Here is a 54,488-nt window from a genome sequence, read left to right as displayed (position 1 = left end):
CGGCGCTGCCCGTTGAGCAGCGAAAACGGAAACGCCGGATCGGCCTGTTCGGCCGCCGGGTCGAGCGCGGTCAGCCAGTCCAGCAGTTCGGGCACGGCCAACCGGACCTTCGAGCGGCGCATCAGGCTCCACACTTCGTCCTGCTCGTGCGCCGAGAACGGCGTCGGGCCGGCCAGCACCCGCTCGAACAGCTCCTCGCCGAGGTCCACGCCCACCGCGGAACTCCCCAGCGCGCGCTGCACCGGCACGGTCATCGTCTTCGCCGCGCGGTGGCACCCCGCCCACAGCGGCGCGATCGACGCGGCGCCGTCGGGCAGCGACGCCCCCAGCGTCCGGTAGAGCAGCACCGGCAGGATCGCCGCCCGCTCGGGCATCGCCTGGACCAGCGCGCCGATCCCCGCCTGCAGCTCCGACCGCGGTCCCTCGGCCAGCGAAGCGAGCACGTCCGACGGCGGCAGCACGCCGAGCGCGTCGAACAGCCGCGTGTAGATCTCCGCTTCGACGAGCGTGCCCGGCAGCGGGTCGAGCAACGGGCGCCGCAGCTGGAAGTAGTTCGTCGGCCATTCGAACGTGAAGAGCGTGAACTCCCACTTCTCGTGCTGCGAAGCCGCCGGCAGCACGTAGTCCGCCAGCGCGGCCGTTTCGGTGTAGGCGACGTCGACCACCACGGACAGCTCGGCGGCGCGGATCGCGCGTTCGACGTCGCGCGTGCCCGCGAAGGTGTTGGCGGGGTTCGACGACTCGACCCAGAGCGCGCGGACGCGGTTCGGGTGGTCGGCGAGGATCTCCTCGGCCAGCGTGTTCGCCGGCAGCAGGCCGCCGATGTACTCGAACCCGGTGATCTCCGACCGCTGCCCGCTCGCCGAGCCCCACAGCGGCAGCAGCCAGGAGTGCAGGTTGTTCGTCCCGCGCCGCCCGAAGTGCCCGGTGAGCAGGTAAAGCAGCTTCTCGAGGTAGCTGTTGAGCGTCGAGTGCCGCCCCTGCTGGATGCCCAGCTCGACGCGCACGGTCATCGCTTCCGCCGCCAGGATCAGCTCGACCGCCCGCTCGACGTCCACCCGGGACACTTCCGCGTGCGCGATCCACTCGTCCACCGGCACTTTCGCGAGCACGGCGGCGACCTCGTCGAACCCTTCGGTGCGCCGGGCGAGGAATTCCTCGTCCGCGCCACCGCGTTCGAGCAGCAACGCCAGGATCGCGCCCAGCAGGTAGGCGTCGGTACCCGGCCGCAGCGGCAGGTGCAGGTCGGCCAGTTCGGCGGTCTCGGTGCGCCGCGGGTCGATCACGATCATCCGGCGCGCCGGGTCGTTCTTGAGCGTGTTCAACGCGTGCCGCGCGTTGCTGAAACCGTGTGCCTGCCAGGGGTTGCAGCCGAGCACGACCAGCAGGTCGCAGTGCTCGACGTCCTCGGCGGTGTGCACGAGCGCCGACCCGAACAGCTGCCCGTTGACCCAGAAGTCGCCGGTCTTCTCCTGCGAAAGCGCGTTGAAGTGGCGCGTCGAGTTCATCCACTTCAGCAGCGACGCGCCGTACGCGCCGCCGGAGTGGTTGCCCTGGCCGCCCCCTCCGACGTAGGCGAACGAACCGGGCCGCCCGGCCTCGGTGTCGGCGTCGCGGATCGCGTGCAGCTTGGCGGCGATCTCGGCGAGCGCGGTGTCCCAGCCGATCGGCTCGTGCGTGCCGTCCGGACGGCGGCGCAGCGGCGTCGTCAGGCGGTCTTCGTGGTCGCCGTACCAGGTCAGGCGCTGCGCCTTCTGGCACAGGTACCCGCCGGAGCGCGGGTGCGCCTTGTCCCCGCGGACGCGGGTGATCTTCCGCCCCTCGACCTGCACTTCCAGGCCGCAGTTGAGGTAGCAGAGGCTGCACGCGGTGCGCTGCCAGCTCATATCAGCTCCAATGCGCGGCCGAGCGTCGTGAGACGCGCTTCCAGCGTTTCGCCGGCCGGGTACAGCCGGACGGTGTCGATCCCGGCGTCGCGCCAGACGCGCAGGCGTTCGCGGACCATCTCTTCGGTGCCGATCAACGTCGTGCCCAGCACCATCTCGTCCGTGACGAGCGCGGCGGCGCCGTCCCGGTCCCCGGCCTGCCAGCGCTCGCGGACCTCGGCGGCGACGTCCGCCCAGCCCTGGCGGCTGTAGGCGTTGTTGTAGAAGTTCGTGGTGGCCGAGCCCATCCCGCCGAGGCTGAACGCGAGTTCCTTCTTGCGGCTGCCGACCAGGGTGCGCAGCTCGTCTTCGTTGTCCGCGAAGGCGACTTCGGCGCCCTGGCAGACGTCGATGTCCGCACGCTTGCGGCCCGCCTTCGCGAGCCCGGCGTCGAGGGGCTCGAAGTACGCGGAAGCGCCCTCCGGGACGAAGCTGGTGCCGAGCCAGCCGTCCGCGACCTCGCCGGTGAGTTCCAGGAGCTTCGGCGACAGCGTCGCGAGGTAGATCGGGATGTCCGGGTTCGGCGCGGTGGACAGCCGCATCGGGCGCGCCTCGCCGGGCAGCGGGATCTCGAACGCCTTGCCGGAGAAGGAGATCTTCTCCCCCGCGAACGCCTGGCGGATGATCTCGACGGTCTCGCGCATGCGCGTCAACGGCTTCGCGAACGGGACGCCGTGCAAGCCCTCGATGACCTGCGGCCCGGACGGGCCGAGCCCCAGCGCGAACCGGCCGCCGGACAGGTCGGCCAGCGTCAACGCGGCCTGCGCGATCGCGACCGGCGTGCGCGTGCCGAGCTGGATGATGCCGGAGCCGAGCCGGATCCGGTCGGTGCGCGCGGCGAGGTAGCCGAGCGCGGACGGCGCGTCGGCGCCCCAGGCTTCGGCGACCCAGCAGACGTCGAGGCCGAGCTTTTCCGCCTCCAGCACGAAGTCCAGGGTCGTACGCGTGTCCTTCGAGAACTCGACGGTCGTGGCGGTCTTCACCGGTGCTCCACGCGGTCCTTGATCGCGGCCAGGTTGGCGGTCATCGCCGTTTCGAACTCGCGCATCCGGACGAAGACGATCTTCTGTTCCTTCTCCGGCATCCGGTCGATGGCGAACGACAGCCCGGACCGGCCGGGGCCCATCCGCACCCACTGGCTCAGCCGGGTGCCGCCGCCGTCGGGTTCGAGGGTGAACTTCCAGACCGCGCTCGGCTCGGCCGGGTCGGCGACGGCCCACGAGAACACGCGCGGGGCTTCGCACTCCACGACGTACGAGGTGGTCTCCCACTCGCCGAAAGCGTCGTGCTTGCTGCGGCCGACGAACTTGCGCCCGGCTTCGCACCACTCGACGGACTGCAGTTCCGCGCTCAGCTCGGGCATCAGCGTGATGTCCGAAACGACCGGCCAGACGTCCTCGGGCACGGCGTCGATCCAGGTCGAGACCTCGGCCGTCGGCAGGTCGGCGTACCTCGCGCCGGTCCACTCCATCGTGCTCGCACCCCTTTCGAAGGCGTCTGACCACGATAGTTGCGTAGATAGACCTACCCTGTCAACGTCACTCCTGCCGGGCGAAGCGCGCCTCGACGTCCGGGCGCCGCGCCAGCCGGGGCGGGAACCCGGGGCCGCGGCGCATCCGCGTTTCCGCCGGCGTCATCGGCTCGCCGCACTCCGCGCAGACGATTTCGGCGTGCGTGTCGTGCCCGCAGGCGAGGTGGTGGACGGTGATCGGCGGGCCGTCCTCGCCGGCGAGCCACTTGTCGCCCCAGCGGGTCATCGCGAGCAGCACCGGGTAGAAGTCGCGGCCCTTTTCGGTGAGCACGTAGTCGTAGCGCACCGGCTCGGTCTGGTAGGCGACCTTCTCCAGCAAGCCCTCCTCGACCAGCCGCTTGAGCCGGTCGGCGAGGGTGTTGCGCGCGATGCCGAGCGCCTGCTGGAACTCGTCGAAGCGGCGCACGCCGTAGAAGGCGTCCCGCAGCACCAGCGGCGTCCACCAGTCCCCCAGCAGATCCATGGTGCGCGCGATCGAGCACGGCCACTGCGCGAACGATGTCCGTTTCATGCGGCCGAGGGTACGCCGTCTCGCAGAGAGACTCAGCAGGTCAGCCGCATGACCACCCGCCGGGCGGTCGGCCGGCTGACTTCCTCGAACCCGGCGTCGGCGAACGTCTTGCGGGTGCCGACGAACAGTTCGCCCGGCCACGCGAGCTTCTCCCCGGCCTCGACGACGATCGGGTACCCCTCGACCGCTTTCGCGCCCCGCTCCCGCGCGAAGTCCACGGCGGCCTTGGCGAGCGCGGCGCTCACCCCGCGCCGCCGGAACCCCTTGCGGGTGACGAAGCAGGTGACGGCCCAGACGCCGTCGTCCGCGGGGTCCTCGGCCCGCCCGTCCCAGACGACGCGGCTCTTGAGCAGCCGCCGGTAGGCGGTGCGCGGCTCGACCGCGCACCACCCGGCGGGCTCCCCGTCGAGGAAGGCGACGATCCCGGTGGCGCGCTCGGCGGTCTGCTCCCGCAGCCGCTCCGCGCGTTCGTCGGGAGTCCCGGACCGCCACTCGGCGGGCGTGTCCTTGAAGTACTGGCACCGGCACCGGGCGGGGTCCCCGCGGTCGCCGAAGATCGCCTGCAGGTCGGTCCAGGCCACCTGGTCGACGGGTCGGACAGTCAGCATTCCCCGACGTTAGACCAGGTGCCCGGTGGTGACGTCGACGTGGTCGGGCACCTCGTCGTGGTCGTCCCCGACCGACAGCGTCCCGGCTGGCTCGACCAGCAGCACGCTCGCCCCCGCCTTCGACGACGGCTTGTGGAAGGTGCCCTTCGGCACGACGAAGACCTGCCCCTTGCCCAGCGTCACGACCCGTTCGCCCGGATCACGCAGCCCGATCTCGATCTCGCCGTCGAGGACGAGGAAGAACTCGTCGGTGTCGGTGTGGACGTGCCAGACGTGCTCACCGGCGAAGCGAGCGAGCCGGATGTCGTAGTCGTTGACACGGCTGACGATCCGCGGGCTCCAGGCGGCGTCGAAGCTCGCGAGGACTTCGTTGAGGTCGATCGGGTTCATGCGTCCTAGGTTTCACCTGGCGTTTCCCGGCCGCGAGTGCTAGGAATCGCACATGCCGCAAGAATTCTCGCACCGCGTCGTGGCGCTCGTGACGGCGCAGTCGAACCCGTTCGAGCTGGGCGTGGCGACGGAGCTGTTCGGCCTGCGCCGCCCGGAGCTGAACCGGCCGTGGTACGACTTCACGCTCTGCTCGGCGACCCCGGACGTGCGGATGAACCTGGGCATGTTCACGCTGTCCGGCGTCGCCGGCCTGGAAGCGGCGGAGACGGCGGACACCCTCATCGCCCCGGCCCGCCCGGACACCGGCGTCCCGACCGACCCGGCGATCATCGCGGCCATCCGCCGCGCGGCAGCACGGGGCGCGCGCCTGGTGAGCTTCTGCACGGGCGCGTTCGCCCTGGCCGAAGCGGGCGTCTTGGACGGCCGCCGCGCGACGACGCACTGGCAGTGGGCGGCGGAGTTCGCGGCGCGCTTCCCGGCGGTCCAGTGGGAGCCGGACGTCCTGTTCGTCGACGAGGGCGATGTGCTGACGGCGGCCGGCAGCGCGGCTTCCCTCGACCTGGGCCTGCACATCATCCACCGCGACCACGGCGCCGAAGTCGTCAACGCGGTCAGCCGGCGGTTGGTGTTCACGGGCCACCGCGACGGCGGCCAGCAGCAGTTCATCGCCCGGCCGGTGCCCACGGTGCCGGACACCTCGCTTGCCCCTGTGCTCGCTTGGGCGCTGGCTCACCTGGACCAGCCCCTGACCGTCACCGACCTCGCGGCTCGCGCCGCGACCAGCCCGGCGACCTTGCATCGCAAGTTCCGGGCGGAGCTGGGAACGACACCGTTGGCGTGGCTGACGACGGAACGCGTGACGCTGGCCTGCCGCCTGATCGAGCGCGGCGAGCTGCGGCTGGACCGGGTGGCCGAGGCAAGCGGCTTCGGAACGGCGGCGAATCTACGGCTGCAGTTGCGGCGGCACACGGGGTTGAGCCCGAGCGCCTACCGCCGCCGCTTCGGCCCGGCGGCCTGAGGCCGTTCGATCAGGTCGCGCAGCACGGCAGATCCGGCCATCCGCGATGTCATGAAAGGGTCGTTCATCTCGCCAGACGACATGAACGACCCTTTCACGACATCCCCGCCGCGCCCGACAGACCACACGGCCAGGCGACCCTGCCGTCGTCGCGGGACGATGAGCGAGCCTCGGGAGCCGGGCAACGTGGGCGTGCGGCACCCACGTACACGTTCCGCACCTGGACCGCCTGGCCGCCGACCCGCCCTCCGCGGCGTATTCTGCGGAACCGGCGGATCGGGTGAAAAGCGGAAACCTCACCCGCTCGGCCGAACCACACCCGGTGATGACGGACAGGGGAGGACGACATGACGGCCGAGCCGGAGTTGCCGCCGTACCGGGCTTTGCTGGTGGTGGACACCAAGGGGTTCGGGAGCAATTCCGATGCCGGGCAAGGGGTGCTCGCCGCGCTGGTTCCGGATGTTCTCGCGCAGGCTTTCGAACGGGCCGGGCTCGGCGAAGTCTGGCAGAACGCGCTGTTCCCGCACGGGACCGGGGACGGGTACGGCGTCGGGTTCGAGCCGCGGTTCCTGCCCGCCGTCGTCTCGAAGTTGTTCGACGCGCTCGAAAACGTGCTCGCCGAGCGGGACGCGCGGTTGCGGGCCACCAGCCGGTACCTGCGGATGCGGATGCGGGCCAGCCTGAACGTCGGGCCGATCCGGGAAGCGGACGGCGAAAGTTCCGCCGTCGCCATCGGGGCCGCCGTGATCACCACCCACCGGCTGCTCGATTCCGCGCCGGTGCGGGACGTGCTCACCCAATCCGATCCCGATCAGACCTTCCTGTCCGTCGTGCTGTCGCAGCGGATCTTCGAGGACGTGCTCTCCAGCGGTTTCGCGACGCTGCCGAAATCGCGGGTCGTGCCGGCCGACGTCGAGGTGAAGGAATACCGCGGGACGGTCTACCTCTACGTGCCGAACCCCAGCGGGGAATTGCTGCGGACCGGCATCGGAACGGAATACGAAAAGAAGCTGGCCGCCACCGAGGAAGCCCGGTCCGAAGGGACGACGAACGTCATTTCCGGGATGCACGGCGGCACCGCGATCCAGATCGGCCGCGTGCACGGGGACGTGCACCACTCCGGGAGCTAACGCAGCGGGGCGAGCGCCGCCGCCAGCGCGTTCTGCTGCAGCCGCGCCGGGTAGCCCCGCGGGTCGGCCGCCGCCAGGACGTTCAGGCCTTCCACCAACGCCACCAGGCTCTTCGTGGTCAGCTCGAGCCGCTCGTCCGTCCACTCAGGACGGCACGCCGCCACCAGCCGGCCCACCCTGGCGAGGAACGAGCGGTTCGCCGCGCGGTGGCGCTCGGCCAGGTCGTCGTCGGCCAGTGCCGCCGCCAGGAAGCCCACCCACACGCGGGATTCGTCGTGGTGGCCGTGCGGGAGGTCGACCGCTTGGCCGAGAACCGCTTGCAGCGCACCGAAGGCGTCCGCGCTCGCCGCCTCGGCCGCGTCCGCGCGGACGGCCGTGCGGTCGTAGAGCAGGTCTCGCGCGTGCAGCAGCAGCGCCTTCTTGGTCGGGAACGCGTGCATGACCAGGCCCGTCGTGCAGCCGGCGCGCTCGGCGACCGCGCGCAGGGTCAGCCCCGGGAGGCCGTGCTCGGCGAGCACCTGCCACGTCGCGTTGGACAGCAGGTCCCGTTGCGCCCGGACATCGCGCTGCTTGGGCAAGTTCGCCTCCTTCCCGGGAAGCGTAACAGATGCTACGGTAACAACTGTTACGGATAAGGGGGTACCACCTCATGCTCGACTGCACGTTCGCCATCACCCCGGTGACCTGGGACGACCCCGACGCCGTCCGCCTGCGCGCGGCCCAGCGCACCGAACTCGACGCCCGCTACGGCACCGACGACCACGAGCCCGGCGCGGTCCCGACCGCCGAGACGGTCGCCGTGTTCCTCGTCGCGCGGGACGCGGCCGGAGCGGCGCTCGGCTGCGGTGGGCTGCGGCTGCTCGGGCCGGGGTCCGGCGAGGTCAAGCGCATGTACGTCGAGCCGGCGGCCCGCGGCACCGGCGTCGCGACCGCCCTGCTGCGCGCGCTCGAAGACCGCGCGCGGGAATTCGGCATCGCCCGGCTGCTGCTGGAAACCGGCACCGGGCAGCCGGACGCGATCCGCTTCTACCAGCGCGAGGGCTACGAACCGATCGAGGCCTACGGGCCGTACGCCGGCGAGCCGCTCTCGCGGTGTTTCGCGCGCGACCTGTGATCGGTTTTCCGATGGACGGCCCAGGCTGAGCTATTGGCGGCCGCGGTGCGCGCCGCCCTACCGTCGAAAGTGCGAACATCCCCACCGAGACGGAGTTCCCTTGCGCATCAAGCACATCGGCGTCGCGCTGACCGCGGCCGCCGCCCTCGTCCTCCCGGCCGCGCCCGCCCAGGCGGCCACGAGGATCGTTCCCCTCGACCTCGCCGCCGGGCAGCAGCCGGAAAACATCGCGCTCGAACCCGACGGTTCGGCCGACCTCACCTTCGCCTACACCGGCGAAATCGGCCGGGTCACGCCCGGCGGGCGGGTCCGCGTCATCGCCCGCGTCCCCGTGCCCGCCGACGGCGACGTCCCGGTCGTCCACAAGAAACTGTTCCTCGGCGGCATCGCGCGGGACCCGGCCGGCAACCTCTACGTCGCCGTTTCCACCGGCACGGCGGCGACCGGCCTCTACCGGGTGCGGCCCGGCGGCACCCCGGTCAAGGTGGCTTCCCTGCCGCCGTCCGGGTTCCAGAACGGCGTCGCGCGCGATCCCGCCAGCGGCGACCTCTTCGTCGCCGACTCGTTCGGCTCGGTCGTCCGGCGCGTCTCGCCGCGCACCGGGCAGGTGACCGACTGGGCCACCGGCGACCTGCTCGCCCCGGTGAGCGGCTTCGGCGCCAACGGCGTGCAGGTCCACGACGGCGCCGTCTGGGTGTCCAACCTGGACCGCGGCACGCTCGTCCGGTTCCCGCTGGACGGTGCGCCGGGCCGGGTGGCTTTCACCGGGCTCGGGCCGGTCGACGACTTCGCCTTCCGCGGTACCACCGTCGTCGCGGCGATCAACCAGGAGAACCGCGTCGTCACGGCCGGCCGCGACGGCGTCCGCACCATCCTGTCCACTTCGGACGGGTTGGCCAACCCGACGGCGGTCGCCGTCCGCGGCGGTGCACTGTACGTCACGGACAGCGCGTACTTCGGCGGCTCCCCGAATCTCCTGCTCGTTCACTGAAAATTCAAGCAGTCAGTCATCGGCACGTGCATCCGCACGCGAGTCGTGCACGGGATGTCAAGATCCGGGCCGTCGGTTGCCGCGGCCGGAGTTCCCCCGGTAAATTGACGGCGCGCTGCACGGTGGAAGCGGGGAGGTGACCACTGCGGGAAGCGCTTTCCGGCCGGTACGGGTCGCCGCCGGAGTGCAGGAGGGAAGTAGTGCCTTGGTGTTGCGGGGAACGGTCATGGCCGAACGCGTGACCGAGCCGTACCTGGTCGACCTCGAAGCCATCGCGGGCGAGTTGCAGCGCGGCAAGTGGTGCGTCTACCTGCACGAATGGCTCGGCGACGACTACGACCTGCCCAGCTGGCGGGACCAGGTGGCCGCCGCGGCCGAGCGGTCCGGCATCGAGGTCTGCTTCATCGAGATCCCGCGCAAGGACATGACGCTCGTGGCCAACGTGCGCGCCCTGCCCAGCTTCGAGCAGGTCACCGAGTCCGTGGCGGCGCTGGAGCACTACCGGGGGCTGGCCGCCGGCCGCGGGTGGCGGGGCGCGGCCACCCGGCGGCAGGGCCTCCGGGGTTAGCGCGGTGGCGACGATCTCCGACGTGGCGGCGCTGGCCGGGGTCTCGACCGCGACCGTTTCGCGGGCACTCAACGGCAAGTCCACTGTGGACCCGATGCTCGCCGAACGCGTCGCGCACGCGGTCCAACAGCTCGGGTACACGCCGAACGGGCTGGCCCGCAGCCTGCGCCGCCGCGAGACCGCGGTGCTGGCGCTCATCATCGCCGACGTCGAAAACCCGTTCTTCACGGCGATCGCGCGCGGCGTCGAGGACACCGCGCAGGCCGCCGGGTTTTCGGTGATGCTCTGCAATTCCGACGAAAACCCGGCCAAGGAGCGCCGGTACGTCGAAGTCGCCGCGCAGGAGCGGCTCGCGGGCGTGATCCTTTCGCCGACGCCCGGCAGCGACGTCGAGCCGCTGCTCGCGCACCGGACGCCGATCGTGGCGGTCGACCGGCGGCTCACCTCGGCCGACTGCGACGCGGTCCTCGTCAACTCCCGCGAGTCGGCCGCCGAAGCCGTGCGGCACCTGATTGCGCAGGGCTACCGGCGGATCGGGTGCGTCGCCGACCCGCCGGGCGTCACGACCGCGGACGCGCGCCTCGACGGCTACCGCGACGGGCTCCGCGCGGCCCGCCGGGAGTACGCCGCGGACCTGGTGCACCGCTGCGGGTTCCGCGAGGCGGGCGGCCGGGAAGCCGCGGCCCGGCTGCTGGCGGCACCCGATCCGCCGGACGCGCTCCTGGTGTCCGGCAGCCCGATGGCGGCCGGCGTGCTGCAGGTGCTGGCCGAACTGGGCCTGCGGCCGGGCCGCGACGTCGGGATCGTCTCCTTCGACGAAGTGCCCTGGGCCACGCTGATCACGCCGGCGCTGACGGTGCTCGACCAGCCGGCCTACGCGATGGGCCAACGTGCGGCACGGCTGCTCCTCGCCCGCATCGCCGACGGCGGGCCCCGGCCCGCCACCACGACGACGCTGACGGCGCGGCTCGTCGTCCGGGGCAGCTCGAACCGGCGGGTTGACTTCGACCTTCCTTGAGCTTTTACCGTCGTCGGCATGACCACCGCACCACCCATCCCCCGCACCGTCTGGCTCGCCTCCGGCGTGATGGCGCTGGGCGGGTTCCTCGGCAACATGGACGGCTCGATCGTCGCCGTCGGGCTGGAATCGATGAGACTGCGCCTGGGGGTCGGCCTCATCGAAATCCAGTGGGTGGCCACGGCTTTCCTGCTCGGGCTCGCCGCCGCCCTCCCGCTCACGCCGTGGCTCGTGCGGAAGCTCGGGGCCGGCCGCCTGTGGCTGTGGGCGCTCGCCGCGTTCCTCCTGACGTCGGTGGCCTGCGCCCTCGCACCGGACGCGGTCACGCTGATCGCCTTCCGGGCGGTGCAGGGCATGGCCACCGGCATCATGGTCACCGCGGGGCAGACCGTGATCGGGCTGGCCGTGGGCCCGGACCGGCTGGGCCGCACCATGGGCACGCTCGGGCTGGTCGTCGGCCTCGCGCCGGTCGTCGGGCCGAGCGTCGGCGGGTTCCTGCTCGCGCACTTCTCGTGGCCGGTGCTGTTCTGGCTGAACGTGCCGATCGGGCTGGTCGCGTTCGGACTGGCCCTGCGGTACGTGCCGCGCGGCGAGCGGGCGCAACCACCGCCGATGGACTGGCCGGGGCTCACGCTGGTGTCCCTCGGCCTGCCGCTGCTGGTCTACGCGCTGACCGAGCTGAACGGCGTGCTCGCGGCCGTCGGCGCCGGCGCGCTCGCGGTCTTCACGTGGTGGTCGCTGCGCGTGCGGCACCCGGTGCTGCGGCTGCGGCTCGCCGCGCGGCCGGTGCTGGGCTCGGCGCTGGCGGCCGTGCTGCTCGCCGGGGCCGGCATGTTCGGCGCGGTCCTGCTGCTGCCGCTGTGGTTCCAGGTCCGGCTCGGCGCCGGGCCCGCCGAAGCCGGCGTCCTGCTCGCGCCGATGGGACTGGCCACCACGGTGTTCGTACTCGTGGCCGGCCGGCTGACCGACCGCTACGGCGGCGGCACCGTCTCGCTCACCGGGGCGCTGGTGGTGCTGGCGAGCACGGTGCCGCTGCCGTGGTTCGGCCCGGACACGCCGATGTGGCTGATCCAGGCGCTGCTCCTCGTCCGCGGCGCCGGGCTGGGCCTGTCGATCATGCCCGCGTCGACGGCGGCCTACGCGTCGGTCGCCGCCGACGAGCTGGGGCACGCCACCGCGCTGGTCAACATCGTCATGCGCGTGGGGGGCGCGGTCGGCGGCGCGGCGTGTGTGATCGTGCTGTCCCGCGGCCTGTCCGCGGCTCCGTCGACCGGATTCGGCTGGGCGTTCGGGGTGCTGGCGGCACTCTGCGTGCTCAGCGTGCTGGCCACCGCGTGGCTCCGGCGCGCTGAGCGTATGTCCACAATGGACGTCACGGCCTGATCCACCTGGGAAGCTGGCGCGATCACCGGATCGGTGATTTCCTGGAGCCGAGCAAACACTGTCGGTGAGGGGAAGGGCTGGCAATGTCGGGGGTAGTGAGGCGGCTGCTGACGGCCGCGGCGACCACAGCGGTACTGGGAAGCCTGTTCGCGGCGCCCGCCTCGGCGGCGGGCGCCGTCGACTGGAAACCGTGCGCGGACGCGCCGGACGTCGACTGCGGCACGGTCACCGTGCCGATCGACTGGGCACACCCGGACCGCGGCACCACGTCCATCGCGCTCGCGCGGCGCAAGGCAACGGATCCGCAAGCCAGGATCGGCTCGATCCTGATGGACCCGGGCGGGCCCGGCGGCGCGGGCGCGGGTGAGGTCAAGGCCGGCTGGACGCTTTCGGCCGAGATCACCAAGCGGTTCGACACCGTCGGGTTCGACCCGCGCGGCGTCGGCGACAGCACGCAGATCAAGTGCGGGCTCGACGAGCTGATCGCCGACCACCCGAAGGTGCCGGAGAACCAGGCCGAGTTCGAGGAGCTCGCGCGGTACAACCGGAATCTCGGCGAAAGCTGCGGCCGGCTCACCGGCCCGCTGGCGCGGTTCGGCGACACCAAGAGCGTCGCACGCGACATGGACGCCATCCGCGCCGCGCTCGGCGAGGCGAAGCTGACGTACTACGGCGTTTCATACGGCACGCTGATGGGCCAGCAGTACGCGGAACTGTTCCCGGACAAGGTCCGCGCGCTCGTCCTCGACAGCAACATGGACCACTCGCAGTACACCGCGTGGGAGTTCCTGAACAGCGAAACCCAGTCCGTGCAAGCGGAATTCGGCGAATTCGCCGCCTGGTGCGACCGGACGGCGAGCTGCGCGCTGCACGGCCAGGACGTCTCGAAGGTGACGCGGGACCTGCAGGACAAGGCCGCTCGCGGCGAGCTGAAGGACCCGCAGAGCGGTGAGGCGATCACGCCGCTGGACCTCGCGTCGATCTTCCAGGGCAGTTTCTACGGCCCCAGCTGGGATCGGCTCGCGACGGTGCTGAAGTCCTTCAAGGACGGCACGCCGCCGCCCGCGTCGGCGCGGCTGCGCGAGGACACCCCGGTCAACAACGTCTTCCAGAGCGTGTTCTGCGACGACTGGCGCCTGCCGGTGCACAACTTCGCCGAGCTGGAGGCCTACCGCCGGACCGCCGCGGCGCTCGCGCCCGACGTCAAGGTCAACTCGCTGGGCTGGACCGCCGTCACCGGCTGCATCGGCTGGCCGGAGCGGGCGAGCAACCCGCAGCACCCGCTGCAGGTCCACGGCGCGCCGCCGCTGCTGATGGTCAGCAGCAAGCACGACCCGGCGACGCCGTACGCGTGGTCGCGGACGGCGGCCCGGCAGAGCGGCAGCACGCTGCTCACCTACGACGGCTGGGGCCACGGCGCGTACTTCAAGAACAGCCAGTGCGTCACCAAGGCCACCGACGACTACCTGATCAGCGGCAAGCTGCCGGCCAAGGGCACGCACTGCGCCGCGGTCGAGCCGGGGTCGGCCGAGGCGCGGATCGCCGGCCCGAAGCCGCCGTCGACGATCGCCTTCTGACGCCTTCCACCGCGTGGCCGGAACCGGCAGGATCGGTTCCGGCCCCGCACTGGTGCGCGGAAGGAGCCGGAGATGAGGTCAGCCCCGCCGGAACCCGCGGCGCAGCACCTGCCACCAGCCCCCGCTCTTCACCGCGGCGCGATCCGCGGCCGGCCCGGTGCGGCGGCGCATCCGGTACGCCATTTCCAGCACCTCGAGATCCTCGGGACGGCGCCTGCCGTGGACGTCCGATCGGAGCATCAGCTCGCCCACCGAGACGGGTCTGCCACTGCCACGGTGCGCTGTGCGCGCCATCAGGAACCTCCGCGTGAATGCCGCCGACCGAGCGCCCCAATTCTATGAATTTGTTTCGGGTCCGTCACCTTACTGGCCAGTTGTGTCCGGTGGACTAACCTGATTCGATGATCACCATTGGGGGCCTCACCGAAAGCGACCGCGCGACCTGGGAAAACCTGTTCGCCGGCTACAACACGTTCTACGGCAGGACACTCCCGCCCGAACGAATGGACCGCGCGTGGCGCGAGTTCGCGGCCGGCGAGCGCATGCACGCCCTCGGCGCGCGGCTCGATGGCGAACTCGTCGGCATCGTCCACTTCTTCACCCACGTCAGCACCACCTCGGACGACGTCTGCTACCTGCAAGACCTGTTCACCGACGAGAAAGCCCGCGGGCGCGGTGCCGGCCGGGCGTTGATCGAAGCCGTCGTCCAGTGGGCCAGGGCGCGGGGATGCGTTCGCGTCTACTGGCACACGCAGACGTCGAACGCCACGGCCCGGCGGCTTTACGACCAGGTCGCCGTCGACAAGGGATTCATGCAGTACCAGATCCCGTTGGACGCCTAGCTTCCGCGGCGGTGCCGCCCGCCGCCACCGCACTCGTGGTGCCCGCCGCCGTGGTGACGGCCGGTCCACGCCGGTTGCCGCTCCGGCGCGCGGCCGCGGGACCACGTTGGCACGTCCGGGATTTCGTGGCGCACCGGCGCCGCGTGCCGGGGTTTCGGTTTCGCCTTCGAGACGACTTTGACCGCCCGCGCGAGAGTTCCCCGACGCCCCGGCGAAATTCCGGAATTCGGATTCGGCGCCGCCACCACCGGAGCAATATCGGCGGGATTGACCGGAGGCGCCACGGATTCCCCCTCCGGCCGGGCGGCCGGCACCACGACGTCGGCCGGCAGCGGGATCAGCGCGACCGGCGGCGGTTCCAGGCCAGCCGGGGGCCAGGACGGGCCCGCGCCCCGCTGCACCGGCATCGTCACCGCCGCGCCGACGCCGCCGGTCAGCGCCAGCGCCCCGGCGACCACCGACACGACCCGCAGCCGGGCGAGCGAACGCAAGGCCTGCGGTTTCTCCCGGTGCCGCGCGGGCGCTCCCCGGTCGTGCGGCGCGGTGGTCCGGACCAGCAGCTCGGCGACGGTGACGTGCTCCCGGCGCGGCGCCCTACGTGCCATCAAACCCTCCACCTCGGGCCGACCGGACCGCGGCGGCGCGTCCGGTCGGTGCGATCATAGGAATGGCGAACCGCCGTGTAAAGGCTTGCTCACCCTGAGTTCAGGCGAGCCGGCCGCCACCGTCCACATGCAGCACCGTGCCGGTGACGAACGGGTTCCGCAGCAGCTGGAGAGTGGCCGCCGAGACGTCTTCCACCGCGCCCACCCGGCGGGCCGGGTTCGCGGCCGCCGTCCGGCGGAACAGCTCGTCCTTCGCTTCCCCGAGGCGATCCCACGCGCCCGAGTCCACAATGCCCGGTGAGACGGCGTTGACCCGGACCGGCGCCAGCTCGACTGCGAGCGCCTCCGCGAGGAACGCCACCGCGCCGTTCGTCGTGGCCATGACCGTCCGCTCCAGGGCGGGCCGCCAGGCCGCGACCCCGGAGAACAGCACCATCGCGCCGCCGTCGCGGAACCGCGGGGCGAAGTGCTTGGCCAGCAGCAGCGGCCCGATCACCTTCGCGTCGAACGCCCGCGCGACGGCGTCCCGCTCCAGCGTCGCGACCGGGCCGTTCGCCGGGGCCGACCCGAGCGTGACGAGGTAATCGACTTCGCCGGCTTCCTCGGCAAGCGCTTTCAACGACGATTCCTCGGTCAGGTCCGCGAATGCGGCCCGCACCCCGGGTTCGGTGAGCCGCGCCGGGTTCCGCCCGGCCAGCGTGACTTCGGCGCCCGCCGCGCGCGCGTCCGCCGCGATCCGGCGGCCGATTCCCGAACCGCCGCCCACGACGACCAAGCGCTTTCCCTCGAACGACATTTCCGTGCTCCTTTCGTCTCGCACACGTCGTTCAGCGCTCGCGGAGGCTCGGGCAATCCCGTCCTGATCCCGATGTTTCCGATGGTTGCGATAAAATCGGCGAATGCCTACGTTGCGCGCGCTCGAGTGCCTGGTCGCCGTCGTGGACGCGGGGTCGATCACCGAGGCGGCCGCGCGGCTGCACCTTTCGCAACCCGCGTTGTCCCACCAGATCGGCGCGCTGGAACGCGAGCTGGGCGCGCCGGTGCTCGAACGGCTGCCGCGCGGGGTGCGCCCGACCGCCGCGGGGCGCGCGATCCTGACCGACGCGCGAGCCGCCATCGCCGCCGCGGAACGGGTGGTCCGGACCGGGCGCGCGGTGGCCGGCGGCGGCGTGGGCACCTTGCGCGTCGCGTGCGCGGAGACCATGACCGCCGGGCTCCTCGCCCCCGTGCTGCGGGCCTGGCACCGCCACCGCCCGGAAGTGCTGATCACGCTGACCGAGACCACGAGCGCGGACGCGCTGGTCAGCGCCCTGGAATCGGGCGAAGCGGACGTCGCCGCCGGGCCGCGGCCGAGCCGCTGGACCGGGCCGGTCGAGGTGGTCGGGCGCGAAGAGGTCGTCGTCGCGCTGGCCCCGGACCACCCGCTCGCCACCCGGGCGGCGGTGGCGATGTCCGACCTCGCCGGGCTGCCGGTGGTGCACTACCACCCCTCCAACGGCCTCGGCGGCTGGCTCGACGACCAAGCCGCTCAACGCGGGGCGGTGCTGACCGCGGTGATGCGGACGAAACAGGCGTCGACGGCGGCTCAGCTCGCCGCGGCGGGCCTCGGCCTGGCACTGGTGCCGACGACCGCGCTCACCCGGACCTTCGCCGGAGCGCTGCGGCGGCTGAAGCCGGCCCTGCACCGCGAAGTCGTGGTGTTCACGGCGACGCCGTCGGATTCGCTCGTCCGGCGGTTTTCCTCGGACGTGGCGCAGCGCGGGATCACCGTCCCCGGCGCCCTGCTCGACAAACTGTCCTCAGCGACCCGTTAAGTCCTGGTGAATGTGACAGATTCCCTACGAAGGTTTTGTGCCATCAGGACGAACTTCTCCGCGCAGGCCGGATTTCGCTGTGCCATTCGCCAAAGTTTGCTTCCATCGGATAGCTTGCTCCTACCGGTCAGTACCGGTGGGTGAGGCCGATCGGGTGAGGCGATCAGCGAAGATCGAGGGAAGCGGGGACGACCATGCCGAAGCACCGGCCACGTCGCAAGAGCTCGCGAGCGGTCCGCCGCGCCGCGGCCGCGCTCGCGGGCGGCGCACTCGTCGTGCTGCCGACGCTGACCACCGGCCAGCCCGCGCCGGTCGTGGTCGCCGACACCGGCAACGCCCTCCTCCCGGACCAGGCCGCGCCGCTGCAGCCGCCGAACATCGTCATGCCGCCCATCGCCGTCGACGGCAGCCTGCCCCAGCCCCCGCTGCCCACGCCGCTGGTCGTGCCGGGCGGGCGGGCCGGCTCGGCGGGCATCTCCGGCCCGCTCGGCATCCCGGGCAGCATGCTGAAGGCGTACCAGAACGCCGCCGACATCCTGGCCAAGGAGCAGCCGAACTGCCACCTGGACTGGGCGCTGATCGCGAGCATCGGCCGGATCGAGTCGAACCACGCCCGCGGCGGGTACGTCAACGCGAACGGTGACACCCTCGAACCCATCCTCGGCCCGGTGCTCAACGGCGCCGGCGCGTTCGCGGCGATCCCGGACACCGACGGCGGCAAGTACGACGGCGACGCGGTGTGGGACCGCGCGGTCGGCCCGACGCAGTTCATCCCGTCGACGTGGCGCGGTTACGCCTCCGACGGCAACGGCGACGGCGTGTCGAACCCGAACAACGCCTACGACGAGGCGCTGGCCACCGCGCGCTACCTGTGCTCGGGCGGGCTGGACCTCTCCACCGACGCCGGGCAGCGCATCGCCGTGCGCCGCTACAACAACTCGCAGTCCTATGTGGACACGGTGATGGCGTGGGCCGCGGCCTACCGGGGCGGGGTCGCCCAGCTCCCCGACAGCCAGGTGCCGATCGGCGCGCCCGACGCCCCGGACGCCGCCGCGGCCGGTGCCCCGGTCGGCGTCCCGGCGCCGCCCGCGCCCCCGGTGACCGCCCAGCCGCCGGGCTCGCTGCCGGGCACGTCGACGCCGCCGGGCAGCACGACCAGCCCGACCAGCCCGACGACGTCGCCGACCAGCCCGACCACCAAGCCGACCACCCCGACCACGGACCCGACGACGCCGCCGCCGACGTCCACCACCACGCCGCCGCCGTCGACGACGAGCACCACCCCGGCGCCGTCGACGTCGAGCACCACCCCGGCCGACTCGGCGGCCACCCCGACCGAAACCACCTCGACGACCCCGGCGGGGTGAGCGCGGTGGAGCCGTTCCTGGTGCACATCCGCTGCGACACCGACGGTTACACCCACGCGGTCACCGAGGACGAGTTCGCGGCGGGCCGGCACGACGGCCGGTTCCGCGCGGTCTGCGGGCACCTGGTGCTGGCGGCGCCGATGATCGAGGCACCCGGCCGCTTCGACCCGGTGTGCCGCGATTTGCTGCGCGGCGACTCGACGGCCGAGGTGCCCCGGCAGGAGCGACGCCGGCTGCGGTGGCGCAGCCGCCGCTAACCGACCAAAGCCTCGATCCCGTCCAGCATCCGGTTCAGCCCGAACTCGTACCCCTTCTCCCCCTGAACCTCGGCGCTCTGGTCGAACCCGCCGCCGAGCCAGATCCGGTTCATCGCCGGGTGGGCGTCGACCACGAAGTAGTCCTCCCAGAACGACGACCGCTGGTGCCACCAGGCCTCGGTCGACTGGCCGGTGCTGCGCTCGAGACGGGTGTTCTCCGCGCCGAGCGCGGCGTTCGCGTCGACGTACGTGCCGATCGCGTTGGCCGCGGCGACCGCCTGCCGCGGCGGCAGCCCCAGCGCGTCCACAATGGACAGCAGGTACTCCTGGCCTGCCAGCTGCCCCGGCCCCAGCGGCGGCCGGACCCGCGACACCTCGCACAGCCACGGGTGGGCGCGGTAGGCCGCCCTGGTCCGTTCGGCGTAGAGCGCCACCTGCTCGCGCCAGTCCCCGGAGCGCGGTTCGCCCGGCCCCGGCAGCCGGCGCTCGACGAGCACGTCGTCGACCATCAGGTCCACCAGCTCGGCCTTGCCGGGTACGTACGTGTACAGCGTCATGGTGCCGGCGCCGAGTTCCTTCGCGACCCGGTGCATCGACGCCGCGGCCAGCCCGTCGGCGTCCGCGACCGCGATCGCGGCGGCGACGATCCGCTCGACCGTCAGCGTCGGCCGGCGTCCTCTGGTCGGCTCGGCGCTACTTCCCCGGGCGCGCCAGAGCAGCGCGAGTGTGCGGTCGACGTCATCGGCGCCACTGCGTTCGACGGTCATGCGGTCCCCTCGCTCCTCCCCCGGAGATTACCCTGGAGAGCAGCGAGGGGGTGTGAGCCGATGGACCGACGCAAGCCGCCCAAGGTCTCTTTCCGCTGGTGGGTCGACCGGCAGATCGACGAGGCCCGCGACCGCGGCGACTTCGACGACCTGCCCGGCACCGGCAAGCCGCTGCCGAAACCGACCGGCAACGACGCCGCGACCGACTGGGTCCTGCGCGAAGTCCGCAAGGGCGGCCACGACACGAAGGCGCTGCTGCCGCCGGCGCTCGCGCTCAAGCGCGAGGTCCAGGACCTGCCGGAGACGCTCGCCGCCGAGCGCACCGAAGCGCGGGTGCGGGAGGTCGTGGCCGACCTCAACGAGCGGATCCGGCAGGCCTACCTCAACCACCACACCGGCCCGCCGCTGACGGTCGCGCTGGTGGACGCCGAAGAAGCGGTCCGGGACTGGCGCCGGTCACGAGCGGCGTCGTAGCAACGCGCGTTCGGCCGCGGTCCACGCCGTCGTCGTGAGCAGGTAGAGGCCCGCGGCCTGGGGCAGGACCAGAATCGCGAGCACCGTCCCGTAGGGCAGCAGCCGCAAGAGCTTGCCACCCGGCGCGTCCGGCTGCGGCGCTTGCAGGCGGACCGAGAACCACGCCACGACCGCGAGCCCGGCCGCGATCACGAACACCAGCGGGCTGCCGGACAGGCCGTGCGCGCCCAGCGGCGTCCCGAGCAGCGTCGCGCCGAGCAGCGAGTTGGGCTCGCCGCCGATCACCGGCGTCGTGAAGAGCCGGTACATGATCGTGAAGAACGGCAGCTGCAGCAGCATCGGCAGGCAGCCGGTGAACAGCGACGTCCCGGACTCCTGCTGCAGCTTCGCCATCTCCGCGGCCAGCCGGTCGCGGTCCTTGCCGTGTTTCTCCTGCAAGGTCCGCAGCTGCGGCAGCAGGGTGGCCCTGGCGCGCTCGCCGCGGGCCGCCGACCGGGCGAGCGGGTGCAGCAGGAGCCGCACGCCGAGGGTGAACACGACGATGGCCAGCGCCGTCGAAAGCGGGCCGGTGAGGGCGTGGATCAGGTGGTACGCGCCGGAAACGGGCACGTCGAGGAAACCGAACACGGGCAGCACTCCGCACGAGTGGAAGGAATGGGGGCAGGCGGAATGGCTGCGCTGGGGGTCACGCAGCCGTGCTGCGGAACCCGGGTGCTCGTGGCCTGCTGCGGCCGGGACGGCCGGGATCGCGGAGCCGGATCGACTCGGCGCGACGGGCCCGGCGTCGCAACGCGGTGACGCGGCTGCGCACCGGCGCCGACCACAGCGCCAGCTCGCTGCGGTGCGTGCTGCTCACCAGCAGCACGACCAGGAGGCTGGCGGCGGCGAGGGAGGCGAAGGCGACCAGCGCGCTCGGGCCGGTCACGACGGGGAACGCCAGCTGCAGCAGTGTGTGCACAACGCCCCCTTCCTTCCCCACCAGAGTAGCGAAAAGCTGCTGTGCCGCTCGTTACCAATCCGACCACAGTCACGGCCGGATGACTTTCGCGGCAACGGCACGTCCCGCTCGAAGGCCGGCCTACTTTTGGGCCGGATTGGTAACAGCCCGATGGGCTGTAACCTGGTTCGATGAGAGGGCAACTCGTCGTCGTGCCGATCCTGGCCATGCTCCTGCTGTACGGCGTCCCGTGGTGGACGCTCGTCCTGGCGCCGGAGTGGGGCCTGGCGGGCACGATCGCCGGCACCGTCGTGCTGGCGGCGGGACTGGTCACGATGCCGGTCGCCATGTTCCGCGGTCACGCCAAGCGCCAGAGCGACGCCTCCGCGCGCCTCGGCGACTCGCTGCTCGCCGTGATCTGGGTGCTGTTCAGCTGGTCGATCCTGAGCCTGGTCCTGCGGCTCGCGCTGCTCGGCGTCGAAGACCCGCTGCGGTCGCGGATCGTCGCGGGCGCGACCGTGCTGGTGGCCGCCGGCCTGCTCGTGCACGGCAACCGCGTCGCCATGCGCGTGCCGCCGGTGAAGCGGACCGACGTCGTCATCCCGCGCCTCGGACCGGGGCTCGACGGCCTGACCATCGCCGTGCTGACCGACACCCACTTCGGCCCGATCGACCGGACGAAGTGGTCCGAGCAGGTCGTCGCGGCGGTGAACGCGCTGGAGGCGGACGTCGTCTGCCACGCCGGCGACCTCGCCGACGGCGCGGTGGCCAAGCGCCGCAAGCAGGTCGACCCGCTCGGCGGCGTCCAGGCCGCGCTCGGGCGCTTCTACATCACCGGCAACCACGAGTACTTCGGCGAAGCCCAGGCGTGGCTCGACCACATGGCAGGGCTCGGCTGGGACACGCTGCACAACCGCTCGACGCTGATCGAGCGCGACGGCGACCGGATCCTGTTCGCCGGCATCGACGACCCGACCGGCACCGCGTCGGGCCTGCCCGGCCACGGCCCCGACCTGGCCGCCGCGCTGGCCGGCCGCCCCGACGACGTCCCGGTGGTGCTGCTGGCGCACCAGCCGAAGCAGGTGCGCGAGGCCCGCGAGGCCGACGTCGACCTGCAGATCTCGGGCCACACGCACGGCGGCCAGATCTGGCCGTTCCACCTCCTGGTGCGCCTCGACCAGCCGACGCTCTCCGGCCTGACCCGGCACGGCCCGACCCAGCTGTACAACAGCCGCGGCACCGGGTTCTGGGGCCCGCCGTTCCGCGTCTTCGCCCCCAGCGAGATCACGCTCCTCACCCTGCGCTCGGCCTGAGCCACCTTCGGTCGCCCTCGACCGAGGCAGAGCCTACCGACAATTTTTTCTGTCTTGACAGTTTGAACGATCGGATGGCACGCTGTCCCGCATGACCACCACCACGCTTCCCACCCCCGTCACCACGCCCACCCGCACGCTGCTGACCTGCGGAATCCTCGCCGGACCCGTGTTCGTCGGCACCGGCGTGCTCCAAGGCCTGACCCGCGCGGGCTTCGACTTCACGCGTCACCCGGCGAGCATCCTGGCGAACGGCTCGATCGGCTTCGTCCAGGTCGCGAACTTCCTCGTCACCGGCCTGCTGACCCTCGCCGCCGCGGCCGGCCTCCGCCGTGTCCTGCCCGGCAGATGGGGACCGAGGCTGCTGGCGGTCTACGGCGTCAGCCTGATCTGCGCGGGCATCTTCCGCGCCGACCCGCAGGACGGCTTCCCGCTGGGCACGCCCGCCGGCCCGCCGGCGTCGGTGAGCTGGCACGGAGTGCTGCACTTCGCCTGCGGCGGCGTCGGCTTCGCCGCACTGGTCGCGGCCTGCTTCGCGATCGGCTCGCACCTGCCGCCGGCCCGTGCGTGGTACTCGCGGCTCACCGGCGTGTTGTTCCTCGTAGGCTTCGGCGGCGTAGCGTCCGGCTCGGCGAGCCCGGTCGTCACGCTCGGCTTCTGGGCGGCCGTGGTGCTCGCCTGGACCTGGCTCGCCACGACGTCCGCCCACCTGATGCCGCGAGGAGAGTCCCGATGACCACGACGATTTCCGCCGACGGCACGAAGATCGCGTACACCCGCACGGGCACCGGCCCCGCGCTCGTCCTGGTCGACGGCGCGATGTGCTACCGCGGCTCGTCCCCGAACGACGCGCTGGCGAAGGAGCTGTCCGCGCACTTCACGGTGTACACCTACGACCGCCGCGGCCGGGGCGAAAGCACCGACACCGGCCCGTACGCGGTCGAGCGCGAGGTCGAGGACCTCGCGGCCCTGCTGAAGGAAGCGGGCGGCGAAGCGTTCTTGTTCGGCATCTCCTCGGGCGCGGCGCTGGCCCTCGAAGCGGCCCGCACCCTCCCGGCGCCGAAGCTGGCGCTGTACGAACCCCCGTTCGTGGTGGACGCCACCCGCCCCCGCGTCCCCGCCGACTACCCGGCCCGCCTCGACGCGGCGCTCGCCGAGGGCAAGCGCGGCAAGGCGGTCAAGCTGTTCATGACCGAAGGCGTCGGCCTCGGCGGCGCGACGGTGGCGATGATGCGGATCATGCCGTTCTGGTCGAAGCTCAAGAAGGTCGCCCACACGATCCCGTACGACACGGCGGTGGTGGGCGACCGCCAGGCGGGCGAGCCCTTGACGCCGTCGTGGCCGGAGGTGACGATCCCGACCCTGGTGGTCGACGGCGGCCGGAGCCCGGAGTGGATGCGCAACGGGGTGTCGTCGCTGGCGAAGGTGCTGCCGTCGGCGGAGTACGCGACCCTGCCGGGCCAGACCCACATCGTGAAGGCGGCGGCGCTGGCCCCGGTGCTGACGAAGTTCTACCTGGGCTGAGCGGCGATCAGCCGTCGGTGGGGCCGCCTCTTCAGAGGCGTTCGATGCGGTCGGCCTGCGGGCCCCGGTCGCTCTGACGCACCGCGTACCGGACCCGGTCACCCTTCCGCAGCGGCTCCGACCCCATGATCACGGACGCGTGGGCGAAGAGATCGTCGCCGCCTGCGTCCGGGGTGATGAAGCCGAAGCCGCGGTCGGCGTCGTAGCGCGCGACGACGCCCTCGCCGCCTCGTACGGGCACGTCCCGCGCCGCCGGCGCCGTCTGGGGCTCGGCGCCCCGGACCAGGTGCACGTCGCGGGCCTGCGGGCCCTTGTCCCCACTGGCCACCTCGTAGGCGACGCGGTCGCCCTCCGCGAGCCACGTCAGCCCCTCGGCCAGGGCCCGGACGTGCACGAAGACGTCCCCGGCGCCGGAGTCGGGGTTGATGAAGCCGAAGCCCTTGTCCTCGTCGTACCAGGCCACCGTGCCGTCGGCACCATCCGCGATACCGGCCGCAGCGGGTGAGCCGGCCCCTGCTCCCAGCGGGATCACGTGCCCGGCCTGCGGGCCGCGCTCGCCTTCGACGATCAGGAAGGCCACCCGCTGCCCCTCGGTGACCACGCCGCCGGTCACGATGGCGGAGCTGTGCACGAAGATGTCGGCGCCGCCGCCGTCCGGCGACGCGAAGCCGTACCCCTTGCCCGGCTCGTACCAGTTGATGGTGCCGAGCAGGCCCACGGCGCTGCCGGTGGCCGCATCGGCGGTGACGCGAACGCGCAGCGCCTGGGGCCCGCGGTCGTTCTCGCCGACCTCGAACACGACGGCCTGACCCTCGCGGAGCAGTTTCGCGCCGCCGTCCCCGACGATCTCGGAGGCGTGCACGAACACGTCCGGCGAGCCGTCCTCGGGCGCGAGGAAGCCGAAACCCCGTTCGGCGTCGAACCAACGGACGGTCCCTTGCGGCATCAACAGCTCCAGGTCGAGAGGGCGGGCACTGGCCCCCAGTCTCTCTGACAGACCTCGCGGTCCGTCGGCCGGGCCCAGGGGCGGGCCGGCTAGGCGACGGAATCCGGCTCGAGGTCGACGTCGTCGTCAACGCCGCCAACTCCTCGCTGCTCGGCGGGGGCGGGGTCGACGGGGCCATCCACCGCAAGGGTGGCCCCGAAATCCTCGCCGAGTGCCGGAAGCTGCGGGCCGGGCACTACGGGAAGGGACTCAAGACCGGGCAGGCCGTCACCACCACCGCCGGGAACCTGCCCGCCAAGTGGGTCGTGCACACCGTCGGCCCGGTCTGGTCCTCGACCGAGGACCGCTCGGAACTGCTCGCCGACTGCCACCGCAACGCCCTGAAAGCCGCGAACGACCTGGGTGCCAAGACCGTCGCCTTCCCCGCCATCTCCACCGGCATCTACCGCTGGCCCCTCGAGTCGGCCGCCGAGATCGCGCTCACCACGGTCCGCGCCGCCGACCCCGGCGGCATCCAGGAGGTCGTCTTCGCCCTCCGCGGCGAACAAGCGCTCCGCGCCTTCGAGGCTCGTCACACCCCACTTGCCTGAGCGATCACCGACCGGGCAGGGTGCAACCGTGCCCACCCGCGCCCTGGTTTTCGACTTCGACGGCACGCTCGCCGACACCGAGTCCGCCGTCCTCCAGTCCTGGCAGGAGGTCTTCCGCGCACACGGGACCGAGCTGCCGCTGGACGCCTGGTACGCCGTCATCGGCACCCAGCACACCACGCCCGCCATGTTCGCCCTGCTCGCCGAGCACGCGCCCGGCATCGACCCCGAGGCGCTGCGGCCGAAGTCCAAAGCCCGGGTCTTCGAGCTGCTCGAGACCCTCGGCCCGCGCGAAGGCGTCGAGACCTACCTCGAGGCCGCCAAGGACCACGGCCTCAAGCTCGCCGTCGCCTCCAGCTCGTCCGGGGCCTGGGTCAACCCGCACCTCGAACGGCTCGGCATCGCCCGCTACTTCGACGCCGTCCTCACCGGGGACCGGCACAAGGCCAAGCCCGACCCCGACCTCTACCTCGCGGCGCTCGAGGCTCTCAAGACAAACGCGAAAGAGACGATCGCCTTCGAGGACACCCCGCACGGGGTCACCGCCGCCAAGGCCGCCGGGCTGACCTGCGTCGCCGTGCCGAACGCCATCACCGAGAGCCTCGACTTCGGGCAGGCCGACGTCGTGCTGCCGTCCTTCGCCGCGAAACCCCTCGAGGCGCTACTCGGCGACTGACGCCAGCAGGCGGTCGAGGAACGGCAGCTGGCCCTTCACCAGCTTCTCGCGGGCTACCGCCAGCGAAAACCACGCCACCCGGTCCACCTCGGGGAACTCCTGCTGACGACCCGAGCGCGGCGGCCACTCCATGGTGAACGTCCCCGGCACGACCGCCGCCGGGTCGACGTCGCCCGCCACCGCCCACGCCGTGACGACCTTGCCGCCGGACTGCTTCACCTCGCCGAGCGGGACGTACTCCCCGGACGGCGCCGGCAGGCCCAGCTCCTCCGTGAACTCGCGCCGCGCCGCGGCCTCCGGCTCCTCGTCCGGATCCAGCTCACCCTTCGGCAGCGACCACGCCGCCGCGTCCTTCTTCGCCCAGAACGGCCCGCCCATGTGCGCGAGGAGCACTTCGAGGGTCTCGCCCCGGCCGCGGTGGACCAGGAGCCCGGCACTGCGTTTGCCCGCCATCGGCCCAGTCTGCCGAAACCCGCCGAAAAAAAATCCGCCGGGGTTGTCGATCCGGGGAGAAGCCACTCGACGCGTAGGCAGAAGGCAAGGAAGAACCCAGGGAAGGAACCCCGCGATGACCACCACCACCGCCCGCGAAACCCAGCCCGCCACCACCGCGAAGACCCAGGTCACCGGCATCGTCACCGGCGTGAGCCGGATCGTGATCTCGTTCCTGTTCGGCTTCCACGGCCTGCAGGGGTTCGGCTTCTTCGGCGGGATCGACGGCCAGGGCGGCGGCGTCCCGTTCGGCTCGTTCCCCGGCTGGTGGGGCAGCGTCCTCGAACTCGCCGGCGCCCTGCTGCTGCTCGTCGGGCTCGCCAGCAGGCCGGCCGCCATCCTGCTCTCGGGCGTGATGGCCTACGCCTACTTCACCGTGCACGCCCCGATGGGCCTGCTGCCGCTGCAGAACATGGGCGAGCCCGCCGCGGTCTACTCGTGGATCTTCCTGCTGTTCGCCGCGATCGGCCCGGGCCGGTTCGCGCTCGACAACCTGCGCAAGCGCTGACCGAAGGAGCGCGGTCCGGTCAGTAGCCACCCTGGGCGGCTGCGAGATCGGACCGCGCCATCACGTGTTCCATCAGGCTGGTCAGCACCTGCTTCGTCGACTCGCGCTCACGGGCGTCGCACAGCAGCAGCGGGACGTCCATGCCGACGTCGAGCGCCTGCCGGACCTCCTCGGTGCCGTAGCGGTACGCGCCGTCGAAGCAGTTCACGCCGACGACGAACGGCAGATTGCGGCGCTCGAAGAAGTCCACCGCCGCGAAGCAGCTGTCGAGCCGCCGGGTGTCGGCCAGCACGACGGCGCCGAGCGCGCCTTCGGCCAGCTCGTCCCACATGAACCAGAACCGGTCCTGCCCCGGGGTGCCGAACAGGTACAGGATCAGGTCCGGGTTGATCGTGATGCGGCCGAAGTCGAGCGCGACCGTCGTCGTGGTCTTCTGCTCGACGCCCGAGAGGTCGTCGACCCCCTCGGACGCGGTCGTGATGACCTCTTCGGTCCGCAGCGGCGGCACTTCGCTCACCGAGCCGACCATCGTGGTCTTGCCGACCCCGAACCCGCCGGCGATGAGTACCTTGACCGCGGTCGCGGTCAGGTTCCGCCGGGGATCAGAGTTTCCGGATGCCATCAAGGACCGCCTGCAATACGTGTCGGTTGGGGGTTTCCTGGACCGGTGCCGCGGTACGGAACAGCACCAGGTTCTGCTCGATGAGGTCGCTCAGCATCACCTTCACCACGGGCAGCGGGAGGTCGACCCGGGCGGCCACCTCGGCCACCGAGACCGGCCGCTGGCACAAGGCGATGATGCGCGCGTACTCCGGTTCGAGCATGCCCGCTTCGTGCGCGGTGCGCAGGGCGACGACGAGCGTGATGAGGTCGAGCCCGAGCGTGTCCGACCGGGTGCGGCCGCCCGTGACCGCGTAGGACCGGACCAGGGGCCCGGCCTCGTCGTCGAACCAGGCCTCGTGCCGCGCGCTCACGACGACGTGGGCTGGACGCCGGCCCGCGGGGCCGAGGTGAGTACCTGCCCGACCCGCTTCACCATCAAGTTCATCTCGTACGCGACGAGGCCCATGTCCGCGTCCTCGCGGGCGAGCAGGGCCAGGCACGCGCCCCGCCCGGCCGCCGTCACGAACAGGAACGCGTGGTCCATCTCGACCATCGTCTGGCGGACGTTGCCCCCGCCGAAGTGCCGCCCGGTCCCGCGCGCCAGGCTCTGGAACGCCGAAGCCACGGCGGACAGGTGTTCGGCGTCCTCCTCGGAGAGGTTCCCCGATCGCCCGATGAGCAGGCCGTCCGAGGACAGGACCACCGCCCGGTCCGCCCCGGCGACCCGTTTGACGAGGTCGTCCAGCAGCCAGTCGAGCTCGTGGGCGCCTGAGTTGACCATTACTCGCGCTCTCCGTACCTGTCGTCGTTCTCGGGAAACTCTTCGTCACGGGCCCGGCGGGTGCCCTGCTGGAAGGCGGACAGCCTGCTGCGGGCGGCCTCCGGGGAGTCCAGCCGCACCTCTTCGCGTTCCTGTGCGGGCTTATCTTCCCGCAACTGCGGAACGAGGTTCTGCTGGCGTCGCCGTTGGGGCAGCGGCGGGCGGCCGGGCGCCTCCGGGCGGCGCGGCTGCTGCGGCCGTCCTTCCGGCACGGCGGCCCGCGGTTCCTGCGGCGGCCACGCCGGCTGCTGCGCGGCCGGGCGGGCCGGGCGCGCGGTGCGGTTCGGCGGGGACGGCGGGCGGACCGGGGCCACCGGCTGCGCCTGGGTCGGCTGGCTCACCGGCTCCGAGACGGACCCGACCGGGACCGGCGTCGGCGCGGACGGCGGCTGGGCCGGGGCGGACGGCGGCACGGCGACGGGCTGGATCGGAGGTGTCGCCGGGGCCGCGGCGGGCGGCTCGGTGCGGTGCCGGGCCGGGCGGCGCTGCGGCCGCATGAGCGGCGCGACCTCGTCGTTGCCCTGCTCCGGTTCGACCGGGTTCGGGACCAGCTCCGGCTTCGGCGGGGTGATCGGCTGCTCCGGCTCGGTCTCGGCGAGCGGGGCCAGCAGGTCGGTGCGCACGAGCACGATGGCCCGGGTGCCGCCGTACGCGGACTCGCGCAGGTGCACCTGGATGCCGTGCCGCGCGGCCAGCCGCGCGACCACGAACAGGCCGAGGCGCGGCTCGTCCGACAGCGCCATGATCCCGAAGTCCGGCGGGTCGGCCAGCATCCCGTTGATCTCTTCGGTCTGGTCCGGCTCGAGCCCGAGGCCCTGGTCCTCGACCTCGATCACGACGCCCTTGCCGACCACGTTGCCGCGGATCTCGACCCGCGACTGCGGCGGCGAGAACGACGTCGCGTTGTCGATCAGCTCGGCGAGCAGGTGCACGAGGTCGCCGACGACCGGGCCGCGGATGGCGATCTGCGGCAGCGCCGCCGTCTTCACGCGGGCGAAGTCCTCGGTCTCGGCGGACGCGCCGCGGACCAGCTCGGCCAGCCCGACCGGGTTGCGCCACTGCCGGCCCGGCTGCCCGCCGCCGAGGATGATCAGGTTCTCGGCGTTGCGGCGGGCGCGGGTGGAGAGGTGGTCGAGCTGGAACAGGGTGTCCAGCTGCTCCGGGTCCTCCTGCTTGCGCTCGGCCTGGTCGAGCACCTTGAGCTGGCGGTGCACGATGACCTGGCTGCGGTGGGCGATGTTGAGGAACACCGTCTTGGTGCCCTCCTTGACCTTCGCCTCGTCGATGGCGGCCGCGATGGCGGTCTGCTGCGCCTTGTTGAACGCGTCGGCGACCTGGCCGATCTCGTCGGTGCCGTGGTCGAGGAAGTGCCCGCCCTCTTCGAGGTCGACCGGCTCGCCGGCCTGGACCCGGGCGACCAGCTCGGGCAACCGGACTTCGGCGGCGTCGAGGGTGTCCTCGCGCAGCCGGTGCAGCCTGCCGATGAGCCGGTTGGACAGCCGGACGGCGACGAACACCACGAAGACCGCGAACAGGACCGCGATCACACCGGCGATCAGCGACTCGGTGAACGTCGAGTCGGCGTCCTCGATGGCGGCCTGGCTCGCGTTCGAGCTCTGCGCGACGAAGATGCCCATCAGCGCGTCGCCGACCTGGCGGGCGGCGGTGCGCCACTGGTCCTGCGCCACCGGCAGCTTCGTCAGGTCACCGCGCAGGAAAGCGGTTTCCACCTGGGTCACCGTCTGCCACGGCTGGCTGGCCAGCAGCTGGTCGTACTTGGCCTTGACGTCGGGGATCATCTTCGGCGCCGACGCGTCGAGCTGGGCGTGGTAGGCACCGACCTGGCCGACGTAGGCGCGGAAGTCGTCGTTCGTCAGCCCGCCCGCGGCGAGCCCGGCGGCGGCGAGCGCGTCACTGCGCTGCATCGCGTCGGCCGCGGTGAACAGCGGGATGGCGGTCAGCCGGTCGAACGCGTTCTGCGCGCCGCGGGCGTTCTGCGCCAGCCCGGCCACCCCGTCGGTGAACTGGTCGAGCATCTTGTTGTAGAAGGCGAAGGCCTGGCTGATCTGGATCTGGCCGCTGTCGACCGCCTGGCGCGTCTGCGGCAGCTGCTGGAAGACCCCGAAGAACGTGGCGATGTTCTTCTGGACGCTCGGCGGGGTGTCGCTGTAGTCCGCGAAGTTGTCCCGGAGGTTCTCGATCTCCTTCGCGGCGGTCGAGTCGACCTTCGGGCGGACGGCCGCGAGCACGGCCCGCTGGTTGCCCTGCCCGGCGAGGAGGCTCAGCGTCGCTTGGCGCTCCTGCTGGAGCGCGGCGAAGAACGGGATCGCCGGGGCTTCCGAATTCCGGATGCGCGTGGTGTAGTCGCGTGCGGTGACCGCGTCGTAGATCAGGTAGCCCGCGAGGGCCACGCCGACCAGCAGCAAGGCCACACTGGGGATGAGCGCGATCGTGAGCACGCGCTTCCGAATCGAGGATCCCCGGTTGCGTCGAAGAGAAATCTGCTTCACCTGGGTCCGTTTTCCTTCCGGCAGTACATGGTTTCGGGTCGCCCGAGGCGGTCAACACCCGGATTCCGACCAGCCGGATCAACATCACCGTGGTCTGCTTCGCCCGCGACGACGGTATGCAGCCGCTCAGGGCGCGTCAAGTCCGTGGCGAGAACGTGATCTTGAGACGGTGACCCGTCCACACTTGCTGCCTGCGCTTGGAAAGTCCACCACCGAAAGTCGTGACGTTCGTCCCAGGTCGACTTCCGTTCCACCGCAGGGATGCACGCTGGTACCGGTTGCGATCCCCGCGCCGGGCCCGGCCGGGTCCGCTACGTACGAATCCGCCGGACGGTTCGGTGAGAAAGGTCACGGCCGCGCGCGGCCGGCGGCGCACCACCACTTCATCCGGGCGGGATGGCTTCCCCAAAGCGGAAATGCACGGCGCCGGCGGAGCACGCCGCGGATTCCCCGGACCGCGCGCCGGAATTTCCGCAATTCCGCATCCGCGCTCGCACGAACACGCCCCGTGGCGCCGGTACCGGTTCCGCGTGCCGTCAGCCCGGGAACTCGTCCGCGAGGGTGTTCCAGAAGAGCAGTTCGTAACTCTGGAACAGCCGCGCGTAACGGCGGGCCTCGGCCTTGTCGAGCCGGTGCGCGTCGAGGCCCGCCTGGACGGCCGCGAGCGCTTGTTCTTCGATTTCAGGAACGTCCGCAGCGAAAAAGTCGAAGAACGCGCACTCGGTGTCGGTGAAGCCGTAGTGCCCGCGCATCGCGGTGGCGACGTCCCGGCAGTACCGGCCGAAGGCGGCGAAGTTCGCGAAGATCCCGGCCACCGCCGCCGCCGATTCGCCGTTGAGCGCGAGCCACGCGACGTACGCCGGGTACGCCTGGCAGCCCGCGCGCGGCAGCTCCTTCCCGTGGTCCGGACCTGTCGCCGCGAGCAACGGGTCCAGCATCGCGTTCGCCTGCTGCTCCCCCGGCGCGAGACCGCCGAAGAACGCGCGCGCGTTCGGCTCGTCCGCGCGGGCGGCGAGCGCGTGGAAGCTCCGCCAGTCGGATAGCGTGATCAGCTTTTCTTCGGCGGCGAGCGCGGCGAACACCGCGCGCGGCGCGCGTCCCGAGGCGATCAGCGGGACGAGCCGGTTGTCGCCGTCGCGCGGCGCGAGTTCGGCTTGGATCCTGTCGAGCAGTTCACGAGCGGACCGCGTCATCGCTTCCCCCTGGAGTCCGTGGTCCCTCCATTGAAGCGCGGTTCGCGCGCGGCCGCCCGTGTACACAGTGGACGGTCGTGGGCGCCTGACCGGGATGTCCGTTCCGACGGCGACGGTTGACGTGGCCGCGATTCTCTATCCACCTCGGCCGGGAGCCCCTACAGTGTGGCCATCCGGAGCACCGAGGAGGCCAGCGTTGACCACCCCGTCCGTCGCCGAGCAGACCGAAGGCCAGACGATCCCGCGGTTGCTGCACCGCAACGCGGCCGAATACCCGGACCTGCCGGCGATCACCTCGCTCGACATCGAAGGCCGGCCGACGCTGAGCTGGCTGGAGTTCCGCACCGCGATCGCGGAGGTCTCCCGCGGGCTGGCGGGCCTCGGCCTCGACGCGGGCGACCGCATGCTGATCATGGCGCCCGGCTGCCCCGACCACATCATCGCCGACCTCGCCGCGACGCACCTGTCCGCGATCCCGTGCACCGCCTACGCCACGCTCAGCCCGGAGCAGATCCGGTTCGTCGCGCGGCACAGCGCGGCGCCGGTCGTGGTGCTCGGCGGCGAGACCGAGCTGGCGCGCTGGCGCCCGGTGCTCGACGACCTTCCGGCGCTGCGCCGCGTAGTGGTGATGGACGAAACCGCGATTCCGGAAGGCGACGGCCGGTTCGTCTCGCTCGCCGACGTGCGGACGTGGGGCCGGGAAGCGCTTGCCGCCGACCCGGAGGCGTTCGAGCGGTCGTGGCAGGGCATCAAGCCGGACGACCCGCTGTCGATGATCTACACCTCGGGCACCACCGGCGACCCGAAGGGCGTCGTGCTGTCGCACCGCAACGCGATCCACCAGGCGTACGCGGTCACCGAGCTGCACCACCCGCCGATGCACGCGACCAACATCGCGTACCTGCCGCTGGCGCACATCGCCGAGCGCGAGCTGTCGGTCTACCTGCCGATCGTGTGGGCCGGCCACGTGCACACGCTCGCCGACCCGACCGCTGTCGCCGGCGCGCTCGGCGAGGTGCACCCGCAGAGCTTCTTCGGCGTCCCGCGCGTGTGGGAGAAGATGGTCGCCGGCCTCAAGAACATGCTCGGCAGCGTCCCCGAAGACCGGCGGACGGCGTTGCTGCAGGCGAACGAGCTGCTGCAGCAGGGCTACAAGCTGCGCAGCGCCGGCCAGGAGGTGCCCGCCGAGCTCGCCGAAAAGATCCGGCAGGCCGACGAAACCGTGCTGGCGCCGGTGCGCGGCCTGCTCGGGCTCGACAAGCTGCTGGTCGCCTCCAGCGGCGCGGCCGCCCTCCCGGTGGAGATCATCTACTTCCTGGCCGGCCTCGGCGTCGAGATCTGCGAGGTCTGGGGCCTGTCGGAAACCACCGGCGCGGCGACGTCGAACTCGGCCACGGCCTTCCGGGCGGGTTCGGTCGGCAAGCCGCTCGACGGCATCGAGGTGAAGGTCGCCGACGACGGCGAGCTGCTGGTCCGCGGCCCGATCGTCTTCCTCGGCTACCTGCAGGAGGACGGGACGATCCAGGACGCGACCGACGCCGACGGCTGGTACGCGACCGGCGACATCGGCACGATCGACGAAGACGGCTTCGTGACGATCACCGACCGCAAGAAGGAACTGATCATCACCTCGAGCGGCAAGAACATCGCGCCGACCCGCATCGAGGGCCTCCTCAAGGAGCACCCGCTGATCGGCCAGGCGGTCGCGATCGGCGACGACCGCCCGTACGTGACGGCCCTGATCGTCCTCGACGACGAAATCGCCCCCGGCTGGGCCGCGGCGAACGGCGTCGAGGCGACGCCGGAGGAGCTGGCCACCCACCCGGCGGTCCGCGCGGAACTGGAGCGCGCGGTCGAGTCGGCGAACAGCAGGCTGGCCCGGATCGAGCAGATCAAGCGCTACCACGTGCTCCCGAAGGCGTGGACGCCCGAGTCCGGCGAGCTGACCCCGACGCTCAAGCTCAAGCGCCGGGTCATCAACGACCGCTACGCGACGAACATCGAGGCCCTGTACGCGGCAACCCGCGACCCAGAACCTGCCGCCGGCGCCTGACCGACCCGCCACTTTCCCTGAGAAAGATGCGTCCGAGGGGCCCTCGGACGCATCTTTCCTAGGGAAAGCTCGGCTTTGGAACGCAAAGTGGTCAGGCGGTGCGGGGCGAAGTGTCGGTCCACTTGCGCAGCCGCGGCGGGACGCGCTTCTCCAGGCCGTAGTTCTCCAGGTGCGCTGAGAAGACCTCGTCGAACGCCTTCTGCACGGTCTCGGTGTCCCACACCGGCCGCTCCAGGATCGGCTGCTTGAGGAACGGCTGGCCCATGACGTGCAGCTGCGGGCCGTTGCACCGGATCATCTGGCCGGTGATGCCGTGCGAACCGTCGCCGAGCAGGAAGAGCACGACCGGCGCGATCCGGGCCGGCGTGCGGTCCGGCGGGCAGGCGCGCAGGGAGCGCTCGGACTTCCACACCATCCGCGTGTGCGCGAGCGGGCAGACGGCGTTGACGCGGATGCCCTGCTCTTCGAGGTCGAGCGCCCACGAGTAGGTCAGCGACGCGACCGCGCCCTTGCTCGCCGCGTACACGCCGAGCTTGCGCTGGCCGAGCGAAGCGCCCGACGAGATGTTGACGATCGAGCCGCCGGTGCCCGCGCCGACCATCGCCTTGATCGCGGCCAGCCCGGTGTTCACCACGCCCATGACGTTGACGGCGACGAGGTCGCGCGCCTGTTCGGCGTCGTCTTCCCAGGGCAGCGCCTCGTAGTTCAGCCCGGCGTTGTTGACCAGCCCGTCGATCCCGCCGAACTCCTTGACGCACAGGTCGACGATCTCCTGCGCCTGCCCCGCGTCGGCCACGCTGTGCCCGCTGGCGACGGCCCGGCCGCCGTGCGCGCGGATGTTCTCCGCGGTCCGCTCGGCCAGTTCGACGTCGATGTCGTTGACGACCACCGCGCCGCCCGCACGGGCGACGTGCACCGCGAACGCCTCGCCGAGGCCCCGGCCGGCGCCGGTCACCACGACCGCCTTGCCCTGCATCAACCCGTCCATCGTCCACTCCCCGCTCTGCGGCGCCGGCGGCGCGCGTCCCGTCCACCCCGGCCGGCTCTGGCTCCAGTGTTGGCCCATCCGGCCCAGCCGGGCAGCGTCCCGACGACGAGCGGCGGCCGCCCTGCGCCGAGCGAATCCGGTTCGATCAGTCCGGAGGTACCCGCGGGCCGGTCACGGTCACCGTCCGCCGCCTCTCCGGGGTGTGACCGACCGGCCCCTCGACGGGGTGAGTGACGTGCGTTCCGAGGACATCGGGGCGTAGCCGGCGCCATACTGTTAGTGCTTCCGGGAGGTCAGCGGTGACACCGCCGGACGGGGTCGTCACTGGCGAGGCACAATGCGGACGATCCATATTCACTCGATCGGGGGACGGTGGTTACGAGGTGACGACGCGCGCGACACCGCGGCTGCGGGCCGTTCTGGCCAACCGCGAGTTCCGCGCGCTGTGGTTCGCCGAAACCCAGTCGATGCTCGGCGACCAGCTCACCATCGTCGCGCTCGCCATCCTGATCTTCGACCGGACCGGCTCGCCGCTGCTGTCGGCCGTCGTCTACTCGCTGACGTTCCTGCCCGCGCTCGCCGGCGGGCTCGGCCTGTCCCAGCTCGCCGACCGGTTCCCGCGCCGCGCGGTGCTGGTGACCGGCTCGCTCGCCCAGGCCGCGCTGATCGGGCTGATGGCCGTGCCCGGCATGCCGATGGGCTGGCTGTTCGTCCTGTTCGTCTTCGCCCGGCTGGCGAACGCGCCGTGCAACGCGGCGCAGAACGCGCTCGGCCGGGAGATCTTCACCGACGACGACGTCTACCTGCAGAGCCAGGACCTGCGCGGGATCACGAACAACACGGCCATGCTGGCCGGGCTCGCCGCGGGCGGGCTGCTGGTCACCGGCATCGGGACGTCGTGGGCGCTGGCGATCGACGCGCTGACGTTCCTGGTCGCCGCCGTCGCCGTGCGGCTGATGGTGCTGCGGCGCCCGGCCGCGGGGAACGGGAACGCGCCCTGGTTCGGCGCCGTGAGGCAGGTTTTCGGCGACGAACGGCTGCGGGTGCTGCTCTACCTGTCCTGGCTCGTCGGGCTGGCGGTGATCCCGGAGGGCCTCGCCGCGCCGCTCGCGGCGCAGCTGGGCGCGGGTGACCAGGCGGTCGGCTGGCTGCTGGCCGCCGATCCGCTGGGTTTCGTGCTCGGGACGTTCCTGCTGTCGCGGTTCGTCTCGACGGAGCACCGCCGCAAGCTGCTGGGTGTGCTGGCCGCGTTGCCGCTGGCCGCGCTGGCGGCGTTCGCGCTGCACCCGAACCTGGTGCTCGCGCTGGTCCTGCTCGCGCTGGCCGGTGCGACCGGCGCGTACGTCATCACGGTGTCGGCCACGTTCATCACGTGGGTGCCCAACGACATCCGGGGCAGCGCCGGCGGGCTGTACCGGACCGGGCTGCGCGTCGCCCAGGGGGTGGGCGTCGGCATCGGCGGGCTGGTCGCCCAGGCCCTCGGTTCCGCGAACGCGACGATCGCGCTCGCCGGCGCGGTGGGACTGCTGCTGGCCGTCCCGGTCGGGTTCGCCTGGCGCCGGGTGGGCGGCGGCGAGCCGGGACGACGGCTGCTATGAGCCGGGGGTTCAGAGGTCACGGTTGGCCATCGGGAGCCACCTCTCCGTGCGGTCAAGATCATGAATGGTATTCAGCCGGTCACAGGTCGCGGTTGCGCACGGTTGCCACCTCTCTGGGTAAACGGGGAGGACAATTCGACGACGCATCAGAGATCGCGGTTGGTCAACGGTGCCACCTCCGTGTGGGGAGCCTGAAGATGCTTTTGGTCCGCGTTCCCGGCAGTTCCACCGAGGACTCGGCAGTTCCGTTGCAGTGGGATGGTACCCGCCAACGGAATGCGTGAACACTCTGGCAGGTACCGATGAGATTACTCAACACCCGAAGTAGGCTGGAAAGGAGGTGACCAATTGCATCCCGGACCAGACGACGCCGCGACGGGCGGCGGCGAACCGGCGGCGGGCGACCGGCCGCGGCCGCCCTCGCCGCCCGAACAGCCGGACCAGGTGACCACGCCCGGTGGTCCACCCGGGACGGTCTGGCGTGACCACCCGTACTCGCCGCGGAACTGGGCGCTCTGGCGGCGCCGGCCGCGCGTCGTGGCGTTCATGCTGGGCACCGAGGCGCTCGCCGTCGCCGTTATCGCGATTTCACTCGCCTATTCACAGGCGCTCGTTTCGCGCGATTGGCTGAATTTCGGAATCCTCGCCGCCGGCGCGACGGTGCACATCCAGCTGACCCAGCGCCAGGAGGAAAGGCGCCGGAACCGCAAAAAGACGGTGCTCATCGACCTCACCGCCGTGTGGACGTTTTCCGCGGCGATGATCCTGCCGGTTCCGCTGACCCTCCTGGTTATCGTGGTCGTCCGGATCCAGCATTGGTTCATCGCCCGCCGCCCGGCCCACAACTTCATTTTCTCGTCGATCACGCACGGTTTCGCGGCCGTGCTGGCGCACCTCACCTACACCGCGCTCGGCCCCCATTTCCTGGGCACCGGCTGGGGCGACTTCCTCGCCGAGTTCGGCGCGATCGTGCTCACCGCCGCGATCTACGAGGCGATCCAGATCTGCTACGTCGGCGGGGCACTGGCGCTCGGCATGTCCTCCGAACCGACGCTGCGTAACGTCCTGGGCAGCCCGGCCGACAACATGCTGGAAGCGATCACCGTCGGCCTCGGCGCGGTGACCGCGATTCTGCTCGCCGTCGTCCCGCCGATGGTCGTGGTGATGGCGGTCGCCACCGTGGTCTTCAATCGGCTCGCGGAACTGGACCAGCTGCAGAACGACGTCCGGACCGACCCGAAAACGGGCATTCTCAACATGCGCGGCTGGTCAGAGTCGGCGCAGCGTGCGCTCGAACGGACCGCTCGATCGAGTGATCAGCTGGCACTCCTGATGGTCGATCTCGACCACTTCAAGTGGATTAACGACACCTATGGACATCCGGCGGGTGACGACGTGCTCCGCACCGTTGCGCAAACGCTGGACGAAGTGACGAGACCGAGCGACTTGGTCGGCCGTTTCGGCGGTGAGGAATTCCTCATTCTGCTCCCGGACATCGACGAAGAGGCCACCTGGGACGCGGCCGAGCGGATACGCGTCGCGATTGCCAAGTTGCACATCGTGACCACGGACAAACGCGGCGACCCGGCGACGATCGCCGACCGCACGACCTCGATCGGCGTCGCCCGCCACCCCCGCCACGGCGACACCCTCGACCGCCTCCTCCAGTCGGCGGACGCGGCGGTCTACCTGGCCAAGGAGAACGGCCGCGACCAGGTCTGCTTCGCCCCGGACACGCTCACGCCCCCAGCCGCACCGTGAGCTCGAGCTTGACGAGCACATCGGCGCAGGCCCGAGCCGCGGTGGGCGCGAGCCGCAGCAGCTCCCCGCGGTAACCGGCCGACTCGAGCCGCAGCACGCTCGCCGCGGGCGCGGGCCGCGGGTGGCACCAGTGCCGCACGACCCCGGTCCCGGCGGCGTCCTTGGCGAGGAGGAGGTACTCGTGCCCGAGGTCGTCGGTTACGCGGCCGAGCCCGTTCCACCAGAGCGCGCGGAGGGTCAGCCCGTCGTCGTCGAGGGAGAGGTCGACGGGCGGATCGGCCTCGATGTCGACCCGGAAGCCGAGCCGGCCGAGGTGGAGCGAGCGGACTTGGAGAACAGCGTCTCGATTCGGTTTTGGCCCGATGCTCTCGGCAGGCCACCCCAGCCCTGGATCCAGCCGCGGCACCACCGCCGCCACCACCAGCTCCGCCGCCCGCCGGCCGTCCTCCGGCCCCGGCACCAACGGCACCCCGAGCAGCTCATCCACCAGCAGCCGGCACCCGCTCGCCCCAGCCCACCCCAGCGCCGCCGCCCGCAACCCCGGCTCCCTCCGGAGCCGGTCCAGCAACCTCCCGCGCCCTCGGCTGTACCGGGCCGCCCGCACCAGCCGAGCCGCTTCCGGACACCGCCCGTCCGGCCCGTACACACCCGTCATCGCCCGGCCTAGCGCGCTTAGCTGCCCCGCGAGCACCACCCGCGCGACCGCGCCCGGGTACGCCCGCGCCAGCTCGGCCGGCGACCGCGACCGCAGGGCCCGCGCCAGCGCGCGCAGGTCCGGGTTCCGGGGTTCACGCAATTCCGCGCCGGGAGCCAGCCGGCGCAACGCTCGCACCGTGTTCTCCACCGGCAGGCCGGGATCGGTCGAGGTCACCGCACGCCCTCCTCGTCCCCCTGGCACCAGCGTCACCGATCCGGGGGCGGGCGGGGAAGGGGAGATCGGGCGGCCGATCGGGCAGCTTAGGGGAAACCCGCGCCCGCACACTGGGGTTGTCCCCATCCCGGGCCGGCACCCGGGCTGGCACCCTGGACCCATGCCAGCCGAGCCCGAGCCGCCGCGTCGCCGCCGACCCTGGTCGACGTCCGGGTGGCTGCTGCTGGTGCTGCTGGTCGTCTTCGCGTTCGGGCTGATCGCCTCGCGGCCGCCGTCGCCGCCCGACCAGGGGCCGCCGACCGGGGACGTGCTCGCCGCGCAGAACGCCGTCGACGCGCTCGTGCACCCCGGCCCGCACCCCGACGCCCTCGCGCTGCTGCCGAAGGACTTCACCGCCCTCAGCGGCGTCACCCCGGGCGCGATGACCGCGCGCGACGGCACCGTCCGCGCCGTCCACACCGACGGCGGCTGCTCGACGCCGTGGGGCGACGACAACACCAAGTGGGACTACGCCGTGCCGTGCAAGGCGCACGACCTGGGCTACGACCTGCTGCGCTACGCCGACCGCAAGGGCCACCCGCTCGGCCCGGAGGCCAGGGAGGCGCTGGACGACCGGCTCTCCTCCGACATGCACCACGCCTGCGACCTCAACCCGATGAACTCCGCGTTCACCTGCCGGGTGGTCGCGTCGCTCTACTCGGCCGGTCTGGTCGTCAACTCGTGGCACCAGCGCTGGGGCCCGCCGGTCGGCGACCCGATCGGGCCGATGGTCGCCGGGGTGCTGGTGATCGGCTGCCTGCTGGTCTTCCGGTTGCGCGGCTGGCTGCGGGCCCGCCGGGAACCGCGCCGGACCGCGCCCGCCGCGGCACCGGCCGACGTCAGCCGGTGGGCGCTGCTCGGCGCCGCCGGGGTCGTCCTGCTGCTGCTCGGCGAGTCCGTGACGGCGCTGGCGCACTGGGCAGGCGCCGCCGAGACGGCGTGGTGGCCACTCACCTGGCTCACCCAGCTCGCCCCGCTGATCTTCTTCGCCGGCGGCCACGCCAACGCCGCCGGCTGGCGCGCCGAACGCGAACGGGGCGGCGGCTACCGCCACTTCCTGGCCGAGCGCGCCAGCCCGCTGCTGCGCCCGGCGCTGATCTTCGCCGTCGTCGCGCTGCTGACGCCGCTCGCGCTCGAGCTGCTCGGCAGCCCGGCCGGGACGACGGCCACGGTCATGCGGATCGCGCTGCACCCGCTCTGGCTGCTCGGGGTCTACCTGCTGACGATCGTCTGCGCGCCCGCGCTGCTGGCGCTGCACCGCCGGGTGCCGGTGACCGCGGCCGCCGGCCTGCTCGCCCTGGTCGTCGGCGGCGAAGTGCTGGCGAACGCCACGGGTTCGCCCCTGCCCCGCTACGCGGCGACGTTCGCCCTCGCCCTCCTCGCCCAGCAGCTCGCCTTCGCGCACGCGGACGGCGTGCGCCCGTCGCGGCGGGTGCTCGCACTGGCCGCCGCGACCGGCGTCGCGGGCCTGGTCGTGGCGAGCGTCCTGCGAGCCGGGCCACCCGTCCTGCTCGGCAGCCCCGGCGCCCCGGCGGCGTTGTCGGCGCCGCCGTGGGGCGTGCTGCTCCTCGGCCTGGTCCAGCTGGGCCTGCTCGGGCTCTTCGCCGTCCCGCTGGCCCGGCTCGGCCGCCGTCCCGGCGTCGTCACCGCCTGCCGGTTCGTCCTGCGCGCGCCGATGAGCCTCTACCTGGCGTTCCTCGCCGCGATGCTGCTGCTCGTCGCGGTCGTGTACCTGCCGGGGCGGATCGCCGACGGTCTGAGCTGGCTGATCCGGCCGCGGACGCTGGTCGCGGTCGGGCTGCTCGCCGTGCCCGCCACCCTGGTCTTCTGGTGGTTCGAGCGGCACACCCACGGGGCACGGGCCCCGCGCGCCGCCGAGCTGCCCGGCCGCCGGACGGCGGTGCTCACGCGCGCCGCGGCCGCGCTCGGCATCGGCTACGCGACGCTCGGCGTGTTCGGCTTCGCGCTGACCCGGTTCGGCGGGGTGGCCGCCGACGCCGACCTGCTCGGCCTGCGGCTCGACCCGATCCAGAGCCTGGTGCACCTGCTGCTCGGGGTGTTCCTGCTGCACACGATCCGGATCGGCGCGGGCGCGGCGACCGGCACCTGGCTGGCGACGGCGCTCGCCTGCGCGCCCTCCCTGCTCTTCGCCGCCGACGGCAGCACGCCGGGCTTCCCCGGCGTCACGCTGCACGCGGTGACGGCGGCGTTCGCCCTGCTCGCGGCGGCCGGCACGCTGCTGCCCGCCAGACGTCCGGCGAGCGCGGCGTCCTGACCAGGCGAAAGCATCGCACCTGCGGGAAACTGGGTGGTGCATGACACATTCGCAGGGGGATGTGTAACGCTACGGCAACCCGGGGCGGGCACCATGCGTCCCAACCCCAGGACCACCGATCGAAGCAGTGAGGAGTCGCCCGCGTGGATCACCCGCCTCGGAACGGGCAAGGCGGCCGCCGCCCCGCCCGGCCCTGGCAGGACGAGCCCGGCCGGCGCACCCCACCGCCGTCCCGCCGCCCCGCGCCCCGCCGCGAGCCCGCGGACGCCCGCCGGGCCGGACCGCCGCCGCGCCGTCCCCAGCCGCGCCCGGTCGCGCGGGGCCGCCGCAACTCGTTCCGCGGCGCGAAGATCGCGCTGGCCGTCGTCTCGCTGCTGGTGATGGGCCTGACCGGGTACGCGTGGGCGGCCATGCAGGGCCTGGTCAACGGCCTGAACTACGCGAACGTGATCAGCGACGGCGGCGGTGGCGACAAGCCCGCCGACGGCGCGCGCGACATCCTGCTGGTCGGCCTCGACAGCCGCACCGACGCCCAGGGCAACCCGCTCTCGCGCGAGGTGCTCGACGAGCTGCGCGCCGGCGACTCCGACGGCGAGCTCAACACCGACTCGCTGATCTTCGTGCACATCCCGAACGACGGCAGCAAGGCCGTCGCGATGTCGCTGCCGCGCGACTCCTACGTCGAAATCCCCGGCTACGGCAAGCACAAGATCAACTCCGCCTACGCCAGGGCGATGCTGCAGGCCCGCAAGGACCTGCAGAAGGAGGGCGTCACCGATCCGAAGGAGCTCGACGTCAAGGCCAACCAGGCCGGGGCGAAGGAGCTCATCGCGACCATCGAGAAGCTCACCGGGTCGACCATCGACAACTACGCCGCGGTCAACCTGCTCGGCTTCAGCGACATCACGAAGGCCATCGGCGGCGTCGACGTCTGCCTGAACAACGACGTCAAGGACCAGTACTCCGGCGCGAACTTCAGCAAGGGCCAGCACACGATCTCCGGCGTCGAGGCGCTCGAGTTCGTCCGGCAGCGCCACGGCCTGCCCAACGGCGACCTCGACCGCGTCGTGCGCCAGCAGGTGTTCATGGCGGGCATGGCGCGCAAGGTGCTGTCGGCGGGCACGCTGACCAACCCGTCGAAGCTCAACGACCTGATCGACGCCATCAAGAAGTCGGTCGTGCTCAACCAGAACTGGGACATCTTCGGGTTCGCCCAGCAGATGAAGGGCCTGACCGGCGGCCAGCTCGAGTTCCGCACCATCCCGGTGAAGAACATCGAGTACAAGACCCCCGAAGACGGCACGGCCATCCAGGTCGACCCGGCCGAGGTGAAGCAGTTCGTCCAGAGCCTCGCCGGGCCGCAGCCGGGCCAGACCGCGCCGCCGGCGCAGCAGGCCGACCCCGCGAACAAGGCGACCACGGTCGACGTCCGCAACGCCTCCGGCAAGACCGGACTGGCCGCGAGCGTCGCCAAGACCCTCGAAGGCAAGGGCTTCACCTCCGGCGACACGGCGAACGCGACCGCGCGCAAGACGACGGTCATCTGGGTGCCGAAGGGCGGCAAGGACAAGGGCCAGGCCGTCGCGGACGCGCTGGGCGGCTCGCCGACGATCCAAGAGGACAAGAGCGTCCAGGCCGGGCACGTGATGGTCTTCCTCGGCGCCGACTACGAAGGCCCGGCCGGCGAGGCGAACTCGGGCGCCGGTGCCGGCGCCTCCAGCGCGCCATCGTCGCAGGCAGCGGCGCCGCCGGCCGACACGGAGAAGCCGATCACCGCCGAAGGCGTGCCCTGCGTCAACTGACCCGCTCGCCGGGACCCCGTTAACCCGTTCGGCCTAACTCGCGCAATCGGTATCAAAGACATGCCCGAATTCGCGTAAGGGCCGAGCTCCCGCGCACTTACATACACGTGAGGGTGCACCTGCACGGGAAAGTTGTCACAACCGTACGGGTGCCGTGGGAGCGCACGGCAGGGGAAATTGATGTGCTGATCGACGGCGAGGAGTACCAGCGGATCCTCGGGGACGAGCTCCGCAAGCTGCGGCGCAGCCGCGGTTGGACGCGCAAGGAGCTCAACCAGCACCTGCAGAGCGAGATTTCGCTGCAGACGCTGGCCACCTACGAGCTGGGTACCAGACAGTGCTCCGTCGTGCGGCTGGTCGAGCTGTGCGTCGCGATGGACGAGCTGCCCCAGGACCTGCTGGCCAAGGTGCACCGCCGGGTGTTCGTCGACGAGCCCGGCCGGGTCCGCGTCGACCTGCGCAAGGTCGTCGCCGACGAGTCCGTCGAGCTGCTTCCGCTGCGCCGCTGGGCGGAGGACCGGCTGCGGCAGGCCGGCGACCACGGCGGCGCCGAGATCGCGCTCGACCTCCCCGCCCTGGAGCGCATGGCCGAGCTGTGCGAGCTGCCGACCGTCGAGCTGATCGCCCGCCTCCGCCGCTACGTCTCCCGCTGATCCCGCCCGGTCGTGAGTGTTCAGTCGGGTTCTAACCCGCCTAAACACTCACGACCGGCGCAGCGTCAGCCGACCAGGAAGTCCTCGCGCCGCACCTTCCGGGTGTCCAGCCAGTAGCGCCAGGTGAAGCCCGGCCAGATCGTCCGGTTGACGCCCTTGGCGTCCAGGTACCAGCTCTTGCAGCCGCCGCGCGTCCAGATGCCCTTCGCCAGCTTGCGCTGGATCGCGGTGTTGAACCGCTCCTGCACCTCGGGCTTGGGTTCGATGGCCTTCCCGCGGGCCAGCCGCAGCGCCTCCGCGACGTAGGAGACCTGGGCCTCGATCATGAACACGACCGAGTTGTGCCCGAGACCGGTGTTCGGGCCGAGCAGGAAGAACAGGTTCGGGAAGCCGGCGACGGTGATCCCGAGGTGCGTCCGCATCCCCTCGGTCGCCCACTCCTTGCCGAGGTTGCGCCCGTCGCGGCCGACGATCTCCAGGTCGTCGAAGGCGTCGGTGACGTGGAAGCCGGTGCCGTAGATGATGACGTCGGCTTCGTGCTCCACCCCGGCCGCGTCGACGACGCTGTGCTCGCGCACCTCGCGCACGCCGTCGGTCACCACGTCGACGTTGTCCCGCGCGAGCGCCGGGTAGTAGTCGTTCGAGATGAGCACGCGCTTGCAGCCCATGGTGTAGTCCGGCGTGACCTTACGCCGTAAGACCGGGTCGGTGATCGCGCGGTCGATGTTGCGCTTGGCCAGCCGCTGCCCGAGCTTCATCACCCACGACTGGCCGTTGAAGCCGATCGCGCGCGCTTCGAGCAGCCAGTACAGCAGGTTCCGGTAGGCGCGCTGGGCCGGCGGGAACGCCTTGAACAGCGCGCGGGTGCGCCCGGACATCTCGTGGTCGGCCTTGGGCATGATCCACGGCGGCGTCCGCTGGAAGAGCGTCAGCTCCTCGACCTCGGGCGCGATCTTCGGCACGAACTGGACCGCGCTGGCGCCGGTGCCGATCACGGCGACCTTCTTGCCCTTCAGGTCGACGTCGTGGCGCCACCGCGCGGAGTGGTAGGCCGGGCCGTCGAACTTCTCGATGCCCGGCAGCTCCGGGATCATCGGCAGGTGCAGCGCGCCGACCCCGGCGACCAGCGCGTTCCCCACGAACTCGTCGCCGCCCCTCGTGGCGACGTGCCAGCGGTTCCCTTCGGCGTCCCAGCGGGCGCCGGTCATCTCCTGGCCGAACCGGATGAAGCGGCGCAGGTCGTGCTTGTCGGCGACCTCGCGCATGTAGCGCCAGATCTCCGGCTGCGGCGAGTACGCCCGCGACCAGCCCGGGTTCTGCTCGAAGGAGAACGAGTACATGTGCGACGGGATGTCGCAGGCGCACCCGGGGTAGCTGTTGTCCCGCCAGGTGCCGCCGACGTCGTGGGCCTTTTCGAGGATGACGAAGTCGTCGCGCCCCTCCTTGCGCAGCTGGATCGCCATGCCGAGACCGGAGAAGCCCGTCCCGACGATGACGACGCCGGTCTCGGTGCGGTTGCCCATGGCGCCTCCCGGTTCCTGTTACCCGTCGTCCATCTTACTCAGAGTAGGTTACTGCCGGTAGAGTGTTGCCCATGACGACCGCGAAGCGCAAGCGCATGCCCCGGGCCGAGCGCGAACGGCAGATGATCGAGGTCGCCGAAGAGGTCTTCGCGGCACGCGGCTACGCGGCGGCGTCGATGGACGAGATCGCGGAACTGGTGGGCGTCTCGAAGCCGATGCTCTACGAGTACTTCAACTCGAAGGAAGGCCTGCTGCTGGCCTGCATCCGCGAGTCGCGCGCGGTGCTGCGCACGGTCACCGAGCAGGCGACGGTCGGCGCGACGACGGCCGAAGACGCGCTGCGCCGCGGCCTGCTCGCGTTCTTCGTCTTCATCCGGGAGCGGCGCCAGGCGTGGTCGCTGCTGCGCCACGAGATGGCGCTGATCGGCACGCCGGCCGCGGACGAGGTCGAGGAGACCCGCCGCCAGCAGACCGACCTGATCGCCGCGCTGATGAGCGGCTACTTCGACAGCGAGGACGAGCTACGGGCCGAAGCGGCCGCGGAATTCGTGGTCGGCGCCTGCGAACGGCTCGCGATCTGGTGCGAAAAGCACGACGAAGTGGACCCCGCGACGGCCACCGAATACGCCATGGACGTGCTGTGGAGCGGCCTGCGGCACCGTGCACGGTAGCCTGCAAGTGCATTAGGCCATTCGGTCGTTACTCGCTGCTGTCGTGTCCTGTGACACAGAGTTGCTCTACGGTATCGAAGTCACGGTAGAAAGTGTGCTGGACTTTTCGCAGCCGAGAGGGGGCGTGGGTTCCGCGTCATGGGAATGCGGTAGCCGCGTCACGGTTGTGTAAAGCATGGTGGTGGAGGAGAGGGGCGTGAGGCAGATGGTGGAAGCGATCACGGCGACGTACGTCCAAGAGGACGCCGACTGGGCGATCACGGTCAGCGGCCACGGCAAGGAGCTGACCGCCAGGGCACCGGGCATCATCGCCGCGCGCGACCGGGCGGACCAGCTGGTCGAGGAGCTCGGCGACGGCAAGGCGACGGTGGTGCACCTGCTCAACGGCAGTGCGCTGGACTTCACGAGCGCCTACATGACCGCGCGGCTGACGCTCCCCAAGCTCCCGCCGCTCGAGGTCCCGCCGCCCGGCAGCGTGCCGAAGCAGCAGACCACGGAGGCCGCGGAGAAGAAGCCGCAGCTGCCGCCGAGCAAGCAGCTCCCCAAGGCCGTCGAGGACCGCAAGGCCCCCGCCGAGCCGGCGCCCGCCGCGGAGAGCAAGGCGCCGGCCAAACAGGCCTGAGCGCTACTTGAGGAGCTTGCGCACCAGCAGGACGAGCACGAGGATCCCGCCACCGATCAGCGGGTACTTCACCTTCGGGTTGTCCAGCTTGGCGCGCACGCCGTCCTTGGCCGCGTCGGCGAGCTTCTTGGGGTCGGCCTTGACGGTGAGCTGGTCGAGCGTCGCCGCCAGAGCGGTCCTGGCCTGCTCGATCTCACGCTCGATCGTCTCGGGGTCGCGAGCCACGTGTCCTCCTCGCCGGGTGGGTCTTCCGGGCCCCAACTTAGTCGACCGCCCCACCGCCTCCGCACGGGCCACGCCGCACGCTACGCTTCCCCGTGCTGGGGGCCCGTAGCCCAATTGGCAGAGGCACATGGTTTAGGTCCATGCCAGTGAGAGTTCGAGTCTCTCCGGGCCCACGAGCGAGTTGGGTGAGTCCTGCTCGGCGCTTCGCGCCTTCGCCGGACTCGCTCGTCGTTTCTTCCGGGGGTGCAACCCCCGGGCCCCGCCCGGCGGGCTTCGCCCCCGGACCCCCGCCGTGGTCACCTCCGCGACGTCGGGCACCACTTCTCCGCCGCCAGCGTGCGCGGCGCTACCGCTCCCTCAGCTGAAGTCGACCGTGACGCGCGGCGCCAGCGCGCGCAGGAAGTCCGGCGCGTCGAAGATCTCCCCCGCCGGCGCGACGCCCTTCACGCGCGTCCGCCCGGTCAGGATCCGCTCGACCGCCTCCACCGCCAGCGGCGCGCTGACCGCGTAGATGTCCTCGCCGCGCGCCACCGCCCGGCGCTCTTCCCCGCCGCGCCGCACCCGGACGTCCACCACGAACGTCTCCGCCGAGTCGCGCTCGGCCGCCGCGGCCAGGCCCTGGGCCGCGGCCACCGTCATGTACGACGTCACCGACGGGACCGCCAGGTGCCGCGGGATCGTCACGATGTCGGCCATCGAGAACTCGCCGAGCACCGGCCGGGTGCCGAGCGGCTCGGGGAAGGCCCAGTCCAGGGACGGCAGGGCGTCGTCGCGGTGCTCCAGGCGGCCGCCCGCGAACCGGACGCGCTTGCCGCCGCGGCGTTCGCGGGAGACCTGGCCGGCCGCGAGGGTGCCCGGCGTCGGGTGCCAGCCGCTCAGGCCGTAGGCGACGTGCACCTCGTCGGCCGCCGGCCAGTCGCCCAGCGCCGCCGTGGCCAGCAGATCGGCCAGGCCGCCGAAGAACGCCATCGCGGGCACCACCGCGGTGTCCGCCGTCAGCGCGAAGGTGTCGAGGTTGGCTTCGATCTCCGCGGCGACGTCGACGTACGGGACGCCGGCGCGGATCGCCGCCGAAGCCACCGGGAGGGCCGTCGCGGCGAACGGGCCCGCGCAGTTGATCACGGCCGCCACGCCGTCGAGCGCGCGGTCGAGGGCCGCCGGGTCGTCGACCGACGCGGGCCGCCCGCCCGGCAGCTTCGCCGCGTCGCGGCCGGAAAGGACCGGGGTGAAGCCGCGTTCGCGCAGCTCGGCCACCACGTAGCGGCCGGTGAGTCCGTAAGCGCCGTAAACCAGTACCGAAGTCATGCGGCAATCTTCGCGACGTCCTCGCGCTCGGAACAGTGTCCGGAACGACGCGATGCGTACACTTTCGGACATGCACGCTGTCGCGCTGGCCGCCACCGACGGGATGCTCTCGTTCGAGCTGACCATCGCCACCGAGGTCTTCGGCGAGAACCCCCGCTACGACTTCGCCGTCTGCGGCAGCGAACCCGTCCGCGTCGGCCGGTTCCTGCTGGAGCCCGACGCGGGCCTGGACCGGCTGGCGCGTGCCGGCACGGTGATCGTCCCGGGCTGGGCGGACGTCGACGCGCCGCCGCCCGCGGACCTCGTCGACGCGGTGCGGGCGGCCCACGCGCGGGGCGCGCGGGTGGCGTCCCTCTGCACGGGCGCGTTCGTGCTGGCCGCCGCCGGCCTGCTGGACGGGCTGCGCGCGACCACGCACTGGGCGCACACCGACGTCCTCGCCGCCCGCTACCCGCGGGTGACCGTGGACCCGGACGTGCTCTACGTCGACAACGGCCAGGTGCTCACCTCCGCGGGCAAGGCCGCGGCGATGGACCTCTGCCTGCACCTGGTGCGCGCCGACCACGGCCCGTCGGTCGCCAACGCGGTCGCCCGGCGCCTGGTCGTCCCACCGCACCGCGCCGGCGGACAGGCCCAGTTCGTCGCCACCCCGGTCCCCACCCGCGACGACCACCCGCTCGCGGCGCTGCTCCCGTGGATCACCGCCCGCCTCGACCGGCCGCTCACCGTCGAAGACCTGGCCCGCCAGGCGAACATGAGCTCCCGCCACCTCGGCCGCCACTTCCGCGCGGCCACCGGCACGACGCCGTTGCAGTGGCTGCTCACCCAGCGCATCCGGCGCGCGCAGGAACTGCTGGAAAACACCGACAACGGCGTCGAGGCCATCGCCGAAGCGGTCGGCATGGGCACGGCGACGACGTTGCGCCGCCACTTCAACCGCGCGGTCGGTGTGCCCCCGGACACCTACCGCCGCACCTTCCGCGGTTAGGGTTCGGCCATGCGGTCGTACGGGTTCGTGGGCACCGGTGAGCTCACCGCCGCCATCGTCGAAGGTCTCGGCGCGGACTCGCCCGAGGTCTTCCTCTCTCCGCGCAACGCAAAGATCGCGCACGACCTCGCCGCCCGCTTCCCGAGCGCGCGCGTCTGCGGCAGCAACCAGGAAGTGCTCGACCGCACGACGACCGTCGTCATCGCTGTGCGCCCGCAGATCGCCCGGGACGTGCTGGCGGAGCTGGCGTTCCGGCCGGAGCACGTGGTGGTGAGCGCGGTCGCCGCCGTCTCGCTCGCCGAGCTGCGCGAGCTGACCGCCCCCGCGGAGCGGATCGTCCGGTCCATCCCGCTGCCGACGGCGAGCCGGCGCGCGAGCCGCACCGCGATGTACCCCGACGACTCCGTCGCGCGCGCCCTGTTCGAGCGCGTCGGCGACGTCGTCGTCCCCGCGGACGAGCCGACGCTGGCGACGTTCAGCGCCGCCACCGCGACCTTCGCCGCGCACCTGGACCAGCTGGCGACGATCGCGGGCTGGATGGCCGAGCACGGTGTCGCCCCCGAGGACGCCAACGGCTACCTCGCCCACGTCTTCGGCGAACTCGGCCGCACCCTGGCCGGGTTCGACGGCACCCTCGGCGAGCTGGCCCGCAAGCACGAGACACCCGGCGGGATCAACGAACAGTTCCGGACGGCGGTGCGGGACCCCGCGCGGGTACGCAAGACCCTCGACGACGTGCTCGCCCGCGTGAAAGGTCAATAGCGCACGTCGCGACGCACGCGCGAGCGGACCTGCGCACCGCGGCACCCGGACCACTCCTGTCCGAAGTGGACAGTAGCGAGCCGCGCGTCCCGCGCCCTCCCGGCCCGGAACTGCTCGACGCCGTGCTGCGGCTGCTCGACCACCCGGGCGCGAGATCCTCTGGCGCCTGCTGACCGGCCCGCACGGCGCCCCTGGTGCGCCAGATCGGGCTGGCCGACAGCGGCCTGTCCCACGTCAGCGCGGTCACCGCGCTTACCGCCGCCTGTTCGGCGCCCCACCCGGCCAGGACGCCGCCCGCCTGCGGGACGCCGCGGCGCTCGCGGGACCGCAGCTGCCCCGAGGCGCCGATCCGTTCAAGACCGCGACCCCCGCCGGGTGCGACGCTGGCGGCATGCCTGTGAACCTCTCCGCGGCGGCGTCGTTCATGGCGACGCACGCCCGCCTCCTCGACCGCCGCCGCTTCGAGCTGTTGAGCGGCCAGACCGACGTCAGCGCCGTGCTGGCCGCCGTCGACGGGTACCGCAACCCCGACGGCGGCTACGGCTGGGGCCTCGAACCGGACCTGCGAGCGCCGGAAAGCCAGCCCGGCGGCGCGCTGCACGCCTTCGAGGTCTTCGAAGACATCGCGCCCGGCACGTCGCCGCACGCGGCGAAGCTGTGCGACTGGCTGGCGTCGGTCTCGCTGCCGGACGGTGGCCTCCCCTTCGCCGTGCCCGTGGCCGACCCGGCGGGCTGCGCGCCGTTCTGGGCGCAGGCCGATCCCGCGGTCGCCACTCTGCAGAGCACCGCGTTCACCGCCGGCGTGGCCCTGCGCGTCGCCCGCCACGACCGCGCGGTGCGCGAGCACCCGTGGCTGGCGGCCGCGACCCAGTACTGCTTCCGCGCCATCCGCGAGCTTTCCGAGGCGCCGCACGCGATCGCGCTCTCGTTCGCCGTGCGGTTCGTGGACGCCGCGCACGACCTCCACGCGGAGGCGCCCGAGCTGCTGGCGCACCTGGCCGCGTTCGTCCCGCCCGACGGCCTGGCCCCGGTGGCCGGCGGCTCGGACGGCGAGACCCTGCGCGCCCTGGACTTCGCGCCCCTGCCGGACCGCCCCGCCCGCGCGTTGTTCACCGACGACGTCATCGAGAGCGAGCTGCGGCGGCTCGCCGGCGAGCAGCGGGACGACGGCGGCTGGCGGGTGGATTTCGCGAACTTTTCGCCCGCCGCGGAGCTCGAATGGCGGGGGTACGCGACCGTCCGCGCGGTGTCGGTGCTCCAGCGCAACGGCGTCGTCTGAAGATCTACACGGGCGCCGACCACGTTCACTCGGCCGTGGCACGTCGGGTCACACGCGGTAAGCGGTTACACGCCTTTCGGTGGCCGAGGCCGAACCCGTACTGTGACTCCAGGTGCCCGGGCCGGAGGTGGAACATGTCGTCGCGCAACCCGTTGGGCTGGTTCGCCCGCTGGGCGGACTGGTTCGAGGAACGCGGCGTCTACGTGCCCGGCGAAGAGAGCCGCGCGGTCGACCCGATCCGGGATTTCGGCTGGCTGATGGCCGCGTGGGTGGCCGGCGTGGCGATCTTCATCCTGCTGTTCGCGCTCGCCGTTTAAGTGGCATGTGGGCAGTGATTGTCACGAGCGGTGCCGTTCCGGTCACGGATTGGCCACGGGGTGGCACCAGGTGCGCGACAACCCCCGGTCGCGCCTCGTAACCGCGCGCGATCACGGCCAGAGTGGAGCGGGTTCGCCCGGCAATCCCCCGTTGCCGACGGCACCCCCGACCCGCCGACTGGAGTACCCGCGATGGCGCTCGCGCGCACGTGCAAGATCATGTTCACCTCAGGACTGCTCGGCCTGGCGGTGGCGTGCGGGGTCCCTTCGACGCAGGGCGGTACCGCGGCGCTGGGCGCCGCCGGCTCCCCGGCGGGTGCCGGCGCCTCGGCCTCCCAGGCGGGCAACGACCTCAAGTTCGGCGCCGACCACCGGTTCGCCAGCGGCCTCACCCTCTCGGTCGGCTCCCCGAAGTCGTTCCGCCCCAGCTCGTCGGCGTACCCGCAGAGCCCGCGCGGCGCGGCGTTCGACATCCAGCTCACGAACGAGGGCGCGACGACGTACAAGCTGTCGGGCCTCACCGTCACCGCGACGGCGTCGGGCACCGCGGTCAAGCAGATCGTGGACACGACGCAGGGCTTCACCGGCATCACCGACGCGGGCAAGGACGTGCTGCCGGGGCGCTCGGTGCACATCGCGCTGGCGTTCGCCGTCCCGCGCGAGCAGGTGCAGCTGCGGCTGCAGCTCCGCCCGAGCGCGACCGAACCCGCCGCGGTCACCTACTGCGGCCCCGCGTGACGTTAGGCTCGGCCCATGACCGAGCGTCTTTCCCCGGGTGACGAAGCCCCGGACTTCACCCTGCCCGACAGCGAGGGCAACGACGTCTCCCTGCGCGACTTCCGCGGCGAGTCCGTGGTCGTCTACTTCTACCCGGCGGCGAGCACCCCGGGCTGCACGAAGCAGGCCTGCGACTTCCGCGACAACCTGGCCCAGCTGAACGACGCCGGCTACCGCGTGATCGGCATTTCCCCGGACACGCAGGCGAAACTGGCGAAGTTCGCGGAAACCGAGAAGCTGACGTTCCCGATCCTGGGCGACCCGGAGAAGTCGGTCATCGAGGCGTGGGCCGCGTACGGCGAGAAGAAGAACTACGGCAAGACGTACCTGGGCGTCATCCGCTCGACGTTCGTCGTCGACGCCGAGGGCAAGATCGCGCACGCCTGGTACAACGTCCGGGCGGCCGGCCACGTGGCGAAGCTGATCCGCGACCTCGGCCTCGCCTCCTGACGCGTTGACGAGCCTGGAGGGGCCGGCGCTCAAGCTGGGCGGCCAGATCGCCTCCGCGGCCGCCCAGTCGTGGCTGCGGCGGCGCAAGGCGGGCTTCGAACGCTCCGCCGACCTGACCGACCTGGCGGCAGGCGAGCTCAAGGGACCGCTGGAACGGCGGAAGCTGGAGAACCTCGTCCGGACGATCGGCACGCAGGTGGCCGAGCAGCTGGAGGAGGTCCTCGCCGACCGGTTTTCGGCCTTGCCGCAGAACGAGGTCGATGCCGCCTTCCTGGCCGTGGAAGACGCCCTGACCAGCGCGGACCTGTCCGACGATGCCTTCCTGGCCGCGGACGCGGACCCCGAGCAGCTGGCCAGGACGCTGCGGGGCGGCCTGGCCCGCGAGCGGCTGCTCGCCCCGCAGGCGGCCGCGCTGTACGAGCTGGCGCTGGACCTGTCGTGCCGCCACCTCGTGCAGGTGGTCCGCCACCTGCCGTCCTTCCAGCCCCGCGCGCTGGCCGAGGTGCTCGCCCGGCTGAGCCGCCAGAGCGACCAGCTCGACGAACTGCTGGCGAGGGTGCCGAAGACCAGCCTCGCGACCCCCGAGGGTGTCGACCACGACGCCGAGTTCGAAGCGGCGTACCTGCGGCTGCTCGCCCGCGACCTCGACCGGCTCGAACTGCTCGGCCTGACCGTGGACGACCAGCCGGCGCTGCCGCTGACGGTCGCCTACCTGAGCTTGAGCGTCTCCCCCGAAGGCGAGCCACGCCGGGCGGACCGGCGCACGGACGAGCTGTGGTTCGAGAAGCGCGGGAACGGCGCGGGCAGCGCGAACATGCGGGTCGAGACGGCGTTGAGCGGCGCCACCCGCGTCCTGGTGCGCGGCGAGGCCGGCTCGGGCAAGACGACGCTGCTGGACTGGCTGGCGGTGACGGCGGCCCGCGGCCGGTTCACGGGCAAGCTCGAGGGCTGGAACGGCCGGGTCCCGTTCCCGATCCGGCTGCGCAGCTTCGCCGCGGAGCCGTTGCCGCGGCCGGAGGACTTCCTCGCGCACATCGCGCCGATGCAGGCCCCACCGGACGGCTGGGCCCGCCGGGTGCTCGAAAGCGGCCGGGCGATGGTCCTGGTCGACGGCGTCGACGAGGTGGGGACCGGGCACCGCCGCGAGGTGAAGGCGTGGCTGCGCAAGCTGTCGACGGCGTTCCCGGACACCCTGATCGTGGTGACCTCCCGCACGGCGGCGGCCGACCGGCGCTGGCTGGCGCAGGAGGGTTTCGGCTGCGTCCTGCTGGAACCGATGAACGCGGCCGACATCGACGCGCTGGTGACCCGCTGGCACCAGGCGGCCGCGGCGGGCGGCACGGTCCGCCCGGGCACCGACGTCGCCGCGGTCCAGCGGCGGCTGCTGAACCAGCTCGACAGCCGGCCGCACCTGCGGACGCTGGCCGCGAGCCCGCTGCTGTGCGCGATGTTGTGCGCGCTGAACCTGGCGCACCGGTCGGAACTGCCGCGCGACCGGATGGACCTGTACCGCAAGGCGTTGTCGAT

At 72.0% G+C, this 54,488-nt stretch carries 59 protein-coding genes and 1 tRNA gene (2 of these 60 running past the window's edge); 35 read left to right on the top strand and 25 right to left on the bottom strand.

Going from position 1 to position 54,488, the window contains the following annotated elements; genetic code table 11:
* From EIY87_RS29300 to EIY87_RS29275, 6 genes are all read right to left on the bottom strand, one after another.
* Window positions 1–1,886 carry the 5' portion of a molybdopterin-dependent oxidoreductase gene (locus EIY87_RS29300; protein WP_125313063.1) on the bottom strand. The gene continues 424 nt to the left of window position 1, outside the view, so the window shows 1,886 of its 2,310 coding nt (coding positions 1–1,886); it begins with the start codon at window positions 1,884–1,886; its stop codon lies off the left edge, out of view.
* Entirely contained in the window at window positions 1,883–2,908 is a 1,026-nt protein-coding gene (locus EIY87_RS29295) for an LLM class flavin-dependent oxidoreductase (protein WP_125313062.1), read from the bottom strand. The genes EIY87_RS29300 and EIY87_RS29295 overlap by 4 nt, the downstream gene beginning before the upstream one ends.
* Window positions 2,905–3,396, bottom strand: a complete 492-nt coding sequence (locus EIY87_RS29290) for an SRPBCC family protein (RefSeq protein ID WP_125313061.1) — start codon at window positions 3,394–3,396, stop codon at window positions 2,905–2,907. Before EIY87_RS29290 ends, EIY87_RS29295 begins: the two co-directional genes overlap by 4 nt.
* 67 nt (window positions 3,397–3,463) lie before the next feature.
* Window positions 3,464–3,967: a winged helix-turn-helix transcriptional regulator gene (locus EIY87_RS29285; protein WP_125313060.1), complete on the bottom strand. Its 504-nt coding sequence runs from the start codon at window positions 3,965–3,967 to the stop codon at window positions 3,464–3,466.
* 32 nt (window positions 3,968–3,999) lie between these two features.
* On the bottom strand, window positions 4,000–4,575 hold the full coding sequence (locus tag EIY87_RS29280; RefSeq protein WP_125313059.1) for a GNAT family N-acetyltransferase: 576 nt from the start codon (window positions 4,573–4,575) through the stop codon (window positions 4,000–4,002).
* 9 nt (window positions 4,576–4,584) lie between these two features.
* Window positions 4,585–4,965, bottom strand: coding sequence for a cupin domain-containing protein (locus EIY87_RS29275; RefSeq protein ID WP_125313058.1), 381 nt, complete (start codon window positions 4,963–4,965; stop codon window positions 4,585–4,587).
* 52 nt (window positions 4,966–5,017) lie between these two features.
* Here EIY87_RS29275 and EIY87_RS29270 point away from each other — a divergent pair, with 52 nt between their 5' ends.
* Window positions 5,018–5,983 (top strand): helix-turn-helix domain-containing protein, encoded by a 966-nt coding sequence (locus EIY87_RS29270; RefSeq protein WP_125313057.1) that lies wholly within the window; start codon window positions 5,018–5,020, stop codon window positions 5,981–5,983.
* A 347-nt stretch (window positions 5,984–6,330) separates the two neighbouring features.
* Window positions 6,331–7,113: a hypothetical protein gene (locus EIY87_RS29265; RefSeq protein ID WP_125313056.1), complete on the top strand. Its 783-nt coding sequence runs from the start codon at window positions 6,331–6,333 to the stop codon at window positions 7,111–7,113.
* Here EIY87_RS29265 and EIY87_RS29260 read toward each other — a convergent pair.
* Window positions 7,110–7,691, bottom strand: a complete 582-nt coding sequence (locus tag EIY87_RS29260; RefSeq protein ID WP_125313055.1) for a TetR/AcrR family transcriptional regulator — start codon at window positions 7,689–7,691, stop codon at window positions 7,110–7,112. The genes EIY87_RS29265 and EIY87_RS29260 overlap by 4 nt on opposite strands.
* A gap of 71 nt (window positions 7,692–7,762) precedes the next feature.
* Between EIY87_RS29260 and EIY87_RS29255 the strand changes: the two genes are divergently transcribed.
* From EIY87_RS29255 to EIY87_RS29230, 6 genes are all read left to right on the top strand, one after another.
* A complete protein-coding gene (locus EIY87_RS29255; protein WP_125313054.1) occupies window positions 7,763–8,227 on the top strand; it encodes a GNAT family N-acetyltransferase in 465 nt (154 codons plus the stop codon).
* A gap of 100 nt (window positions 8,228–8,327) precedes the next feature.
* On the top strand, window positions 8,328–9,218 hold the full coding sequence (locus EIY87_RS29250; protein WP_225440089.1) for an NHL repeat-containing protein: 891 nt from the start codon (window positions 8,328–8,330) through the stop codon (window positions 9,216–9,218).
* A gap of 226 nt (window positions 9,219–9,444) precedes the next feature.
* Window positions 9,445–9,786: a hypothetical protein gene (locus EIY87_RS29245; RefSeq protein ID WP_191984298.1), complete on the top strand. Its 342-nt coding sequence runs from the start codon at window positions 9,445–9,447 to the stop codon at window positions 9,784–9,786.
* A 4-nt stretch (window positions 9,787–9,790) separates the two neighbouring features.
* The gene (locus EIY87_RS29240; protein WP_125313052.1) at window positions 9,791–10,804 is read left to right on the top strand and encodes a LacI family DNA-binding transcriptional regulator; all 1,014 of its coding nucleotides are present in this window, start codon (window positions 9,791–9,793) and stop codon (window positions 10,802–10,804) included.
* An 18-nt stretch (window positions 10,805–10,822) separates the two neighbouring features.
* On the top strand, window positions 10,823–12,187 hold the full coding sequence (locus EIY87_RS29235; RefSeq protein WP_125313051.1) for a DHA2 family efflux MFS transporter permease subunit: 1,365 nt from the start codon (window positions 10,823–10,825) through the stop codon (window positions 12,185–12,187).
* An 83-nt stretch (window positions 12,188–12,270) separates the two neighbouring features.
* Entirely contained in the window at window positions 12,271–13,764 is a 1,494-nt protein-coding gene (locus tag EIY87_RS29230; RefSeq protein WP_125313050.1) for an alpha/beta hydrolase, read from the top strand.
* A 78-nt stretch (window positions 13,765–13,842) separates the two neighbouring features.
* Here the strand turns inward: EIY87_RS29230 and EIY87_RS29225 are convergent, their stop codons facing one another.
* On the bottom strand, window positions 13,843–14,004 hold the full coding sequence (locus EIY87_RS29225; RefSeq protein ID WP_191984348.1) for a hypothetical protein: 162 nt from the start codon (window positions 14,002–14,004) through the stop codon (window positions 13,843–13,845).
* A gap of 161 nt (window positions 14,005–14,165) precedes the next feature.
* On the opposite strand from EIY87_RS29225, the gene EIY87_RS29220 reads away from it, so the two are divergent.
* Entirely contained in the window at window positions 14,166–14,606 is a 441-nt protein-coding gene (locus EIY87_RS29220) for a GNAT family N-acetyltransferase (protein WP_125313048.1), read from the top strand.
* Here the strand turns inward: EIY87_RS29220 and EIY87_RS29215 are convergent.
* Entirely contained in the window at window positions 14,603–15,211 is a 609-nt protein-coding gene (locus tag EIY87_RS29215; protein ID WP_125313047.1) for a hypothetical protein, read from the bottom strand. The two genes, EIY87_RS29220 and EIY87_RS29215, sit on opposite strands and share 4 nt — an antisense overlap.
* A 100-nt stretch (window positions 15,212–15,311) precedes the next feature.
* Window positions 15,312–16,007 carry an SDR family oxidoreductase gene (locus EIY87_RS29210; RefSeq protein WP_125313046.1) on the bottom strand — a complete coding sequence of 232 codons (696 nt, stop codon included), beginning with the start codon at window positions 16,005–16,007 and terminating at the stop codon, window positions 15,312–15,314.
* 103 nt (window positions 16,008–16,110) lie between these two features.
* Here EIY87_RS29210 and EIY87_RS29205 point away from each other — a divergent pair, with 103 nt between their 5' ends.
* From EIY87_RS29205 to EIY87_RS29195, 3 genes are all read left to right on the top strand, one after another.
* Window positions 16,111–17,025 carry a LysR family transcriptional regulator gene (locus EIY87_RS29205; RefSeq protein WP_125313045.1) on the top strand — a complete coding sequence of 305 codons (915 nt, stop codon included), beginning with the start codon at window positions 16,111–16,113 and terminating at the stop codon, window positions 17,023–17,025.
* A gap of 194 nt (window positions 17,026–17,219) precedes the next feature.
* On the top strand, window positions 17,220–18,392 hold the full coding sequence (locus EIY87_RS29200) for a lytic transglycosylase domain-containing protein (protein WP_125313044.1): 1,173 nt from the start codon (window positions 17,220–17,222) through the stop codon (window positions 18,390–18,392).
* 5 nt (window positions 18,393–18,397) lie between these two features.
* Window positions 18,398–18,649, top strand: a complete 252-nt coding sequence (locus EIY87_RS29195; RefSeq protein ID WP_125313043.1) for a hypothetical protein — start codon at window positions 18,398–18,400, stop codon at window positions 18,647–18,649.
* Here EIY87_RS29195 and EIY87_RS29190 read toward each other — a convergent pair.
* Window positions 18,646–19,416 carry a TetR/AcrR family transcriptional regulator C-terminal domain-containing protein gene (locus EIY87_RS29190; protein ID WP_125313042.1) on the bottom strand — a complete coding sequence of 257 codons (771 nt, stop codon included), beginning with the start codon at window positions 19,414–19,416 and terminating at the stop codon, window positions 18,646–18,648. The genes EIY87_RS29195 and EIY87_RS29190 overlap by 4 nt on opposite strands.
* A 60-nt stretch (window positions 19,417–19,476) precedes the next feature.
* On the opposite strand from EIY87_RS29190, the gene EIY87_RS29185 reads away from it, so the two are divergent.
* On the top strand, window positions 19,477–19,890 hold the full coding sequence (locus tag EIY87_RS29185; RefSeq protein WP_125313041.1) for a DnaJ family domain-containing protein: 414 nt from the start codon (window positions 19,477–19,479) through the stop codon (window positions 19,888–19,890).
* Here EIY87_RS29185 and EIY87_RS29180 read toward each other — a convergent pair.
* Both EIY87_RS29180 and EIY87_RS29175 read right to left on the bottom strand, forming a co-directional pair.
* Entirely contained in the window at window positions 19,873–20,526 is a 654-nt protein-coding gene (locus EIY87_RS29180) for a YidC/Oxa1 family membrane protein insertase (RefSeq protein ID WP_225440088.1), read from the bottom strand. The genes EIY87_RS29185 and EIY87_RS29180 overlap by 18 nt on opposite strands.
* 49 nt (window positions 20,527–20,575) lie before the next feature.
* Window positions 20,576–20,848 carry a DUF6412 domain-containing protein gene (locus EIY87_RS29175; protein ID WP_125313040.1) on the bottom strand — a complete coding sequence of 91 codons (273 nt, stop codon included), beginning with the start codon at window positions 20,846–20,848 and terminating at the stop codon, window positions 20,576–20,578.
* A 170-nt stretch (window positions 20,849–21,018) separates the two neighbouring features.
* On the opposite strand from EIY87_RS29175, the gene EIY87_RS29170 reads away from it, so the two are divergent.
* The 3 genes from EIY87_RS29170 (at window position 21,019) to EIY87_RS29160 (ending at window position 23,664) form a co-directional block, all read left to right on the top strand.
* Window positions 21,019–22,140, top strand: a complete 1,122-nt coding sequence (locus tag EIY87_RS29170) for a metallophosphoesterase (RefSeq protein ID WP_225440087.1) — start codon at window positions 21,019–21,021, stop codon at window positions 22,138–22,140.
* 91 nt (window positions 22,141–22,231) lie between these two features.
* Window positions 22,232–22,876, top strand: coding sequence for a DUF998 domain-containing protein (locus EIY87_RS29165; RefSeq protein WP_125313039.1), 645 nt, complete (start codon window positions 22,232–22,234; stop codon window positions 22,874–22,876).
* The gene (locus EIY87_RS29160) at window positions 22,873–23,664 is read left to right on the top strand and encodes an alpha/beta fold hydrolase (RefSeq protein WP_125313038.1); all 792 of its coding nucleotides are present in this window, start codon (window positions 22,873–22,875) and stop codon (window positions 23,662–23,664) included. Before EIY87_RS29165 ends, EIY87_RS29160 begins: the two co-directional genes overlap by 4 nt.
* Before the next feature lie 31 nt (window positions 23,665–23,695).
* Here EIY87_RS29160 and EIY87_RS49140 read toward each other — a convergent pair whose 3' ends face one another.
* On the bottom strand, window positions 23,696–24,610 hold the full coding sequence (locus tag EIY87_RS49140; protein ID WP_125313037.1) for a cold-shock protein: 915 nt from the start codon (window positions 24,608–24,610) through the stop codon (window positions 23,696–23,698).
* A 101-nt stretch (window positions 24,611–24,711) separates the two neighbouring features.
* Between EIY87_RS49140 and EIY87_RS29150 the strand changes: the two genes are divergently transcribed.
* Together EIY87_RS29150 and EIY87_RS29145 are read left to right on the top strand one after the other, a co-directional pair.
* Window positions 24,712–25,200, top strand: a complete 489-nt coding sequence (locus EIY87_RS29150; protein WP_125313036.1) for an O-acetyl-ADP-ribose deacetylase — start codon at window positions 24,712–24,714, stop codon at window positions 25,198–25,200.
* Window positions 25,201–25,228: 28 nt separating this feature from the next.
* The gene (locus EIY87_RS29145; RefSeq protein WP_125313035.1) at window positions 25,229–25,876 is read left to right on the top strand and encodes an HAD family hydrolase; all 648 of its coding nucleotides are present in this window, start codon (window positions 25,229–25,231) and stop codon (window positions 25,874–25,876) included.
* Here EIY87_RS29145 and EIY87_RS29140 read toward each other — a convergent pair.
* Entirely contained in the window at window positions 25,862–26,329 is a 468-nt protein-coding gene (locus EIY87_RS29140) for an NUDIX domain-containing protein (protein ID WP_125313034.1), read from the bottom strand. The genes EIY87_RS29145 and EIY87_RS29140 overlap by 15 nt on opposite strands.
* Window positions 26,330–26,444: 115 nt before the next feature.
* Between EIY87_RS29140 and EIY87_RS29135 the strand changes: the two genes are divergently transcribed.
* On the top strand, window positions 26,445–26,876 hold the full coding sequence (locus EIY87_RS29135) for a DoxX family protein (protein WP_125313033.1): 432 nt from the start codon (window positions 26,445–26,447) through the stop codon (window positions 26,874–26,876).
* 19 nt (window positions 26,877–26,895) lie between these two features.
* Here EIY87_RS29135 and EIY87_RS29130 read toward each other — a convergent pair whose 3' ends face one another.
* From EIY87_RS29130 to EIY87_RS29110, 5 genes are all read right to left on the bottom strand, one after another.
* Window positions 26,896–27,498, bottom strand: a complete 603-nt coding sequence (locus tag EIY87_RS29130; RefSeq protein WP_004561734.1) for a GTP-binding protein — start codon at window positions 27,496–27,498, stop codon at window positions 26,896–26,898.
* Entirely contained in the window at window positions 27,479–27,850 is a 372-nt protein-coding gene (locus EIY87_RS29125) for a DUF742 domain-containing protein (protein ID WP_004561733.1), read from the bottom strand. Before EIY87_RS29125 ends, EIY87_RS29130 begins: the two co-directional genes overlap by 20 nt.
* Window positions 27,847–28,260: a roadblock/LC7 domain-containing protein gene (locus tag EIY87_RS29120; RefSeq protein ID WP_125313032.1), complete on the bottom strand. Its 414-nt coding sequence runs from the start codon at window positions 28,258–28,260 to the stop codon at window positions 27,847–27,849. The genes EIY87_RS29125 and EIY87_RS29120 overlap by 4 nt, the downstream gene beginning before the upstream one ends.
* On the bottom strand, window positions 28,260–30,758 hold the full coding sequence (locus EIY87_RS29115) for a sensor histidine kinase (RefSeq protein WP_125313031.1): 2,499 nt from the start codon (window positions 30,756–30,758) through the stop codon (window positions 28,260–28,262). Before EIY87_RS29115 ends, EIY87_RS29120 begins: the two co-directional genes overlap by 1 nt.
* Window positions 30,759–31,345: 587 nt before the next feature.
* On the bottom strand, window positions 31,346–32,002 hold the full coding sequence (locus EIY87_RS29110) for a transcriptional regulator (RefSeq protein ID WP_125313030.1): 657 nt from the start codon (window positions 32,000–32,002) through the stop codon (window positions 31,346–31,348).
* Window positions 32,003–32,198: 196 nt separating this feature from the next.
* Here EIY87_RS29110 and EIY87_RS29105 point away from each other — a divergent pair, with 196 nt between their 5' ends.
* Window positions 32,199–34,055, top strand: coding sequence for an AMP-dependent synthetase/ligase (locus EIY87_RS29105; protein WP_125313029.1), 1,857 nt, complete (start codon window positions 32,199–32,201; stop codon window positions 34,053–34,055).
* Window positions 34,056–34,146: 91 nt separating this feature from the next.
* Here EIY87_RS29105 and EIY87_RS29100 read toward each other — a convergent pair whose 3' ends face one another.
* Entirely contained in the window at window positions 34,147–35,043 is an 897-nt protein-coding gene (locus EIY87_RS29100; RefSeq protein WP_125313028.1) for an SDR family NAD(P)-dependent oxidoreductase, read from the bottom strand.
* A gap of 383 nt (window positions 35,044–35,426) precedes the next feature.
* On the opposite strand from EIY87_RS29100, the gene EIY87_RS29095 reads away from it, so the two are divergent.
* Together EIY87_RS29095 and EIY87_RS29090 are read left to right on the top strand one after the other, a co-directional pair.
* Complete coding sequence (locus EIY87_RS29095; protein ID WP_263855634.1) at window positions 35,427–36,641, top strand: MFS transporter; 1,215 nt, start codon at window positions 35,427–35,429, stop codon at window positions 36,639–36,641.
* Between the two features lie 348 nt (window positions 36,642–36,989).
* A complete protein-coding gene (locus EIY87_RS29090; protein ID WP_404800104.1) occupies window positions 36,990–38,402 on the top strand; it encodes a GGDEF domain-containing protein in 1,413 nt (470 codons plus the stop codon).
* Here EIY87_RS29090 and EIY87_RS29085 read toward each other — a convergent pair.
* Window positions 38,380–39,273 (bottom strand): hypothetical protein, encoded by an 894-nt coding sequence (locus EIY87_RS29085; RefSeq protein ID WP_125313027.1) that lies wholly within the window; start codon window positions 39,271–39,273, stop codon window positions 38,380–38,382. The two genes, EIY87_RS29090 and EIY87_RS29085, sit on opposite strands and share 23 nt — an antisense overlap.
* Before the next feature lie 160 nt (window positions 39,274–39,433).
* Here EIY87_RS29085 and EIY87_RS29080 point away from each other — a divergent pair, with 160 nt between their 5' ends.
* The 3 genes from EIY87_RS29080 to EIY87_RS29070 all read left to right on the top strand — a co-directional run bounded on the left by EIY87_RS29080 (window position 39,434) and on the right by EIY87_RS29070 (window position 44,042).
* Complete coding sequence (locus tag EIY87_RS29080) at window positions 39,434–41,587, top strand: phospholipase A2 (RefSeq protein ID WP_125313026.1); 2,154 nt, start codon at window positions 39,434–39,436, stop codon at window positions 41,585–41,587.
* A gap of 143 nt (window positions 41,588–41,730) precedes the next feature.
* A complete protein-coding gene (locus EIY87_RS29075; protein ID WP_125313025.1) occupies window positions 41,731–43,389 on the top strand; it encodes an LCP family protein in 1,659 nt (552 codons plus the stop codon).
* Window positions 43,390–43,571: 182 nt separating this feature from the next.
* Window positions 43,572–44,042: a helix-turn-helix domain-containing protein gene (locus tag EIY87_RS29070; protein ID WP_125313024.1), complete on the top strand. Its 471-nt coding sequence runs from the start codon at window positions 43,572–43,574 to the stop codon at window positions 44,040–44,042.
* A 65-nt stretch (window positions 44,043–44,107) separates the two neighbouring features.
* Here the strand turns inward: EIY87_RS29070 and EIY87_RS29065 are convergent, their stop codons facing one another.
* Entirely contained in the window at window positions 44,108–45,565 is a 1,458-nt protein-coding gene (locus tag EIY87_RS29065; protein WP_125313023.1) for a flavin-containing monooxygenase, read from the bottom strand.
* Window positions 45,566–45,636: 71 nt separating this feature from the next.
* On the opposite strand from EIY87_RS29065, the gene EIY87_RS29060 reads away from it, so the two are divergent.
* Window positions 45,637–46,236, top strand: coding sequence for a TetR/AcrR family transcriptional regulator (locus EIY87_RS29060; RefSeq protein WP_125313022.1), 600 nt, complete (start codon window positions 45,637–45,639; stop codon window positions 46,234–46,236).
* 205 nt (window positions 46,237–46,441) lie between these two features.
* Complete coding sequence (locus tag EIY87_RS29055; RefSeq protein WP_191984333.1) at window positions 46,442–46,858, top strand: hypothetical protein; 417 nt, start codon at window positions 46,442–46,444, stop codon at window positions 46,856–46,858.
* Between the two features lie 3 nt (window positions 46,859–46,861).
* On the opposite strand, the gene EIY87_RS29050 is transcribed toward EIY87_RS29055, so the two are convergent.
* On the bottom strand, window positions 46,862–47,083 hold the full coding sequence (locus tag EIY87_RS29050) for a DUF3618 domain-containing protein (RefSeq protein WP_086864478.1): 222 nt from the start codon (window positions 47,081–47,083) through the stop codon (window positions 46,862–46,864).
* Between the two features lie 99 nt (window positions 47,084–47,182).
* Here EIY87_RS29050 and EIY87_RS29045 point away from each other — a divergent pair.
* Window positions 47,183–47,256 (top strand) — tRNA-Leu (locus EIY87_RS29045).
* A gap of 184 nt (window positions 47,257–47,440) precedes the next feature.
* On the opposite strand, the gene EIY87_RS29040 is transcribed toward EIY87_RS29045, so the two are convergent.
* On the bottom strand, window positions 47,441–48,388 hold the full coding sequence (locus EIY87_RS29040; protein ID WP_125313020.1) for a saccharopine dehydrogenase NADP-binding domain-containing protein: 948 nt from the start codon (window positions 48,386–48,388) through the stop codon (window positions 47,441–47,443).
* 70 nt (window positions 48,389–48,458) lie between these two features.
* Here EIY87_RS29040 and EIY87_RS29035 point away from each other — a divergent pair, with 70 nt between their 5' ends.
* The 7 genes from EIY87_RS29035 to EIY87_RS29005 all read left to right on the top strand — a co-directional run.
* Window positions 48,459–49,376: a helix-turn-helix domain-containing protein gene (locus tag EIY87_RS29035; protein ID WP_125313019.1), complete on the top strand. Its 918-nt coding sequence runs from the start codon at window positions 48,459–48,461 to the stop codon at window positions 49,374–49,376.
* A gap of 9 nt (window positions 49,377–49,385) precedes the next feature.
* Window positions 49,386–50,138, top strand: coding sequence for an NAD(P)-binding domain-containing protein (locus EIY87_RS29030; protein ID WP_125313018.1), 753 nt, complete (start codon window positions 49,386–49,388; stop codon window positions 50,136–50,138).
* 391 nt (window positions 50,139–50,529) lie between these two features.
* Window positions 50,530–51,417, top strand: a complete 888-nt coding sequence (locus tag EIY87_RS29025) for a hypothetical protein (protein WP_125313017.1) — start codon at window positions 50,530–50,532, stop codon at window positions 51,415–51,417.
* Between the two features lie 134 nt (window positions 51,418–51,551).
* A complete protein-coding gene (locus tag EIY87_RS29020) occupies window positions 51,552–51,734 on the top strand; it encodes a hypothetical protein (protein ID WP_125313016.1) in 183 nt (60 codons plus the stop codon).
* A 192-nt stretch (window positions 51,735–51,926) separates the two neighbouring features.
* Window positions 51,927–52,472 carry a hypothetical protein gene (locus tag EIY87_RS29015; protein WP_125313015.1) on the top strand — a complete coding sequence of 182 codons (546 nt, stop codon included), beginning with the start codon at window positions 51,927–51,929 and terminating at the stop codon, window positions 52,470–52,472.
* 15 nt (window positions 52,473–52,487) lie between these two features.
* A complete protein-coding gene (gene bcp / locus EIY87_RS29010; RefSeq protein ID WP_125313014.1) occupies window positions 52,488–52,961 on the top strand; it encodes a thioredoxin-dependent thiol peroxidase in 474 nt (157 codons plus the stop codon).
* 4 nt (window positions 52,962–52,965) lie between these two features.
* A protein-coding gene (locus tag EIY87_RS29005) for an NACHT domain-containing protein (RefSeq protein WP_125313013.1) crosses the window boundary here: on the top strand, window positions 52,966–54,488 show its 5' end (the start). 1,597 nt of this gene lie beyond the right edge of the window; 1,523 of the gene's 3,120 nt are visible here — the first part of the coding sequence; it begins with the start codon at window positions 52,966–52,968; its stop codon lies off the right edge, out of view.

This window comes from Amycolatopsis eburnea, assembly GCF_003937945.1.
Lineage (GTDB): Bacteria > Actinomycetota > Actinomycetes > Mycobacteriales > Pseudonocardiaceae > Amycolatopsis > Amycolatopsis eburnea.
Note: the sequence above shows the minus strand (reverse complement) of the source record. Positions and strands in the feature narration are given on the sequence as shown.

Bases quoted from the DNA above. Each gene is read 5' to 3' on its own strand.
- EIY87_RS29220 (WP_125313048.1), top strand. From the start codon at position 14,166: ATGATCACCATTGGGGGCCTCACCGAAAGCGACCGCGCGACCTGGGAA.
- EIY87_RS29270 (WP_125313057.1), top strand. From the start codon at position 5,018: ATGCCGCAAGAATTCTCGCACCGCGTCGTGGCGCTCGTGACGGCGCAG.
- EIY87_RS29080 (WP_125313026.1), top strand. From the start codon at position 39,434: ATGCCAGCCGAGCCCGAGCCGCCGCGTCGCCGCCGACCCTGGTCGACG.
- EIY87_RS29170 (WP_225440087.1), top strand. From the start codon at position 21,019: ATGAGAGGGCAACTCGTCGTCGTGCCGATCCTGGCCATGCTCCTGCTG.
- EIY87_RS29030 (WP_125313018.1), top strand. From the start codon at position 49,386: ATGCGGTCGTACGGGTTCGTGGGCACCGGTGAGCTCACCGCCGCCATC.
- EIY87_RS29100 (WP_125313028.1), bottom strand. From the start codon at position 35,043: ATGGACGGGTTGATGCAGGGCAAGGCGGTCGTGGTGACCGGCGCCGGC.
- EIY87_RS29065 (WP_125313023.1), bottom strand. From the start codon at position 45,565: ATGGGCAACCGCACCGAGACCGGCGTCGTCATCGTCGGGACGGGCTTC.
- EIY87_RS29235 (WP_125313051.1), top strand. From the start codon at position 10,823: ATGACCACCGCACCACCCATCCCCCGCACCGTCTGGCTCGCCTCCGGC.
- EIY87_RS29040 (WP_125313020.1), bottom strand. From the start codon at position 48,388: ATGACTTCGGTACTGGTTTACGGCGCTTACGGACTCACCGGCCGCTAC.
- EIY87_RS49140 (WP_125313037.1), bottom strand. From the start codon at position 24,610: ATGCCGCAAGGGACCGTCCGTTGGTTCGACGCCGAACGGGGTTTCGGC.
- EIY87_RS29225 (WP_191984348.1), bottom strand. From the start codon at position 14,004: ATGCTCCGATCGGACGTCCACGGCAGGCGCCGTCCCGAGGATCTCGAG.
- EIY87_RS29265 (WP_125313056.1), top strand. From the start codon at position 6,331: ATGACGGCCGAGCCGGAGTTGCCGCCGTACCGGGCTTTGCTGGTGGTG.
- EIY87_RS29205 (WP_125313045.1), top strand. From the start codon at position 16,111: ATGCCTACGTTGCGCGCGCTCGAGTGCCTGGTCGCCGTCGTGGACGCG.
- EIY87_RS29210 (WP_125313046.1), bottom strand. From the start codon at position 16,007: ATGTCGTTCGAGGGAAAGCGCTTGGTCGTCGTGGGCGGCGGTTCGGGA.
- EIY87_RS29245 (WP_191984298.1), top strand. From the start codon at position 9,445: ATGGCCGAACGCGTGACCGAGCCGTACCTGGTCGACCTCGAAGCCATC.
- EIY87_RS29055 (WP_191984333.1), top strand. From the start codon at position 46,442: ATGGTGGAAGCGATCACGGCGACGTACGTCCAAGAGGACGCCGACTGG.
- EIY87_RS29255 (WP_125313054.1), top strand. From the start codon at position 7,763: ATGCTCGACTGCACGTTCGCCATCACCCCGGTGACCTGGGACGACCCC.
- EIY87_RS29135 (WP_125313033.1), top strand. From the start codon at position 26,445: ATGACCACCACCACCGCCCGCGAAACCCAGCCCGCCACCACCGCGAAG.
- EIY87_RS29215 (WP_125313047.1), bottom strand. From the start codon at position 15,211: ATGGCACGTAGGGCGCCGCGCCGGGAGCACGTCACCGTCGCCGAGCTG.
- EIY87_RS29165 (WP_125313039.1), top strand. From the start codon at position 22,232: ATGACCACCACCACGCTTCCCACCCCCGTCACCACGCCCACCCGCACG.
- EIY87_RS29035 (WP_125313019.1), top strand. From the start codon at position 48,459: ATGCACGCTGTCGCGCTGGCCGCCACCGACGGGATGCTCTCGTTCGAG.
- EIY87_RS29025 (WP_125313017.1), top strand. From the start codon at position 50,530: ATGCCTGTGAACCTCTCCGCGGCGGCGTCGTTCATGGCGACGCACGCC.
- EIY87_RS29060 (WP_125313022.1), top strand. From the start codon at position 45,637: ATGACGACCGCGAAGCGCAAGCGCATGCCCCGGGCCGAGCGCGAACGG.
- EIY87_RS29290 (WP_125313061.1), bottom strand. From the start codon at position 3,396: ATGGAGTGGACCGGCGCGAGGTACGCCGACCTGCCGACGGCCGAGGTC.
- EIY87_RS29280 (WP_125313059.1), bottom strand. From the start codon at position 4,575: ATGCTGACTGTCCGACCCGTCGACCAGGTGGCCTGGACCGACCTGCAG.
- EIY87_RS29120 (WP_125313032.1), bottom strand. From the start codon at position 28,260: ATGGTCAACTCAGGCGCCCACGAGCTCGACTGGCTGCTGGACGACCTC.
- EIY87_RS29110 (WP_125313030.1), bottom strand. From the start codon at position 32,002: ATGACGCGGTCCGCTCGTGAACTGCTCGACAGGATCCAAGCCGAACTC.
- EIY87_RS29275 (WP_125313058.1), bottom strand. From the start codon at position 4,965: ATGAACCCGATCGACCTCAACGAAGTCCTCGCGAGCTTCGACGCCGCC.
- EIY87_RS29015 (WP_125313015.1), top strand. From the start codon at position 51,927: ATGGCGCTCGCGCGCACGTGCAAGATCATGTTCACCTCAGGACTGCTC.
- EIY87_RS29140 (WP_125313034.1), bottom strand. From the start codon at position 26,329: ATGGCGGGCAAACGCAGTGCCGGGCTCCTGGTCCACCGCGGCCGGGGC.
- EIY87_RS29200 (WP_125313044.1), top strand. From the start codon at position 17,220: ATGCCGAAGCACCGGCCACGTCGCAAGAGCTCGCGAGCGGTCCGCCGC.
- EIY87_RS29230 (WP_125313050.1), top strand. From the start codon at position 12,271: ATGTCGGGGGTAGTGAGGCGGCTGCTGACGGCCGCGGCGACCACAGCG.
- EIY87_RS29190 (WP_125313042.1), bottom strand. From the start codon at position 19,416: ATGACCGTCGAACGCAGTGGCGCCGATGACGTCGACCGCACACTCGCG.
- EIY87_RS29285 (WP_125313060.1), bottom strand. From the start codon at position 3,967: ATGAAACGGACATCGTTCGCGCAGTGGCCGTGCTCGATCGCGCGCACC.
- EIY87_RS29020 (WP_125313016.1), top strand. From the start codon at position 51,552: ATGTCGTCGCGCAACCCGTTGGGCTGGTTCGCCCGCTGGGCGGACTGG.
- bcp (WP_125313014.1), top strand. From the start codon at position 52,488: ATGACCGAGCGTCTTTCCCCGGGTGACGAAGCCCCGGACTTCACCCTG.
- EIY87_RS29160 (WP_125313038.1), top strand. From the start codon at position 22,873: ATGACCACGACGATTTCCGCCGACGGCACGAAGATCGCGTACACCCGC.
- EIY87_RS29185 (WP_125313041.1), top strand. From the start codon at position 19,477: ATGGACCGACGCAAGCCGCCCAAGGTCTCTTTCCGCTGGTGGGTCGAC.
- EIY87_RS29130 (WP_004561734.1), bottom strand. From the start codon at position 27,498: ATGGCATCCGGAAACTCTGATCCCCGGCGGAACCTGACCGCGACCGCG.